Annotated in this window: 46 protein-coding genes and 8 pseudogenes (2 of these 54 running past the window's edge); 41 read left to right on the forward strand and 13 right to left on the reverse strand. The window is 59.9% G+C overall.

What is annotated here, in order from left to right; all coding sequences use genetic code 11:
* From WN982_RS25200 to WN982_RS25210, 3 genes are all read right to left on the reverse strand, one after another.
* Positions 1–259, reverse strand: the 5' portion of a protein-coding gene (locus tag WN982_RS25200) for a LysR family transcriptional regulator (RefSeq protein ID WP_341318361.1). The gene continues 626 nt to the left of window position 1, outside the view; the window shows 259 of its 885 coding nt (coding positions 1–259); it begins with the start codon at positions 257–259; its stop codon lies off the left edge, out of view.
* A 167-nt stretch (positions 260–426) separates the two neighbouring features.
* Positions 427–684, reverse strand: a complete 258-nt coding sequence (locus WN982_RS25205) for a hypothetical protein (RefSeq protein ID WP_341318362.1) — start codon at positions 682–684, stop codon at positions 427–429.
* Positions 685–1,005: 321 nt separating this feature from the next.
* Positions 1,006–1,866 (reverse strand): alpha/beta fold hydrolase, encoded by an 861-nt coding sequence (locus WN982_RS25210; protein ID WP_341318363.1) that lies wholly within the window; start codon positions 1,864–1,866, stop codon positions 1,006–1,008.
* 149 nt (positions 1,867–2,015) lie between these two features.
* On the opposite strand from WN982_RS25210, the gene WN982_RS25215 reads away from it, so the two are divergent.
* Positions 2,016–2,903: a LysR family transcriptional regulator gene (locus WN982_RS25215; protein WP_341318364.1), complete on the forward strand. Its 888-nt coding sequence runs from the start codon at positions 2,016–2,018 to the stop codon at positions 2,901–2,903.
* Between the two features lie 438 nt (positions 2,904–3,341).
* Here the strand turns inward: WN982_RS25215 and WN982_RS25220 are convergent, their stop codons facing one another.
* A complete protein-coding gene (locus tag WN982_RS25220; protein WP_341318365.1) occupies positions 3,342–3,851 on the reverse strand; it encodes a hypothetical protein in 510 nt (169 codons plus the stop codon).
* Positions 3,852–4,303: 452 nt separating this feature from the next.
* On the opposite strand from WN982_RS25220, the pseudogene WN982_RS25225 reads away from it, so the two are divergent.
* A pseudogene (locus WN982_RS25225) lies at positions 4,304–4,594 on the forward strand (cell division protein); the annotation flags it as partial.
* 595 nt (positions 4,595–5,189) lie between these two features.
* On the opposite strand, the gene WN982_RS25230 reads toward WN982_RS25225, so the two are convergent.
* A complete protein-coding gene (locus tag WN982_RS25230; RefSeq protein ID WP_341318366.1) occupies positions 5,190–5,609 on the reverse strand; it encodes a hypothetical protein in 420 nt (139 codons plus the stop codon).
* Between WN982_RS25230 and WN982_RS25235 the strand changes: the two genes are divergently transcribed.
* Positions 5,602–6,231, forward strand: a complete 630-nt coding sequence (locus WN982_RS25235) for a hypothetical protein (protein WP_341318367.1) — start codon at positions 5,602–5,604, stop codon at positions 6,229–6,231. The genes WN982_RS25230 and WN982_RS25235 overlap by 8 nt on opposite strands.
* Before the next feature lie 397 nt (positions 6,232–6,628).
* Here WN982_RS25235 and WN982_RS25240 read toward each other — a convergent pair whose 3' ends face one another.
* Positions 6,629–7,471 (reverse strand): IclR family transcriptional regulator, encoded by an 843-nt coding sequence (locus tag WN982_RS25240; protein ID WP_341318368.1) that lies wholly within the window; start codon positions 7,469–7,471, stop codon positions 6,629–6,631.
* Positions 7,472–7,588: 117 nt separating this feature from the next.
* Here WN982_RS25240 and WN982_RS25245 point away from each other — a divergent pair, with 117 nt between their 5' ends.
* Entirely contained in the window at positions 7,589–9,934 is a 2,346-nt protein-coding gene (locus WN982_RS25245; RefSeq protein WP_341318369.1) for a cytochrome P450/oxidoreductase, read from the forward strand.
* An 80-nt stretch (positions 9,935–10,014) separates the two neighbouring features.
* Positions 10,015–11,370, forward strand: a complete 1,356-nt coding sequence (locus tag WN982_RS25250; protein WP_341318370.1) for an MFS transporter — start codon at positions 10,015–10,017, stop codon at positions 11,368–11,370.
* 473 nt (positions 11,371–11,843) lie between these two features.
* Here WN982_RS25250 and WN982_RS25255 read toward each other — a convergent pair whose 3' ends face one another.
* A complete protein-coding gene (locus WN982_RS25255; RefSeq protein WP_341318371.1) occupies positions 11,844–12,743 on the reverse strand; it encodes a LysR family transcriptional regulator in 900 nt (299 codons plus the stop codon).
* 39 nt (positions 12,744–12,782) lie between these two features.
* Between WN982_RS25255 and WN982_RS25260 the strand changes: the two genes are divergently transcribed.
* From WN982_RS25260 to WN982_RS25280, 5 genes are all read left to right on the forward strand, one after another.
* Positions 12,783–14,213: an MFS transporter gene (locus tag WN982_RS25260; RefSeq protein ID WP_341318372.1), complete on the forward strand. Its 1,431-nt coding sequence runs from the start codon at positions 12,783–12,785 to the stop codon at positions 14,211–14,213.
* A 1-nt stretch (position 14,214) separates the two neighbouring features.
* Positions 14,215–14,709 carry an ureidoglycolate lyase gene (locus WN982_RS25265; protein ID WP_341318373.1) on the forward strand — a complete coding sequence of 165 codons (495 nt, stop codon included), beginning with the start codon at positions 14,215–14,217 and terminating at the stop codon, positions 14,707–14,709.
* Between the two features lie 14 nt (positions 14,710–14,723).
* Positions 14,724–15,650, forward strand: a complete 927-nt coding sequence (locus WN982_RS25270; protein ID WP_341318374.1) for a polysaccharide deacetylase family protein — start codon at positions 14,724–14,726, stop codon at positions 15,648–15,650.
* A 37-nt stretch (positions 15,651–15,687) separates the two neighbouring features.
* Positions 15,688–16,983: an amidase gene (locus WN982_RS25275; protein ID WP_341318375.1), complete on the forward strand. Its 1,296-nt coding sequence runs from the start codon at positions 15,688–15,690 to the stop codon at positions 16,981–16,983.
* A 562-nt stretch (positions 16,984–17,545) separates the two neighbouring features.
* A complete protein-coding gene (locus WN982_RS25280) occupies positions 17,546–17,692 on the forward strand; it encodes a hypothetical protein (protein WP_341318376.1) in 147 nt (48 codons plus the stop codon).
* Between the two features lie 278 nt (positions 17,693–17,970).
* Here WN982_RS25280 and WN982_RS25285 read toward each other — a convergent pair whose 3' ends face one another.
* On the reverse strand, positions 17,971–18,210 hold the full coding sequence (locus WN982_RS25285) for a DUF4148 domain-containing protein (protein WP_341318377.1): 240 nt from the start codon (positions 18,208–18,210) through the stop codon (positions 17,971–17,973).
* A gap of 129 nt (positions 18,211–18,339) precedes the next feature.
* On the reverse strand, positions 18,340–19,650 hold the full coding sequence (locus tag WN982_RS25290) for an MFS transporter (protein WP_341318378.1): 1,311 nt from the start codon (positions 19,648–19,650) through the stop codon (positions 18,340–18,342).
* Between the two features lie 212 nt (positions 19,651–19,862).
* Between WN982_RS25290 and WN982_RS25295 the strand changes: the two are divergent.
* The 19 genes and pseudogenes from WN982_RS25295 to pdxH form a co-directional block, all read left to right on the forward strand.
* Positions 19,863–20,057: pseudogene (locus WN982_RS25295) on the forward strand (GntR family transcriptional regulator); the annotation flags it as partial.
* A gap of 57 nt (positions 20,058–20,114) precedes the next feature.
* Positions 20,115–20,684, forward strand: coding sequence for an FCD domain-containing protein (locus WN982_RS25300; RefSeq protein ID WP_341319417.1), 570 nt, complete (start codon positions 20,115–20,117; stop codon positions 20,682–20,684).
* Between the two features lie 119 nt (positions 20,685–20,803).
* Positions 20,804–21,784 carry a D-erythronate dehydrogenase gene (denD, locus tag WN982_RS25305; protein ID WP_341318379.1) on the forward strand — a complete coding sequence of 327 codons (981 nt, stop codon included), beginning with the start codon at positions 20,804–20,806 and terminating at the stop codon, positions 21,782–21,784.
* Between the two features lie 23 nt (positions 21,785–21,807).
* The gene (gene otnK, locus WN982_RS25310; RefSeq protein ID WP_341319418.1) at positions 21,808–23,106 is read left to right on the forward strand and encodes a 3-oxo-tetronate kinase; all 1,299 of its coding nucleotides are present in this window, start codon (positions 21,808–21,810) and stop codon (positions 23,104–23,106) included.
* On the forward strand, positions 23,103–23,765 hold the full coding sequence (locus tag WN982_RS25315; protein ID WP_341318380.1) for an aldolase: 663 nt from the start codon (positions 23,103–23,105) through the stop codon (positions 23,763–23,765). The genes otnK and WN982_RS25315 overlap by 4 nt, the downstream gene beginning before the upstream one ends.
* A gap of 98 nt (positions 23,766–23,863) precedes the next feature.
* A pseudogene (locus WN982_RS25320) lies at positions 23,864–24,179 on the forward strand (hydroxypyruvate isomerase); the annotation flags it as partial.
* A gap of 218 nt (positions 24,180–24,397) precedes the next feature.
* A complete protein-coding gene (locus WN982_RS25325; protein ID WP_341318381.1) occupies positions 24,398–25,171 on the forward strand; it encodes a TIM barrel protein in 774 nt (257 codons plus the stop codon).
* A gap of 88 nt (positions 25,172–25,259) precedes the next feature.
* Positions 25,260–25,391: pseudogene (locus WN982_RS25330) on the forward strand (IS6 family transposase); the annotation flags it as partial.
* Between the two features lie 1,040 nt (positions 25,392–26,431).
* Positions 26,432–26,683 carry a hypothetical protein gene (locus WN982_RS25335; protein WP_341318382.1) on the forward strand — a complete coding sequence of 84 codons (252 nt, stop codon included), beginning with the start codon at positions 26,432–26,434 and terminating at the stop codon, positions 26,681–26,683.
* 181 nt (positions 26,684–26,864) lie between these two features.
* Positions 26,865–27,641: a citryl-CoA lyase gene (locus WN982_RS25340; RefSeq protein ID WP_341318383.1), complete on the forward strand. Its 777-nt coding sequence runs from the start codon at positions 26,865–26,867 to the stop codon at positions 27,639–27,641.
* 85 nt (positions 27,642–27,726) lie between these two features.
* A complete protein-coding gene (locus WN982_RS25345; RefSeq protein WP_341319419.1) occupies positions 27,727–28,860 on the forward strand; it encodes a CoA transferase in 1,134 nt (377 codons plus the stop codon).
* A gap of 79 nt (positions 28,861–28,939) precedes the next feature.
* Positions 28,940–30,286: an MFS transporter gene (locus WN982_RS25350; protein WP_341318384.1), complete on the forward strand. Its 1,347-nt coding sequence runs from the start codon at positions 28,940–28,942 to the stop codon at positions 30,284–30,286.
* Between the two features lie 123 nt (positions 30,287–30,409).
* Positions 30,410–31,498: a porin gene (locus WN982_RS25355; RefSeq protein ID WP_341318385.1), complete on the forward strand. Its 1,089-nt coding sequence runs from the start codon at positions 30,410–30,412 to the stop codon at positions 31,496–31,498.
* A 138-nt stretch (positions 31,499–31,636) separates the two neighbouring features.
* Positions 31,637–32,410, forward strand: a complete 774-nt coding sequence (locus WN982_RS25360; protein ID WP_341318386.1) for an IclR family transcriptional regulator C-terminal domain-containing protein — start codon at positions 31,637–31,639, stop codon at positions 32,408–32,410.
* Between the two features lie 203 nt (positions 32,411–32,613).
* Complete coding sequence (gene leuD, locus WN982_RS25365; RefSeq protein WP_341319420.1) at positions 32,614–33,261, forward strand: 3-isopropylmalate dehydratase small subunit; 648 nt, start codon at positions 32,614–32,616, stop codon at positions 33,259–33,261.
* A 365-nt stretch (positions 33,262–33,626) separates the two neighbouring features.
* Complete coding sequence (locus WN982_RS25370) at positions 33,627–34,262, forward strand: hypothetical protein (protein WP_341318387.1); 636 nt, start codon at positions 33,627–33,629, stop codon at positions 34,260–34,262.
* Positions 34,259–36,247 (forward strand): integrase, encoded by a 1,989-nt coding sequence (locus tag WN982_RS25375; RefSeq protein WP_341318388.1) that lies wholly within the window; start codon positions 34,259–34,261, stop codon positions 36,245–36,247. Before WN982_RS25370 ends, WN982_RS25375 begins: the two co-directional genes overlap by 4 nt.
* A gap of 26 nt (positions 36,248–36,273) precedes the next feature.
* Entirely contained in the window at positions 36,274–37,251 is a 978-nt protein-coding gene (locus WN982_RS25380) for an ATP-binding protein (RefSeq protein WP_341318389.1), read from the forward strand.
* A gap of 1,128 nt (positions 37,252–38,379) precedes the next feature.
* Positions 38,380–39,013: pseudogene (gene pdxH, locus WN982_RS25385) on the forward strand (pyridoxamine 5'-phosphate oxidase).
* 42 nt (positions 39,014–39,055) lie between these two features.
* Here the strand turns inward: pdxH and WN982_RS25390 are convergent.
* Together WN982_RS25390 and WN982_RS25395 are read right to left on the reverse strand one after the other, a co-directional pair.
* A pseudogene (locus tag WN982_RS25390) lies at positions 39,056–39,192 on the reverse strand (IS3 family transposase); the annotation flags it as partial.
* A gap of 28 nt (positions 39,193–39,220) precedes the next feature.
* On the reverse strand, positions 39,221–39,523 hold the full coding sequence (locus WN982_RS25395) for a hypothetical protein (RefSeq protein WP_341318390.1): 303 nt from the start codon (positions 39,521–39,523) through the stop codon (positions 39,221–39,223).
* Between the two features lie 762 nt (positions 39,524–40,285).
* Between WN982_RS25395 and WN982_RS25400 the strand changes: the two genes are divergently transcribed.
* The 5 genes from WN982_RS25400 (at position 40,286) to WN982_RS25420 (ending at position 47,698) form a co-directional block, all read left to right on the forward strand.
* Entirely contained in the window at positions 40,286–42,760 is a 2,475-nt protein-coding gene (locus WN982_RS25400) for an EAL domain-containing protein (RefSeq protein ID WP_341318391.1), read from the forward strand.
* A 3-nt stretch (positions 42,761–42,763) separates the two neighbouring features.
* On the forward strand, positions 42,764–44,344 hold the full coding sequence (locus tag WN982_RS25405; protein ID WP_341318392.1) for a methyl-accepting chemotaxis protein: 1,581 nt from the start codon (positions 42,764–42,766) through the stop codon (positions 44,342–44,344).
* 297 nt (positions 44,345–44,641) lie between these two features.
* Entirely contained in the window at positions 44,642–45,871 is a 1,230-nt protein-coding gene (locus WN982_RS25410; protein WP_341318393.1) for a GGDEF domain-containing protein, read from the forward strand.
* The gene (locus WN982_RS25415; RefSeq protein WP_341318394.1) at positions 45,858–46,154 is read left to right on the forward strand and encodes a hypothetical protein; all 297 of its coding nucleotides are present in this window, start codon (positions 45,858–45,860) and stop codon (positions 46,152–46,154) included. Before WN982_RS25410 ends, WN982_RS25415 begins: the two co-directional genes overlap by 14 nt.
* 170 nt (positions 46,155–46,324) lie before the next feature.
* Positions 46,325–47,698 (forward strand): EAL domain-containing protein, encoded by a 1,374-nt coding sequence (locus WN982_RS25420; RefSeq protein ID WP_341318395.1) that lies wholly within the window; start codon positions 46,325–46,327, stop codon positions 47,696–47,698.
* 376 nt (positions 47,699–48,074) lie between these two features.
* Here the strand turns inward: WN982_RS25420 and WN982_RS25425 are convergent.
* Positions 48,075–49,646, reverse strand: a pseudogene (locus tag WN982_RS25425) (methyl-accepting chemotaxis protein).
* Between the two features lie 493 nt (positions 49,647–50,139).
* On the opposite strand from WN982_RS25425, the gene WN982_RS25430 reads away from it, so the two are divergent.
* The 7 genes and pseudogenes from WN982_RS25430 (at position 50,140) to WN982_RS25460 (ending at position 57,397) form a co-directional block, all read left to right on the forward strand.
* Positions 50,140–50,439, forward strand: coding sequence for a hypothetical protein (locus WN982_RS25430; protein ID WP_341318396.1), 300 nt, complete (start codon positions 50,140–50,142; stop codon positions 50,437–50,439).
* Between the two features lie 158 nt (positions 50,440–50,597).
* Entirely contained in the window at positions 50,598–51,278 is a 681-nt protein-coding gene (locus WN982_RS25435) for a hypothetical protein (RefSeq protein ID WP_341318397.1), read from the forward strand.
* Positions 51,279–51,820: 542 nt separating this feature from the next.
* A complete protein-coding gene (locus WN982_RS25440; RefSeq protein ID WP_341318398.1) occupies positions 51,821–54,172 on the forward strand; it encodes a DUF3141 domain-containing protein in 2,352 nt (783 codons plus the stop codon).
* A 32-nt stretch (positions 54,173–54,204) separates the two neighbouring features.
* Positions 54,205–55,141: pseudogene (locus WN982_RS25445) on the forward strand (phosphate acetyltransferase).
* A gap of 4 nt (positions 55,142–55,145) precedes the next feature.
* Positions 55,146–56,324: an acetate/propionate family kinase gene (locus WN982_RS25450; RefSeq protein WP_341318399.1), complete on the forward strand. Its 1,179-nt coding sequence runs from the start codon at positions 55,146–55,148 to the stop codon at positions 56,322–56,324.
* 4 nt (positions 56,325–56,328) lie between these two features.
* Positions 56,329–57,120 (forward strand): enoyl-ACP reductase FabI, encoded by a 792-nt coding sequence (gene fabI, locus WN982_RS25455; protein ID WP_341318400.1) that lies wholly within the window; start codon positions 56,329–56,331, stop codon positions 57,118–57,120.
* Positions 57,121–57,142: 22 nt separating this feature from the next.
* Entirely contained in the window at positions 57,143–57,397 is a 255-nt protein-coding gene (locus WN982_RS25460; RefSeq protein WP_341318401.1) for an RNA-binding protein, read from the forward strand.
* Between the two features lie 256 nt (positions 57,398–57,653).
* Here WN982_RS25460 and WN982_RS25465 read toward each other — a convergent pair whose 3' ends face one another.
* Positions 57,654–57,671: the end of a PAS domain S-box protein gene (locus WN982_RS25465; protein ID WP_341318402.1), read on the reverse strand. Its footprint extends 288 nt past the window's final position; the window shows 18 of its 306 coding nt (coding positions 289–306); its start codon lies off the right edge, out of view — the gene reads right to left on this strand; its stop codon occupies positions 57,654–57,656.

Below are 57,671 nucleotides of genomic sequence, written 5' to 3' on the forward strand. Positions count from 1 at the left end.
TTCCTGCACGAACGGCTTCCGCAGCATCTTCCAACTCGGCTAGAGCATGACGCGTGCGCTCCAGGTAGTCGCTTCCCTGGTCGGTCAGCCGTACCGAACGCGTCGTTCGCCTGAGCAGCGTCACGCCGATCTCTTGCTCCAAAGCGGATACAGCACGCGACGCTGCCACGGGCGTGATGCGGAGTTGCCGTGCGGCTTCGGCAAAGCTGTTTAAATCCGAAACCATATGGAAAACCCGTATGCGTTCAAGTCGATCCATGAAAATGCCGCTGAAAAATTGGTAGTTGCTACGGACCGGCTATCGGTCCTCCTCAAACGACAGGAAGTATAAGAGCAGTATGTTATTTTCTGCCGCCCGATGGCTGAGCAGGGACGGATGAGTTGTTCGTTGAAGCCGAGCAGTGCCGCGGTGCATTAGCCCTAGTTCTAGGAAACGCTGTCGCCGCCGCCATTTGACGACGCTTCGACCGCCGAAGATGTCGCTTTTGCGCCGCGAGCGAAATTCCCGTGAAGGTGGTTCCAGACAACGTGCAAACAAACGAGGTAGATTTCCACCGAAGGCAATATTCGTCTGATCTTGATTGCAGCAATGCCGAGTAGCAGGGATGCGATTGCAATTGCATCCTTCGTTGTCAACGTACCGGGCGGCGCTACGAGGGTCGCGGCGAAGATCATCGTGCGCATGGCGAAGCACAGCCTCCGGTCCCCGCCAAGATCGTCGCACAGCACCTCATAACCGCGCTCCGATCGCAGTATCTTCTCGGCATCCTGCTGCGTTGTTGCTAACGCCGCTGTCGTAGTAAGCATTTCTTCGTCCTTCGATAGTTGGTTTGTGGGACATGGTGACCCAGCAACGAAATGCGGAACCGCCGGAACATGGAAGCGCGTTTTAGCGGAGGTTCGAAGCGACGGCCTTCAAAGAAGGGCGTCGCTGCTCTTCAAGCCTGATACGGCTACCGATCGCTTCGCGTGGACCACCAGGACCGGTCGGTACACCGCTGCTTCTCAGTCTGCGAAGACAGCCTTGATCTCGGCTGCGACCTGGCATTTGTTCTCGTCGAGCACGAAGTGCCCCGCGTCCAGCCAAACAAGCTTGGCGTCGAGGAGATCTTTGGTATAAGCCCGCGCTCCAGGTTGAATGAAGAACGGGTCGTTTTTTCCCCAAATGATCAATGTCTTCGGTTGGTGTTGTCGAAATGCCGCTTGCCAGGTCGGATAGAGGCCGACGTTCGACTGATAATCGTGAAGAAGGTCGATTTGGCAGTCCTGCACGCCGGGGCGATCGAGCAGCGCCTGGTCGAATACCCAGTTGTCGGGATTCACGGCGTCCGGGTCTTTTGCGCCAACGAGCCATTGAAACTTCGTGCCCTCGGGGCTGATGAAGTCTCGTGCGGGCTTTTCGGTCTCAGGCGTACGGTTCTCCCACAACGGGAGGAAGACGCTTTTCGGAGCATCGCCCACACCTTCCATATAGGCGTTGGTGTTCTGAATGATGAAGCCCCTGACCGCGTCGGGACGCTGCGTAAAGAGCCGAAATCCAACCGGTCCGCCGTAGTCATGCATGTAAAGAATGTACGAATCCAGCTTCAATGCCTCGATAAGGCCCGCAACGTGGTCAGCGAGATTGTCAAAGGTGTATTTGAACTCATCTCGCGAAGGGGCGTCGGAATGACCAAGCCCGATGTAGTCTGGCGCTATCAGATGGAATCGATCGGCCAGAGCGGGTATAAGGTCTCGGAACATTTGGCTGCTGCTCGGCAATCCGTGCAACAGGACAATTGTCGGGAGCTTGGGGTCGCCCGCCTCGCGATAGAAAACCTTGCGTCCGTTGACAGTGGCCGTGCGATGAAACGTACGATTATTCATTTGTCGAGTCCTCTTCTGAAGCGTCTCGGTAGACCACCTACCGTTTGACGCGTTGAGGGCATTCTGCGTGTTTCCGATTTCGATGAGCAGACGGTAAAATCGGAAAGCGCCCTCTCGTTTATTGGAAGACCGTGGATCGATTCGACGCGATGTCACTGCTCATTGCCGCCGTGGAAAGTGGCAGCTTGTCGAAAGCCAGTCGTCGGCTTGGGCTCCCGTTGGCGACCGTAAGCCGCAGGATGGCCGACCTGGAGGCTCATCTGAAGGCCACTTTGCTCGTGCGTTCTTCTCGCGGCCTCGAACTGACGCCAGCGGGCCGGTCATACCTGACCGCAGCTAAATCGATCCTTGAACAGGTCATTGAGGCAGAACGCGCTGCTGCAGGGGAATACCTGGAACCCAAGGGAGATCTGGTCGTGACTGGACCCAACATGTTTGGGCGGATGCACGTGCTTCCTGTCGTCACGAGTTTTCTCGCCGCATACCCGGATGTGTCGGTCGGCCTTATGCTAACGGACAAGGTTACGCATTTTCTGGACGATCAAATCGACGTAGCACTACGAATCGGTGATCTTCCTGACAGCGAACTGGTTGCAGTCCGATTAGGGGCTGTGCGACGCGTTATCTGTGCAAGCCCCTGGTATCTTTCCACGCGGGGAACACCCGCTACTCCAGACGAGCTTCCTGAGCACAGCGTTGTCTCCTTCGAAAGTGTGTCCTCGACGAGCAACTGGAAATTTTGGTCGGACGGATCAGATTTTGATGTGCCGTTCCGCTCGAGACTAAGCGTGAACACGATTGAAGCCGCGATTGATGCGGGGCTTGCCGGGTCGGGCTTGATTCGCACCATGTCCTACCAGATTGCAGAACACGTCCGTCGAGGCGACCTGCAGATTGTGTTGAGTGAATTTGAACCGCCAGTTCGCCCGGTCCATCTGGTTTACGACAAAAAAAATCGGCTGCCTCTCAAGTTACGGGCTTTCATCGACTTCGTAGTGCCTCGATTACGCGAGCGCATTGCTGACGCCGCTCTCTAGCACCGACGCTTTCTGCCTATCAGTGTCGCTTTTGCTGTCCGAAGATCGCGCGACCTATTACGTTCGACAACTACACGGATCGAGCGCTATTGCCGACACCCCCGACGGAGCCGGTGTTGACGGGCCGAGGGGCGCCGAGATTTAGCGGGATCGAGTCAGTTCGCGGTTGCTGATCTGATCATCAGGGGTTGTCGGGACGACCGCTTCTGAGCGGCCCATCTGTCTCTTTTGGGTCCAAACCCGGCCCTTGGTTGTCCATCGCGCCGTCGTTCGATGGGTTGCTTCAGGCGTGGGGCATTGCTCGTACACCGCCGCGATTGGAAGCCCGCACATCGTGCAAATTGGAACTGAGCGATTAATGCCTGGAAAAGCTTCAACTGCCGTCGGCAAACGACATCGATCTTCCGGATCTTGGCTAGTGCCCGCGGGCTCTGATCGTCAGTGTTTGCGCCCGGCAACAGCATCGCTGACAACTTTCCCGCTCGTCTTACGTGTTTTATCCGGAATGCGTGGCGCCTCGTCACCGGCGAACCACGATAGATGCGTGCGCATGTGTGCTGCGTACGCCCTCCATCCCATATCGTTGCCGGCAAAAAGCTCCCGGCGCATCGCAGCAGCAAATTCAGCGCGGCACGGCTTCGTCCTGTCAAGCTCCGAACGCCACGATGCGAAGGCTTGATTCACACCGTGAATGAAGTCTCCAAACGACATCTCCTGATCGACAAAGTCCATCAGGTCGCGGGCGAACTCCCTGCTCCTTTGCAGTTCTGCCATGCGAACACCCAGCTTCCCGTCGTGCGGGAATTGTTGGGCGATCTCGCGAATCGTGTCCAAGCCGTGCTCGCTGAGAAATAGCCGATCCTGATTGCTCATGCGTGGATCGACAGAAGTGAATCGAGCTGTCAAATCCAGAAAGATGGCTTTGAGTCTGCGGAAAACGATAGTCATGCAAACAAAATCCTCGCGAGTACTTGAGGCAGTTAACGGCCCGGCCTCGCGAAAATTGACGGTCCAAAAGTCTTCGAGCGGAAAGCTCCCCGTAACAGTCACGCGTCCGCTATCTGCTCCCCCTGACGTGCGCTTGGGAAGCACCGCGCCGGCCACCTAGTCTTCCAAATCCGGCGGTTCATTCCTGAAATTATCGAATGCAACTAACCGTCTGATTCTCCCAACACCACAGTACCCGCCCGTCCCGGGCGGAAAACCGGCGCCGGCAGCAGCGGGGGCCGGCATCTCTGTATCTAGCGGCCGTAGTGGCCGAGCCGGTTGTGAAAGGTGATCTTGCGCCCGTGGAACGGCTCGCCAGGAATCGCCCGGTCGTAGTCTCCAGACCTCCTTTTACATTTTTCCAGGATAAGCGCTACGCTAGATACTGTATATTCATACAGTGTTATTGCCCCATGAGCGCCTTGCCGCGTCACCCCGAAGACATCCACCCCGCGCTGTGGCGAGCTTCGCAGCTGGCCGCCGGCTTCGATCGCGTGGTGTCGTGCGGCCATGCCGCGCTGGCCGCCGAACTGCCGGGCGGCGGCTGGCCCGCGGGCGCGCTCACCGAACTGCTCACACCGCAGCCGGGCTGCGGTGAACTGCGTCTGCTGCGGCCCGCACTGGCGACCGTCGGATCCCGCCCCCTGCTCCTGCTGCAGGCGCCGCACCGGCTGCAACCGGCCGGTCTGAAGTGGCTGGGCATTCCCGCAGCGCAGGCCTGCGCGCTGCATGTGTTGGTGTTCACAATTGCCGCTAGCCGTGTCAATGATTCTGCTAGCGCGGAATGGGGCATAAAACGCCGTATATGCAGGGCCAGGAGGCGAAAAGATATGCATCCCACGGTGTTGTAGCGATACAACGTCCGAGAGCCACCTTGTCCACTAACGTTGCTAGCGTGGGTTTCGTGTTCTTTAATGCTGCTAGCGCGTCCTTCCTGCACATTGGTGAGACATGGCTTCCTTGGAAGAAATTGAAACTCGGGCAGCGAAGATAGCGTCGGTGCTGAGACCGCTAGGGAAGGGAGCGCTTTCCCGAGACCAGGCAAAACGCGCAGCACAATTGCTCGACGTCCACTGGGCAACCGTCTATCGCTTCAGATGTCTCGTGCTCAACGAAGTCGACGTTTCGGCACCACGGTGGAAGAGGGAATGGCTCGATCCGGCAGCTGAATACTGCGGAGCGCACCATATTCTGCTGGAGACGGTCCCGGCCTCGGTCTTTCGCAAAGCTGCCAACTTCGGTGCAGCGCTTCGGGCGATATCGCGCTATCGAACTCCTCGGTTTCCACGAAACGGACGGCTACGCTAGCAGCGTTACTGAACTTGCTAGCGCTCCTGTGAACACGGCTAGCATCAATTGTGAACGCCAACACTGGCTTTCGACGAATGGTGGGTGGTGGTCGACGCAAATCTGCATAGCGACATCGAGCTTCCCGAGCGTTGCGTGCAGTATTGCCGTCCGTCGCGACCCGGCACGTATATCGTTGGTCCGGACCGCCTGCGGCGGTGGGAAATCAAGGTCATGCCCGGTGAAGAACCAGAGGCGTTCAACGATCCTGAACACGTCAACCGCGTGCTCTCGACCTTTGTCGATACCAGCGCAATCGAGGTGAAGCGCGTTGCGATCTATCGCTTTCACGCTGTCGTGGCTGAAACGTGGCGTGACGGCCGCGTCTTCCTGCTCGGCGACGCAGCGCACCAGATCTTTCGGGTTGATCATCGGCGAACTCGACGAGAAGGCCGCGCTGGAGCGGGATCGCCGGCTCGGCGCCGAACTGGCGGCAGGGACGGCCACGACGGTTCGCCAGGCATTCATCCCCGACCTCGCGGCGGGCCTGCTGTACAGGGTTGCCGATGGAACACTCCGCACGGGTGCGGGCCAGTTGTTCCCGCAGCCGTGGGTTCAAGGCGCATCGATCGGGCGTACTAGGCTCGACGATCTCGTGCGAGGCGGCTTTTACGTCGTATGCGTTGACTCGCAGGCGGCGGAGCAAGCCCGCGCGTGCGTGAGCAGGGTGGCGCATCTGGCCGCAAGCAAGGTGATTTGCATCGGCGGGACGAGCGGCTGTACTGACGGGAGCGATGTGCCCGGAATCGTCTATTGCGAGGAAGACTGCGATACGGTGCAACGCTGGTTGGCCGAGCGCAGTGCGCTGGCCGCGGTCGTCAGGCCGGACGGTTTCGTGTATGGCGGTGCGCGCACGGAGCACGAGCTGGCAGACGTGATCGCATCGCTCGGCAATGCCTTGATCGACGGGGCATCGGCGCCGCCGAAATCGACTGTTGCATCAGGCGGACTGGGTCACGCTGAAGACCGCACCAGCAGCCGCCTGGCAGTCTAGGAAAACGGAACGTATGCGCCTCCAGGGTGTAGAAGGCGCGGCAATAGACCTCGTTTTCCTAAGTGATCGATGTCGCCGCGCTCGCGAATTTTGAACCGCTGACACGGGAGCATCAGCAGAGGATGGCGAGATAAATCGATAAATTTGGGGAGAGACAGATGTACGATCTGATGAAATGGGCGGATGAACTAAGCCGGGGGCGCGCGCGACGACAAGCATCCCGGCGCTACATTCAATCATCTACATCGCCCAAGGGGTGGTCAGGTTGAACGGCACAGCCGGTGGCGCCAAATTGAATTTTCCGTCACCCACCGTGGACAGCATGAGCCGGTACAACGCAAAGGAAACGAAGTGAGATGCTGTCCAGCGGATACGCCCGTTTGCGACTCACGGTCGCTCAGGCGGCCTGCGTTCCCGCTACATACCCGAGCCGTGCGCTGATAGCCTGCGCCTCCTGTCGAACTGCGGTCGCGATCGATCCATCGATAGACGAATCGAATCCTCCCGTCGCGCCCAGCGCCGTGAGCGTTGCACACAGTCGGCCGTTGAAATCGAAAAGAGGTGCGGCGACTGCGCTGATTCCTTTCAGGTTGGTGTCCTTGACGGTTGCACACTGGACGGCCTGAACGTCACGCCTTAACCGCCCGATGGGATCGTCGCGGTCGAGTTGCGCGAGCAGATCGGCGGGCGAATGCCGCAACTCTTCTTCCGCTAGTGCGCGAACGCGGGATTCATCGAGCAGTCCCAGAAAAAGCCGGCCCGTCGCTGACCACAATAGCGACATGACCGACCCGGCGCGCACGTTCACCGTGACAGGCAGCCCCGGCTCCTCGAAGCGCACGATCGTCGGCCCCCGATTGCCCATCACGGCAATGAAGCAGGTGACTTCGAGGCTCTCTCTCAGTCGCACCAATGACGGCTCGGCAAGCCGGATCGGGTCGGAGAGCCGCATGGCGGCGAGGCCGATGGCAAGACACTCCGTTCCCAGCACGTACTGCTGGGTACCCGGCTCCTGCGCCACCAGCGATTCTTCCATCAGGCTCACCAAATAGCGGTGAACCTTCGCTGGACTCTCGCCGATATGCGATGCCAGCGCGGTGAGCGACGCGCGTCCGCCGATCGCCGCGAGACCCTTGAGTACGACCATGGCGGTCGACGCGGACTGGACGCGCTGACGGCGCTCGCGCTCTGGTGCGGCGAATCCTTCCCCGTTCGTTTCAAGTACTCGAGCTTTTTTCATGCGTCCATTCTAGCGGGTGGCCAGCGCCGTCCGTCAGCGCCAACGCGTTTACCCTGGTAGTGAATTACGCATAGCGTACTATAGTTACGCAAATGGATGCGCAGCGAGGAGACATGGATGAGCGACGTCATTAACCCGGATCGCGCTTCGGCGTGCCCCTTCCACAACAGCGCGGGCGGCAGTATTCCGGCGACGCCAACGGGTTGCCCGGTCAGCCGCCGCGCCGCGGAATTCGATCCGTTCGAAGACGGCTATCAGCAGGACCCGCCGGAATACGTGCGCTGGGCGCGCGAACAGGAGCCGGTTTTCTACAGTCCGAAACTCGGCTATTGGGTCGTGACGCGATACGAGGACATCAAGGCGATCTTTCGCGACAACCTCACGTTCAGCCCGTCAATCGCCCTCGAGAAAATCACGCCGACGGGACCCGAGGCGAACGAGGTGCTGGCGTCATACGGCTATGCAATGAACCGCACGCTTGTGAACGAAGATGAGCCGGCACATATGCCTCGGCGTCGTGCGCTGATGGACCCGTTCACGCCGGAGGCGCTCAAGCATCACGAACCGATGGTGCGCCATCTCGCGCGCGAATATGTCGACCGGTTCATTGACGACGGCAAAGCCGACCTGGTCGATCAGATGCTGTGGGAGGTTCCGCTTACCGTTGCGCTGCATTTCCTCGGCGTGCCGGAAGAAGACATGGACACGTTGCGCAAGTACTCGATCGCGCATACGGTCAATACCTGGGGACGACCGAAGCCTGAAGAACAGGTCGAAGTCGCGCACGCGGTCGGCAAGTTCTGGCAGTTTGCCGGCAAGGTGCTGCACAAGATGCGTCAGGATCCGGATGGTCCAGGCTGGATGCAGTACGGCATTCGCAAGCAGAAGGAACTGCCCGATGTCGTCACCGATTCGTATCTGCATTCAATGATGATGGCCGGCATCGTGGCGGCGCACGAAACCACCGCGAACGCCACTGCGAACGCGATGAAGCTGCTGCTTCAGCATCCGCAAGCGTGGCGCGACATCTGCGAGGACCCGAGCCTGATACCGAATGCGGTCGAGGAGTGCTTGCGGCACAACGGCTCGGTCGCCGCGTGGCGGCGTCTGGCGACCCGAGACGTCACCGTCGGCGGCATCGACATTCCGGCGGGATCGAAGCTGCTGATCGTGACGTCGTCCGCGAATCACGACGAACGTCAGTTCGCCGACGCCGATCTTTTCGACATCCGCCGCGAGAACGCGAGCGACCAACTGACGTTCGGCTATGGTTCGCACCAGTGCATGGGCAAGAATCTCGCGCGCATGGAGATGCAGATTTTCCTGGAAGAGTTCACGCGCCGCTTGCCGCACATGCGCCTTGCCGAACAGCGCTTCACGTATGTGCCCAACACGTCGTTTCGCGGCCCGGAGCATCTGTTCATCGAATGGGACCCCGCGCTCAATCCCGAGCGCACCGATCCTTCGGTGTTGCGACCTCGGGACGCTGTGCGTATCGGCGAGCCGTCCGCGCATGCGATCAGCCGTGCCGTTGTAGTCACATCGGTGACCTACGCCGGCGCGGACATCGTTCGCGTCAAGCTCGCGTCACCTGACGGCCGCCCGCTTCCTCGATGGACGCCGGGCTCACATATCGATGTCGAATGTGGCAACACGGGCATCTCGCGGCAATACTCGCTGTGCGGCGATCCAGACGATGCAGGCTCGTTCGAGATTGCGGTGCTTCGAGAGCCACATGGGCGGGGCTGCTCCGAGTGGGTCCACAACAATGTCAAGGCTGGCGCACTGCTGCGCATACGTGGACCGCGCAATCACTTCCGGCTCGATGAAACAGCAAAGAAGGTCATTCTGATCGCGGGCGGCATCGGCATCACGCCGATCAGCGCCATGGTCCGGCGCGCGAAAGCGCTGGGCCTCGACTATGAACTGCATTTCAGCGGACGCACGCGCGTGTCGATGGCGCTGCTCGACGAACTCGCAACACTGCACGGCGACCGTATGCGCGTGTACGTGTCCGATGAAGGCACGCGCAACGACTTCAGCGCACTGCAGATTGCCGACGGAACTCAGGTGTATGCGTGCGGCCCGGCGCGCATGCTTGAAGCGTTGCAACGCGCATCCGCAGCCTGGCCAGATGACACGCTCAAGGTCGAGCATTTCGAATCGACGATCGGCACGCCCGATCCGGACAAGGAGCACGCGTTCGAAGTCCAACTGAAGGATTCGGGGCTCGTCGTGATGGTGCCGGCCGATCAGACACTGCTTGCCGCGCTGCGCAGGGCGAATGTCGACGTACAGAGCGATTGCGAGGAAGGTCTGTGCGGCTCATGCGAAGTGCGCGTGCTGGCAGGCGAAGTCGATCATCGCGATGTCGTGCTGACCAGAGGCGAGCGGCAATCGAATACACGGATGATGACCTGCTGCTCGCGCGCGAAGGGCAGGAAGCTCGTGCTGGAACTTTGACGCTGTACACACTTTAAACGCCAGGCCGCCACGCAGCACCGACTGCAGACGAGAGCGGTTGGTTCTTCAGGAGATGAGCAATGAGTACGAAGGTGCATGTAAACGCATTGGTCGATGATGGCCGATTCGGCCTGTATCAGTTGATGGTTGTGGTGCTATGCGCGGTGTGCCTTGTCATGGACGGATTCGACGTGCAGGCGATGGGCTACGTCGCGCCCGTCGTGATCCGCGAATGGGGCATTGCAAAAGAAACGCTGGCGCCTGTCTTCGGCGCAGGGCTGTTCGGTATGCTGGTCGGCTCGCTCGCGTTTAGCACGCTTGCCGACCGGGTCGGCCGCCGCCCCGTGTTGATCGCCGCGACGTTCTTTTTCTCGGTATGCATGTTCGCGACCGGCTTTTCGCATTCGATCCGAGAACTGGTCGTCTGGCGCTTTGCGGCTGGCCTCGGTCTCGGCTGCATCATGCCGAATGCGATGGCATTGGCGGGGGAATACAGTCCGCGGCGGATCCGGGTCACGCTGATGATGATCGTTTCCTGCGGTTTCACGATCGGCGGTGTCATCGGTGGGCTGATCACTGCGGCGTTGATCCCGAATTTCGGCTGGCGTTCGGTGTTTTTCGTCGGCGGCGCGATTCCGTTCGCGCTCGGCGTGCTGATGTGGGCGGCGTTGCCCGAGTCGATCCAGTTCCTGATTTTCCGCAAAGGTGATGCTACCCGTATTCGTCGCGGACTTGCGAAGATCGCGCCTGCTGCTGACGTGCCGTCCGATGCGGTGTTCGAGGTCAGCGAACAGAAACCGAAGGGTGTGCCGTTCGTCGAACTCTTCAAGGACGGCCGGACGCGTGTCACGCTGCTGCTGTGGATCGTCAACTTCGCGAACCTGCTCGACATGTACTTCCTGTCGAACTGGTTGCCGACGGTGATTCGCGAAACCGGCTATTCGACATCGACCGCGGTCTATGCAGGCACTGCGCTGTGGGGTGGCGGCGTAATCGGCACGCTCGCGCTGGGTCACATCATCGATCGCGTCGGCTTTACCCGCGTGCTGGCAACGACCTTTCTGCTCGCGATCGTCGCAACTGCCGCGATCGGCAATCCGCGCGTGCTGGTCTCCGTGGGCGCGCTTTTTATTGCAATCTTCCTGACTGGCTTTTCGATTATCGGCGGACAGCCTGCGCTTAATGCGCTCGCAGCGACTTACTACCCGACAGCGTTGCGGTCCACGGGTATCGGCTGGAGTCTTGGCGTCGGCCGGGTGGGCTCGGTAGTAGGTCCGGTGCTGGGTGGCGCCTTGATGCATCTTCAGTGGTCGTCGGCGTCGCTGTTCGTTGCCGCAGCTGTGCCGGCGGCCATCTCGATGCTCGGTGTGCTTTGCATTCACCTGTCGATGCGTGGCGGCGCGCATGCGCATGGGGTCACGCGTGCTTTCCAGTAAGCTCGGCTTGCGCAGCGCATATCGGGTCCACGATTAAAGTGTCGGCCTGGGCAGGCGGCGCTGCGCATCAGTGAAGGCTCCGCAACCCTGACGTTCGCGACACTGCCAACTTCGTCACTCACTGTCTCTCTGGCGAATCTGTCGCCGACCGGCTGTCGAGCGCGATGTGTAACCCAATCAAACCAGAAGTTGACATGTCCGCAATATAACGGAAAGCGGTCAATCGGCTATGCGACGCGACAGGCTGCTCTGGGTCGACAAGAGGCGTTCGACTTTTTCTATAGCGGCCGTTCGCAACAACGTCTGTCATGCTCGGACGAACGACTGCTTCATTCGACATTTGCCGCGCGACCTAGGCAGTCGGCTTGCGCTCGGACAGAACGCGCAAAGCCTTGGAGTGACCTTATTCGCGGTCTCACATCAACGCGAAAAGAAAAAGCATTATCGGGTTGGGATATGAGGTTTAACGGGCTCTATAGCCGAAGAGCCTTCATCGCATGATGTGTTTCAAACAGCAACGCTTCCGCGAGTCGCGTCAGAGGGCGGTCTTTCGAGGAAATCGCCCAGGCGTCGATCGTGTTCTTCGGCCGAAACGGCAGCGCGACAATCTGCTGCTGACCGGTATGTGCGATGGCCGACAGTGCATCGACCACCGCGACACCGGCGCCGGCGCCTACCAGCCTGCACGCGGTTTCCGAATAGCGTGTCTCGACAGCCACGCGGTACGGCACGCCGGCGTCGCGGAATGCCGCGGCAATCAGCGTACTGACGCGCGCCAGACGCGACAATCCGATCAGCGGATACGGCTCGAGATCGGCCGGCACGACACGTTTGCGCCGCGCAAGCGGATGTCCATGGGGCACGACGCAAACCATCTCGATCGACGCGATCTTCACCATCTTCAGCGCCTGGTCAAGCTCGGGTTCGAGCGCCATCGCCAGGCCGAAATCGGCCGCCAGCGCTTCAACGCTTTCGATCACCTTGAATGAATCGACGACGTCGCAAAACACCTTTACGTCGGGTTTGCCGATGATGAAACGCCGAATTGCCTGCGGAAGTATCGAGTGACCGAGCTGCGGCGTGGCGCTCACGCGCACATGTCCGAGGCGGTTCTCCTTGATGTCCTCGACGGTCTGGTCGAGAGCCTCGGAATACATGAACATGGCTTCTGACGCGCTGAACAGCAGCTTCGCCTCCTCGCGCGGGACCAGTCGGTTCCCCACGCGATTGAAGAGCGGGAATCCAAGTTCCGATTCAAGTTGGCCGAGCGCAGTGCTGACAGCCGGCTGCGAGATCCCGAGCACGCGGCTAGCACCGACCGTGGTCTGCGACGTCATGACGGCCCTGAAGATACCCAGCAGTCTCGTGTTCACAATAATCTCTTCTTATAGGGTGTGAATAATTTTCAATAGTTGCTTATTGTAAGGCCGCTTTTGATAATGCCAGTTATCGCATACCGAAGACCGGATGCGCGCCGTGACGGCACAACCCCCTCAGACCGAGACACCCCAATGAATACAGTCGCAAGCGCCAACGTTTCCGGTGTCGAACAAGCGGTCATGACAAAGGTGGCATGGAGAATCCTGCCTTTCCTGATGCTGCTTTACTTCGTCGCGTTCGTCGACCGGGTCAATATCGCCTTCGCGTCGCTGCAGATGAACGCGGACGTCGGGCTGTCGAGCGTTGCTTACGGAATCGGGGCGAGTGCGTTTTTCGTCAGCTATTTTCTGTTCGAGGTGCCAAGCAACTTCGTACTTTCGAAGGTCGGCCCAAGAAGATGGATCGCACGCATCCTGATGACCTGGGGGCTGGTCTCCGGCGCCATGATGTTCGTATCGGGCGAGAAGAGCTTCTATGTATTGCGCTTCCTGCTTGGCATGGCAGAAGCAGGTTTCTTTCCGGGCATTGTGGTTTACCTGAGCCGATGGTTCACCGCGAGTTACCGGGGACGGGTCACAGGCATTTTCATCGTTGCAATCCCACTGTCGGGCCTGATCGGCGGTCCGATTTCCGGGCTGATCCTCGACGGCATGAACGGCGTGTCTGGCCTGCGCGGCTGGCAATGGATGTTTCTACTGGAAGCCACGCCCGCGGTAGCACTCGGCATCGGTTGCCTATGGTGGCTGGCCGATCACCCCGCGGACGTGGCCTGGCTGAGCCCTGACCAAAAGGACAGGTTGGAGCGCATGCTCGAGAGCGAGCGTCGCGCACTCGACTCGGAGGCGCGCTATCCGTTGTCAGCGGCGTTCGCGAACCGCGCTGTCTTGCTGCTTGCGGGCACGCTGTTTTGCATCGTATTTGGTACGACCGGCATCGCGTTCTTCCTACCGCAGATCATCAAAAGTTTTGGCTATAGCAATACGGCAGTTGGTTTTCTGAGCGCCGTACCGTATCTCGCTGGCGTGATCGCAATGGTGTCATGGGCGCGCCATTCCGATACCCATCGCGAACGCGTCGCGCATCTGGCCACGGCGACGCTGTTCGGTGCGCTCGGTTTCATTGCTCTCGCGTTCCTGTTGCACGTGCACTGGGCCGCCATGATCGCTCTCTGCTTCGCGGCGATGGGCGTCTATGCTTCCAACGCACTGCTATGGACACTGCCTTCCGAATTGATGACCGGTACAGCGGCAGCCGTGGCAATTGGCGTCATTAATTCACTGGCTAACCTGTCCGGTGTGATCGCGCCCAGCCTGCTGGGATGGAGTCGCCAGGTCAGCGGTGGATTCGCGCTGCCGGCGTGGATTTTTGCGGGATTTTTAATCTTGGGAACCGTGCTAACGGTACTCTTCAGTTGCACACCGATGTTCACTGCATCGCGACGTGCTTTAGGGAAGGCAGTTTGATATGACGACGGCAGGCGCAGCACCGTACATCGAAGTAAAGCCATTAAGCGCGAACGCGTTCGACGTATATGGCGAAGTTCTCGAGAACAAGACTGAACAGCGACGGCGCGATTTCTCGATGCCGTTTGCCGGACTCGACACCGGCACTACTCCGCGTTTGTGGATTAACCGCTTGCAGCCGAGCCGCACTCGTTCAATCGCAATCGATACGATGGAATGCCATCCGCACTCGCATCAGACCTTTATTCCGATGCGCGAGGTTCCATACCTGATCGCGGTTGCACTACCCGGCGAAGACGGCCTTCCCGACCTCGCCACGCTCTCCGCTTTTATCAGTGGCGGCGGCCAGGGCGTGTGCTATCGACGCTCGGTCTGGCACTTCGCGTTTACATCGCTCGACGACGTCAATGAGGTAGCGGTGATCATGGCGGAGAGCGGCCGCAGCGATGACACCGTCGTAACGAGACTGGCCGAGCCTGTTATGGTCGCGCTATAGAGCAGGAGCACACAATGGACGGCAAATACGATCACCTGGAACGGAACTTCACCGGCTATGGACCCCGGCCGCCCAACCCCCGGTGGCCCAACGACGCCCGACTCGCAGTCAATATAGTCATCAACTATGAGGAAGGCGCGGAAGCGTCCTTCCCTGATGGCGACGGCCACTCTGAAAGTGGCCTGGCCGAAGGAGGGGCGGGCGGCTTCGAAGGCCGCGATCTCGCCGCCGAGTCGATGTTCGAGTACGGCAGCCGGGTGGGCATTTGGCGCGTGCTGCGCCTGCTGGAGGAGCGCAGCTTGCCCGCCACCGCGTTCGCCTGCGCGCAGGCGCTGGAGCGCAATTCGGAATTCGCGCAGGTAATCCGCGATGGCGACATCGACGTGTGCAGTCACGGTCGGCGCTGGGTGCGGGCACAAAATCTCACTGAAGAGCAGGAAGCTCAGGAAATCAGGCGTGCCTTCGAGTCTATTACTCGCACCACGGGACGGCCACCAGCGGGTTGGTATTGCCGTTATGCGCCCACCGTTCATACTCGCAAGTTGCTGGTTGAGCATGGCGGATTCATCTACGATTCCGACGCGTATAACGACGAACTCCCGTACTGGACGACGGTGCAACAGCAGCCGCATCTGGTGATTCCGTATAGCCTGACAAATAACGACGTCAAATTCGCGCGCGGCGCGATGGCGACCGGGGACGACTTTTACACGTTCGTCAACGACGCGGTCGAGATGCTGTGCCGCGAAGGCGCTCAAGCGCCGAAGATGATGTCGATCGGGCTGCACATGCGTTTGATCGGCCATCCTGGCCGTGCCGCGGGACTCGAGCGTTTGCTCGATAGCCTTGCGCGGCGGGAGGATGTGTGGATGTGTCGCCGCATCGATATCGCGAATCACTGGTTGCAGGAACATCCTTTCAGCGCAGCAGGGCGGAGTTGAAGAAAGTGCAGTGCGGCCAACTGATGACGATCCTGGAATGAAAACAGCAACAGATGCCTATTCCGTCGTCGAGATTTCCCGGCGAGTGCAAACGGGGGTAGACGATTCACTCGATGCAGCGCGCCATGCGCTTTCGGTCATTGCACGGCGGGAACGAGAGTTGTGCGCATGGTCGCACCTCGGGTCCGCGGGCGACCTCATTGGAGCGTCCGCGCGGACCGCATCCGGTCCGCTGGCGGGTGTTCCATTCGGCGTGAAGGACATCATCGACGTGGCCGGCATGCCGACCCGATGCGGTTCTGAGGCCTGCAACACCTCGCCGTCCCAATTCGATGCATCCTGCGTCGCCTTGCTACGGCGAGCCGGAGCGGTACCGGTCGGCAAGACGGTGACGGCCGAATTCGCTTATATGACGCCGGGACCCACGCGCAATCCGGCAAACCGCCAACATACGCCGGGAGGTTCATCGAGCGGCTCGGCCGCTGCCGTAGCCGCAGGCATGGTGCCTATGGCATTGGGCACGCAAACTGGCGGATCGATGATCCGGCCGGCGGCGTTTTGCGGTGTCGTCGGCTTCAAACCGAGTTTCGGGGCGCTCGGTCGCGACGGTATGAAAATAATGTGCGAGTCGCTGGATGTGATCGGCTGGTATTGCGCCGATGTGGCTGACGTGGCGCGGGTCGCGGAAGTCATGCTCCCCGATGCGCCACCTCCGTTGTACTCAACTGAGTATATGCGGACAGTAAAGATCGGGTTTTTGCCGGGCAATCCTGGCCATGTGCTCGAACACGCTGCACAGGCTGCTCTCGAAGATGCGAGGATTGCACTTCGCGGTCTGTCGACGATCGAACCGGTCCCTGAAATAACCGACCCTGCCAGATTTCTCGAAGCGCATTCGGTCATCATGCGTTACGAACTGTCGCGCAGCCTCTTACCGGTGGCATCGGAGCACGCAGCGCAACTAAGCCGGCCTTTGCGTGAGGCTATCGACAAAGGGCTGGCGATGCCGGCGCAAACTTATCGCGAGATGAAGGCGTGGCAACACGCGCAGCGTTTGTGCTGGAACGATTACTTCGGCGATGCGGATGTCGTCCTGACGTCGAGCGCTTTGGGTCCAGCTCCCAGAGGGCTTGAATCGACTGGAACCGCGGCCTTCAATAAAGCGTGGTCCCTGCTGGGCTGGCCGTGCATCCATTTGCCCACTGCGTTGAGCGAGGATGGCCTGCCGCTCGGTGTGCAACTGGTCGGGAAGCCGGAGACGGACAGGGAGTTAATTGGCTGGGCACTCGCTCTGCACAAGTTTGTCGATCGGCGAATCCGCGCCCAGCCGTAGGCGTTCGTCCCGATCGCGGAAAGGGCGTACCTATGACGAACAACCGGGCTCATATCGTTAGCAAACATGCTTTCCATGTAAAGCGAAAAACGGCGAGTCTGTGGTGCACTGAGGCCCTCTCGCCGCGAACGCATGGGGAACCAGTTCTCAACTTGCGGGATACATAACGCTGTCTCGCTGCGCTCTCTGACTGAAATTGCTTGCTAAATCGGCTATGGTGGAGAAAGCGTAATCTTCCCGTCGATCCGGCGGCGCCTGATGCTGTTAATCCTGGCGAGCATCACGCTGATCTTTGGCATCGCGCCAGGCCACACGCGAAACTGACGGCAGGCGTCTATGTGATCGGCGTTGCGGATGACGATCGCTGGAACGCATTTATTGCAAGTTCGGTCATTCAAGTTTAGTTTCGCCCATTACTTCTGGCGATCAGAATTGAACTCGCGCATCAGTCGTACAAGATCCTCCTCGACGGCCGGGTGTTCGCAATCAGTGTGCTGCGAACAAGAGGCTTGGCCGAGCACTTCGGGAAACAGTCGGTCGCACAGTTGACAAGCTCGCATCGGTGCCTTGGCGGGCGCACCGCCGTTGCCTCGGCGCGCTAGCTCATTTCGACTGTCTGCTCGTCAGCGACGTCGAGGCTGGGGATGATCGGCTGGTGATGGGGCGAGTGGTCGATGGGGCGGTGCTCATCCCCGATGGCCAGGCGTAGATCTCGGCGCAAACGGGCGACCTGGATAACAGCGCTGGTCTTATTCGCAGGAGTCTTGCCAACCGTCGTGAACGTTGACAATTCCACACATGCTGGTGGAGGGCATGATCATCCGATCCGGTCCGGGCCATGAAGAGACGGTCGCTGACGCTGCTTGAATGACCCCTCTTTTCAAACGTGGCAGAAGTACAAGCGCATTTCCCGATGAATAGCCTCGTCAACGCCCCGGGACGCTGTGCGGCGCGCAACGCCGGATGGCGTCCCGGGCACATGCTCGCTCAATTCCCACCGCCATGGAGCGAATTCAAGCGATCCAGCGTGCCGTCCTTCTGGGCACGCTGCAATTCCCGATAGACCGCCGCGCGAGTCTTGCCGAGGTGCGCACCGCTCGCGCTGCCGCCCACGGACGTGCCGCCCAATGCGTCCGACGCCATCGCGGCGCCGCTGCCGGTTTCGCCCAGCGAGTCCCGCCCATTCCAACTGTTCAACCGTGATGCGATGGCGGGGATCGGAGGCATTCTGCCGAGCCGGTACTGGTGCGGCTTGGTCCACCGTCAGCTCCCTTTCGAACCAGCATGCCGATCAGCGCGTTGGACACGGACTTGCTCAGCGAAAAGCCCCGAACCGCCATCGATAACACGTGGCGCTCAGCGATTGACGATCTTCGCGGGCACCAGGAAAGTCAGCAGCGTACCCAGGAAGAGTGCACCGGCCATCGCGTACAGGCCAGGATTGGTGCTATGCGTCATGTCCTTCATGAAGCCAATCAGATAGGGGCTGGCAAATCCGGCGAGGTTACCCCACGAATTGATCAGCGCGATACCGGCTGCGGCGGTGGAACCCCCAAGGAACGCTGTGGGCAGACTCCAGAACATTGGCAGCGTGCTAAGCCCCCCCATGGCTGCAAGCGTGAGACCGATCATCGCGAGAACAGGCTGGTCGCCGAAAGCCGCCGACATGATAAGACCAACACCGCCCAGAACTGCGGTGAAAGCCAGGTGCCAACGCCGCTCACGCTGCCGGTCGGCGCTACGCGAGACCAGCAGCATGGTAGCAGCGGCAGCGCCATACGGGATCGCTGTGAGCAGGCCAACGTGCAACGGATCCTTTACGCCAGTCGATGAGATCAGGGTAGGCAGCCAGAAACCGACCGTATAGAAGCCGCAGATCAGACAGAAATAGATTGCCGTGAGCAGCCAGACGCGGCCGTTCCTGAACACGTCGCCGAGTGAATGCTCAACCTTATGCGTGGAGTCTGCACGGATCTGCTCTTCGAGCAGCTCGCGTTCATCCGCCGTCAGCCACTTGGCTTTCGAGATGCCATCAGTCAACAGGAAAATCGCGCCGATGCCTGCCGCGATTGAGGGCAGGCCTTCAATGAAGAACAGCCATTGCCAGCCGGCGTGGTTCATCACGCCGCTAAAGGAATGGAGTACAAGGCCCGACAACGGACCGCCAATGAGACCAGAAAGCGGTACTGCTGCGGCGAATGCGGCGAACATCTTGCCGCGTCGATGTGACGGATACCAGTAAGACAGATAGAGGATCACGCCGGGATAGAAACCCGCCTCGGCTAGTCCAAGCAAAAAGCGCATGACGTAGAAAGCAGTCGGCGTGGTGACGAAGGCCATGCCAGAAGAGATGACGCCCCATGTGATCATGATACGGGCCATCCACAGTCGGGCCCCGACCCGATGCAGGATGATGTTGCTGGGAATCTCAACCAGGAAGTAGGCGATGAAGAAAATTCCGGCGCCGAGGCCATAGACGGTGTCGGAAAAGTGCAGGTCCGACGACATCTGGAGCTTTGCGAATCCCACGTTCACCCGGTCCAGATACGCAACCAGATAGCAGAACATCAGGAACGGCACGATTCGCCAGGTGACCTTGGCGTAGGTTCGTGTTTCGAATGACTGCGTGTCGACCTGCGTTAAGACCTCTACTGAATCGCTCTGCACTATCTGTCTCCTTGACGACCGGTCCCCGTCGGCCTTTCGCTGTTCCGATCCTGGACTTGCCACCCGAGTTCACTATGGCAGCAGGGCAACATGCGAGAGAGGCTGTGGCGGACATTTGTATGATAACCATACATAGTACGTATGGCATTCCGATCATAGGTAGAAAGTGGTAACGTGTCAATCGGACCACCTTTCATTCCAATTGCACCCATATGGCCCATTCGACCCAATCGTCAACAACTTTCGACCCACCGAAAATCGCCAACGTCGGTACGCTTGCTGACCGGGTGACAGCTGTGCTGCTTGAGAAAATCAAGGGTGGCGAGTTTCCGGCAGGAACGCGGTTGCCGACGGAGCAGGTGATAGGCGAGCGCTTCGGTGTGAGCCGCACTGTCGTGCGTGAGGCTATCTCGCGTCTGAAGTCGGACGGACTCGTTGAAATCCGGCAGGGTAGCGGGACCGTGGTGCGTGAGCCCAATCGCACGACGGCCTTTCGCCTGGAAATAGACCCGAAGGATTCGATCGATGCCGTGCTCCGGGTGAACGAGTTGCGGCGCGGAATCGAAGCAGAGGCGGCCGCGCTCGCGGCGCAACGTCGCACGCGCGTCCAACTGGCAGACATAAAACGTGCGCTCGCCGCAATCGACACAGCGACAAAGGAAAAGCGGGATGGTGTAGACGAGGATCTTGCTTTCCATATGGCGGTTTCGCGAGCCACTGGCAATCCGCTGTATGCGTCACTGCTTGAGTTCATCAGCCAGTTCATTCACGCCGCGATCCGCGTGACCCGGACGAATGAGGCGCGTCGCGAGGACTTTTCAACCCAGGTGCGCAGCGAGCACCGCGCGATCTGCGATGCGATAAGCGCACAAGACCAAGAAGCTGCCCGACGCGCAGCACTCACTCACATCGACAACGCCGGCAAGCGGATTCAGGAAGCCGACGCTACTTTCTGGGAAGCTGTTGGGACCGCTGCTGCTCAGCCTCTGATTAACGAAGATACGAAGGCTGCGAAGCGCGCTTCGAGAGATTAGACCTCAGTCACGACGCGTCCGGACTCCGGTCAATTTGCATCGCGCCCGACTCCAATGTAAGATCATCATACAACTTTTGCGGCGCCCATTTTGCGCCGCGTATTGTATGGAGGCAAAACATGAAGATTCTGGTGACCGGGGCAGCAGGTTTCTTGGGCCGGCGTCTGATTCGCGCACTGCTTGCGCGCGGCGAGTTGACCGATGCCGCGGGGCAGCGGCGACGTATTGAGCAGATCGACGCGTTTGACGTTGTCCCGCTCGAAGGCATCGACGATTCGCGCGTTCACGTTCTCACCGGAGACATTTCCGACCCCGCGCACGTCGAAACGCTTGTTGACGCAGACACCAGCTCGATCTTTCATCTCGCCGCAGTTGTCTCCAGCCAGGCTGAGCAGGAGTTCGAACTCGGCATGCGAATCAACTTCGATGCCACCCGGGCACTTCTCGAGCGCGTGCGCGTTCTCGGCTCGCAGGCGCGTCTTGTGATGACGAGTTCGGTTGCCGTGTTCGGTGGCGAACTGCCGGCGACGGTCGAAGACGCGCATGTCTGGGCGCCGCAAAGCTCATATGGCACGGAGAAGGCGCTTGCGGACCTGCTGCTTGCCGATTACAGCCGGCGTGGATACGTGGACGGCCGTAGCCTGCGAATGCCGACGGTTGTCGTGCGACCCGGTAAGCCGAATCGCGCGGCTTCCAGTTTCGCGAGTGGCATCATCCGGGAACCCATCAACGGGGTCGTCGCGGTGTGCCCGGTTGCGCCCGAAACGATCCTGTGGCTGATGTCCCCGGATCGTGCCGTAGAGAACCTTGTACATGGTCATGAAATCGCGAAGGACAGACTGACTCGTGGCCGCGTGATCAACATGCCGGGTCTCTCGGTTTCCGTCGAACAGATGTTGGCGTCGTTGCGTCGTATCGCGGGTGACGAAGTTGGGAATCGCGTGCGCGTCGAACGTGATCCTGCCATTGAGCATATCGTGAATTCCTGGCCGGGTAACTTCTCGGCGGACTACGCCCGCTCGCTGGGATTTGTCTATGACGTCGATTTCGACAGCGTCGTACATGCATTTATCAAGGACAACGCTGCGGTTTCCGCGTGACCGTTCACTTCCAGAATGCCAAGATGACTTCGCCCTCAGTCCTGCTGGGTTGCATTGCCGATGATTTTACGGGTGCGACCGATCTCGCCAACATGCTGGTGCGCGGTGGAATGCGCACTGTTCAGACCATCGGCGTGCCTGACGCGCCATTAGACGCGGCGGCGCAAGCAGTTGTCGTTGCGTTGAAATCGCGCACCGCCCCGCGCGCGCAGGCGATCGCCGAGTCGCTTGCGGCAATTGAGTGGCTGAAGACGCTTGGCTGCAGGCAGTTTTATTTCAAGTATTGCTCGACGTTCGACTCAACTGATGATGGCAACATTGGGCCGGTCGCGGACGCATTGATGCAGGCGCTGGGCACGGATTTCGCAATCGCTTGCCCCGCTTTCCCTGAAAACGGACGAACGGTATATCGAGGCCATCTCTTCGTCGGCGACGTCTTGCTGAACGAGTCAGGCATGCAAAATCATCCGCTCACACCGATGACCGATTCCAATCTCGTCCGCGGGCTGCAGCGTCAGACAGAATCGAAAGTTGGGCTGCTGCGTTATGACGCCGTTCAGCGAGGTGCAGAAGCGGTTGCGGTGGCACGAACGTCATTGCGCGGGGAGGGCGTTGGTCTTGCCATTGCGGACGCGATTTCGGACGAGGATTTGTACACGCTTGGTGCTGCGTGCGCGAATGACCTTCTTTTGACGGGTGGATCAGGTCTCGCGCTTGGCTTGCCGGGTAACTTCGCCCGGGCGGGCCTGCTGCCGCACGCGAAAGACACTGCAGAACTGCCGGTGATTGACGGTTTTTCCGCAGTATTAGCCGGAAGCTGCTCGCGTGCGACGCAGGCACAGGTTGAGCACTGGCAAGGCGCTGGTCGACCGGCGTTCAGGATTGCTCCGCTCTCACTCGCAGCAGGCGAGGCTGTTGCCGAGCAGGCGATCGCATTTGCGAAGCAGCACATCGCCATGGAGCCGCTCCTCATTTATGCGACCAGCACCCCGGAAGAGGTCAAAGCTGTCCAGAAGAAGCTCGGCACTGAGGCGTCCGGTCAACTTGTTGAACAGGCGCTCGCGAGCATTGCACAAAGGCTGCACGACCTTGGCGTGCGGCGCTTCGTTGTAGCTGGCGGGGAGACGTCTGGGGCGGTCGTCAATGCACTCGGAGTCAAGGCGCTTCGGATTGGCGCGCAAATTGATCCGGGGGTGCCATGTACCGTGACAGTTGGCGGCACTCCGCTTGCTCTCGCGCTGAAATCCGGCAACTTCGGTACAGTTGATTTCTTCAGCAAGGCGTTGGCCATGTTTGACAAACCCGCGGACTTAGCCCAATGATCTCAACAGTAACATCGGCGGCAGCGGCTGAGAGCAAGGCTCGCGAGGAAATCGCGCGAATTGGTGCAGACCTGCATCAGCGTCGGTACACGGTTGGCTCGGCCGGAAATATCAGCGCCCGGCTGAATGACGGCTGGCTTATTACGCCCACGGATGCATGCATGGGACACCTTGATCCCGCGGCGATCGCCAAGGTCGACCGCGAAGGACAATGGGTCAGCGGCGACAAGCCGTCCAAGACGCTCGCACTACACCGTAATGTCTATGACTGTAATCCCGAGATGCACGGTGTGGTGCACACGCACTCGACCCATCTTGTCGCGTTGACGCTCGCCGGTGTTTGGCAGGCGGACGACGTTCTCCCGCCGATTACGCCGTACTACGTAATGAAGGTGGGACACATTCCGCTGATTCCGTATTGCCGTCCTGGCGACCCGATGGTCGCTGCACGCGTGCGTGAACTCGGTAATGACGTGCGTGGCGTATTGCTTGAGCGGCTCGGTCCCGTCGTATGGGGAGCGAGTGTGTCGCAGGCGGCGTGGGCACTGGAAGAGCTCGAGGAAACTGCCCGTCTTTGGCTGATGACAGAGCCGCGTCCGGTCGCGCTAACCGAACCGCAGATTGATGACTTGCGTACGACTTTCGGCGCGCGCTGGTAACACCGAAGCGTCGCAGAAAAGTATGCACAGCTGTTTGAAACAGGGCTGTCGGCCCGTCTGTGCGCATATACCATGCATCTATTGACACGAATACGACCATGCCACGTTTTGCCGCTAACCTGACTCATGACGTACCGGGAACATGAGTTCCTTGACCGTTTCGGCTGCCGCAGCAGCGGGCGACTTTAAGGACGTCGAGTATCTGTTCCCGTATGACCATTTGGTAGGTGAACTCGCCGCGCGGCGGAAACAGCATGGCCTTGAACAGGTGCTCTTCAACGTACCGCCTGGCGATTGGGCCAGGGCGAGCGCGGGATAGCCTCTTTGCCCGGTCGGGAGGATGAGTTCCGACGCGGCTTCGAGACCGCTCTGCGCTACGCAGACGCGCTTGATAACCGGAAAATCCACGTGATGCTTAACCCGGAACGCGACTCCGTCGTCGCCATGTACACAATGCGCTCGGATGCGAAATTTCGAGAGGTACGCGATGATTCGTATCAGCCGTTTAAGCAGCGGTGAGTTTAGTCATAGCATTTGAGTTGCAAACTAACTTGCGAGGTGTGAGACACCTCACAAATGACCTGATAGCCAGCGAGATCAAAATGTCAAGATTTTCTGCAAACATATCGACTATGTTCCAGGATCTGCCGATCCTAGACCGGATTGAGGCCGCTGCGAAGGCCGGTTTCCAGGCAGTTGAGCTGTGGTTTCCGTATGAGATAGATGCTGCTGAATTCAAGCGGAGCCTTGATCAGCATAACGTTGTATGCGTAAGCATTAATTCCCCTGCTGGCAATCCTGCAAACGGCGACTGGGGCCTTGCTGTGGAGCCGCTGCGTCGCGCTGAGTTCGAGCAAAGCGTTCAGCAGGCAATGGCTTATGCGAAGGCCATCGACTGCCCTAAGGTGCACGTGATGTCTGGAATCGTTCCTGAAGGGCATTCCCGCATTGAGGCGTGGGACACGTACAGGCAGAACATCGCTGTGGCGTGTCAGATTGCGCGGGACTATGGACGTGTAGTGCTGGTTGAGCCGCTGAACAGTGTTGACCGTCCGGCATATCTGCTCCACAGACAACGGCAAGCGATCGAACTCATCAAGTCACTGAACGAACCCGACAATCTGGCCATCATGGTGGACATTTACCATGTCCAGCGCGAACAGGGGAATATCGTTGAATGTCTCCTCGAGACACTTCCGTACGCGGGACATATCCAGATTGCGGACGTTCCCGGCCGCCATGAGCCTGGAACTGGCGAGATCAACTTTCCTTTTGTTTTCCGGGAGTTGCAGCGCGCCGGATACGATGGTTGGATTGGTTGCGAATACTTCCCGGCCAAAACCACGTTGGATGGTTTGGGCTGGATCGAGCCTATATCTCGTCTTCAGCTATCGATGTCGAGTTGACGGGTTAAGCATTGCGCTTGCGGTGATGACGTCGATGAAGTGGATATGGCTCTGTCACGTTGGCGAGGTGGTCGCGTAAGATTGCGCGATGAAGAAAACAAGATCGCTTTATCACGGTCATCGCTTTCCCGCCGCAGTCTTCAGCTGCGCCGTGCGCTGGTATTTCAGGTTCCAGCTCAGCCTTCGTGACATCGAAGAGTTACTGTTCGAGCGCGGTGTGATTCAACTGGTTGCGGGTTTCGATCAAAATCATGGTGGCGCTTCTTACGGATTACGAAGGATGCGCAGAATGGAGTGCTGGAAAGCGTGCGATGCGCAGGCATGTTCTGTTATGCGAAGTTGTATCGATGACGCGGACGAGCGACATCGCGGCGCGCGGCGCCGGTGATGAAGAACAGGTCCCGGGCGGGTGATCAGCTACGGCAGTAGTGATTGGGTAGCCCCACTGCCTTCCGGCAGCGGGGCTCCCGAAGAACTGTACGTGCAAGTTTCCCTGCATACAGCTCGAGCACAGCATTAAGCGCCGTACTGACGCCGGTCTTGCCATTACAGAGCAAGCCCTTCGCAAACGTCACATCGTTAATTCACCTCATTGCTGAGGCGAAGGGCGCTGAACCGTAGTCGGACCGGTCACTCACAAGCAGCCCTTCGTTGAATCTCAAATGCAGGCCTGCGACAACTGCACCACGCGGAAGTCTGCACCTTTTCAGGTCGGGGCAAATCTCGAACCCCTATATGACCAATTACAGGTCATCGTTCGCTTTCTCCGCGTTCTCATACCTGCTCCCCCGAAACAGCTTCCCTTGCGGGTTACCTGCCTTGTTTCGATGCATTGAAACCTCAGGCGGAGAATCAGGCTTGCCACGTTCCCAATCCTGCCGACACAACCACGTTTGGTTGTGCCTGTCCGGTTAGCGTCTGTCTCTCCCCCGGTAGCGCTGACGACGACGGGCTCCCACTACGGAAAGGAGCCGCCCGCTACGTACCATTTTGGTTAGAGCCACCAGCAGCTCGGGCTCTTCGATCATTACGAGGGTTACACGACAATTCACTTACGTTACGCATACGGAACTTGCCTAGCCCCTACACCGCACGGCTGCTGGCAGTGTCGGTTCTTGCCTGTCGCCAGGCAGACCGTCTACTGAAGGGTTCATTGTCCCCGGAGCTTTGAACCCGACCGTTACCAGTCGCGCACGTCCGGCTAGGCAACTGCTGGTCGTACATCGACCGGACCGTAGCCCATTCCCGTCTCCACCCGGTATGGATCAGTTCGTCGCTCTCGTAATTTCAGCAAGTGCTGCCAAGGCTCGCTCGAAAGTCATTGTGACCGGAGCCGATAGCAGATCGACGTCATGGATTGCCAGCGGCAAGCGGGGCAGGCTGGACCTTCAGCCGATCGGCCTGCCACTTGTGGCCTTGTCGCGTCAGTTTGGAGAGAGAGGCGCCGGCTGGCTATTGGACTGGCAAATTCTCAACGACGTCCCTCCTGATCTCGGCGCCACGGTGAACTAGAAGAGCACTTACCTTGCACGTCAGAAAAATGCGCTAGGCGAAAATATATTCGCTAGGGGAAACTACCTATTGGTACACGGGCAGGCCCATCTGTAAAGTTTCGTCTAGCGCATTAATATGCGTTGGCCGAAATTTCAGTTTTACCTAACCACCACCATCCATTGCATCTTCAAAGGTCGCCATGCAAATCGGGAAACCCAGCCAGCTGCGCACGTCGATTTCGACGGCGACGCCTGACAGCATCACCGTCCGCAACCGGGATCTCTGCAGGGAGTTAATCGGACAGGTGAACCTGACCGAATTCTTTTGCCTGCTCCTGACGGGCCATCCGCCCACGGAAGTCCAGCGTCTGTTCCTCGACGCGTCCCTCGTGGCGATCGCGGAACACGGGCTGGTGCCGTCGATACAAGCCGCCCGCATGACGTTCGCGGCAGCGCCGGAAGCCTTGCAGGGCGCAGTGGCGGCGGGCCTCCTGGGATGTGGGTCCGTCGTCCTCGGCAGTTCCGAAGAGGCAGGCAGGCTCTTCGCCGGCCTGCTGGCGAAAACGCCGGAGGAGGGAACGCTCGAACAGGTGGTCGAGCGCGAAGTCTCCGCGCTACGAGTGCGGCGCGCGCCGCTGCCCGGCTTCGGGCATCCGTTGCACCAGCAGGAAGATCCGCGTGCCACGCGCCTGCTAGCCTTGGCGGACGAGCACGGCACCGCGGGAACGAACGTACGGGTGCTGCGCGCCATTGCCGCCGTGGTGCCAAAAATCTACGGCCGTGCGTTGCCGGTCAACGTATCCGGCGCGATTCCCGCCGTCCTGCTGGATGTGGGTTTTCCTCTCAAGGCGTTGAAGGGGGTGCCGCTCGTGGCGAGGAGCGTGAGCCTCGTCGCCCACCTGCTGGAGGAGAGCGTGGAGCCGATCGGTTTCGCGTTGGCCCATGCCGGCGAAAGCGCGATCGAGTATGTCGGGTGAACAGGCGTTGTATGCGACTCATCCTCCCGGCCGACAGGCACTCCCGGAACACAACGCGGCGCTTGCCGCACATGGAGTAATCGAAGTGATCAAGGTATTGCAGAACATACGCGTCATCGAACAGGGAACGTTCATTACCGGACCGGCCACGGGGATGCTGCTTGGCGACCTCGGTGCAGACGTCATCAAGGTGGAGCAGCCCGGCACCGGCGATCCTTTCAGGGCCTTTCGCGGCGGCCTGTACAGCCCGCACTTCCAGACTTACAACCGCAACAAGCGCAGCATCACGCTCAACACGAAAGACGCCGGCGACCTCGCCGCTTTCGACGAGCTCATCCGCACGGCAGACGTGTATATCCAGAACTTTCGCCCAGGCGCGGCGGCGCGTCTCAACGTCGACGAAGCGCGTCTTCGTGCGATCAATCCCCGCCTGATTTACTGCTCGATCAGCGGCTTTGGTCAGTCGGGACCGTCCGTGGGGCGCCCGGCATACGATACCGTCGCGCAGGCCGCGAGCGGATTCCTCGGTCTGCTGATCAATCCGGAGAATCCGCGCGTGGTCGGACCGGCGATCGCCGATTCGATCACGGGCTTCTACGCCGCCTATGGCATTCTTGGGGCACTGCAGGAGCGCGCGCGTACCGGTACGGGGTTGAGCGTGGAAGTGTCGATGCTCGAGGCCATGACGCACTTCAACATGGACGCGTTCACTCACTACTATTCGGCCAGCGAGGTCATGGGACCCTACAGCCGGCCGATGGTCTCGCAGTCCTATGTGATGAAATGCCGGGACGGCAAGTGGCTCGCGCTGCATATGTCGTCCCCGGAGAAATTCTGGCAGGGACTCGCTGCGGTGATCGGCAGACCCGGCTTGCTCGAGGATCCGCGCTTTTCGACCCGCGAGGGCCGTATCGACAACCAGGATGCCATGATCGAGGTCCTCGCCGGGGTCTTCGTCGAGCGCGATCGCGACGAGTGGTGCGGCCTGCTGCTTGCGCAGGATGTGCCGCATGCGCCGATGTACGACGCCAGCGAAGCGCTGGAAGACCCGCAGGCGAAGCACCTGGAACTGCTGGTGTCCGCGCGCCACGCTACGATGGGCGAATACAAGACCGTGCGCAGCCCGGTGAGCTACAACGGCGAGCGCTCGCTCGCAATCGTCCCGCCGCCGGTGCTCGGCGAACACAACGAAGAAATCCTCGGGCCTCTGCGCACGTGAGACATCCCCGCGCGCGCCGCGGATGGGGCGGGATCGAGTGACCCAGCGGCGCGGCACGGACAACAATCAGGAAACTGTCATGGCGTTGAGTGTGGAAAAAGCAGGCATTGACGAACTTTCGCAGGACCTCGAGAAAACAACTTACGGCAAGGTGTTCTGGCGCTGCGTGCCGCTGTTCTTTCTTTGCTACATGGTGTCGTACCTTGACCGCGTCAACATCGGCTTCGCGAAGCTGCAGATGCTAGGCGACCTGCAGCTCAGCGACAACGTCTACGCGCTGGGGGCGAGCATGCTGTTCTGGGGCTATGTCCTGTTCGAGATGCCAAGCAACATCGTCTTGCATAAGGTGGGGGCGCGCCGCTGGATTGCCCGCATCATGGTGACGTGGGGCCTCGTCTCGATCTTGCTGATGTATATCGGGCCGCTGGGGCGGTTCTTCCATACCGGCTCGGCGACCATGTTCTACATGCTGCGCTTCCTGTTGGGTGTCTGTGAAGCGGGCTTCTTTCCCGGCGTCGTTCTATATCTGAATAGCTGGTTCCCGTCGCACAAGCAAAACCGCGTAATGGCCGGCTTCATGGTGGCGCTGCCGCTGAGCTTGTGCATCGGCGGCCCGGTTTCGGGCTGGGTGCTGCAGAACATGCACAACACGCTCGGCTATCACGGCTGGCAGTGGATGCTGATCGTGGAAGGCTTGCCCGCCATCATTCTCGGCGTGCTGGTCTTGCTGACGCTGACGGAAACCATCGACGACGCGCATTGGCTTACATCCGAGGAAAAGTCGCTTTTGAAGCGCAACCTTTCCACGGAGAACGTGACGAAGACCCATGACTTTCGCGCCGCATTGAAAAGCCGGGGCGTGTGGATCCTGTGCGGCATTCTGCTCACCATGAACACCGGTTTCTATGGCCTGTCGTTCTGGCTGCCGTCCATTATCAGCGCCGCGGGGCTCAAGGATGCCTTTCATATCGGCTTGCTCGCGGCCGTGCCGTATGTCGCCGCCAGCATCCTGATGGTCGCGAATGCGATGCATTCGAACCGCACGGGAGAACGGCGCCTGCATGCCGCCATCCCCGCATTGCTGGCCGGTATCGCTTTGCTTCTCAGCGCGACGTTCACGCACCAACTGTCGGTGTCGATCCTGCTCATTTCGATCGCCGCGTCCGGGATCATAGTGATCATGCCGATCTTCTGGACCTTCGCCGGCCGCCTGCTGTCGGGCGCTGCCGCGGCTGCGGGACTCGCGATGATCAACTCCATCGGCAGCTTGTCCGGCATCACCGGCGCGATGATCACCAACATGGCGAAGAACGTGACCGGCGACGTCAACAGCGGTACCTACGTGCTGGGAGGATGCCTGCTGGCGTGCTGCTGCCTGATTCTTTCGATTCCACCCGCAATGGTTTCTACCACGCGACCGGATTGAGCGAGGTTCCCGGCACCCCGCTGGGGACCGCGAAAGGGAACCGGAAACCATCGTCAGTTATTTAGTAATCCTTTCAATAGACCATATTTTTCCTTTAAAAGAAGAAGTTCCATGAGACAGGTAATGAAGAGTGCCATCAAGGCGGCGTTGCTGTCGTCGACTACCCTCGCATGTTCGCTGTATGGCATGGGGACCGCATATGCGCAAAGCAACGTGACGCTGTATGGATTGATCGACGAAAGCCTCAACTACGTCAGCAACGAAGGCGGTCATAGCGCCGTCATGCAGACGTCCGGCAACGTACAGGGCAGTCGCTGGGGCATCAAGGGCACGGAAGACCTGGGTGGAGGCTACCAGGCCATCTTCACGTTGGAAAACGGCTTCGCGCTGAACACCGGGGCGCTCGGCCAAGGCGGCCTCGAGTTCGGACGCCAGGCCTTCGTCGGACTCGCGACCCCCGCTGGCACGATCACATTGGGACGGCAATACGACTTCCTGCTCTATCTGTACTCGATGACCAACCTGTACGGCGCCGGTACGTACGGTTTCCATCTGGGAGACTACGACCGCCTCGGCGGAGAACGACTCAACAACGTCATTGCCTACCAAAGCACCACGTTCTACGGATTGAAGGTCGGCGTGCTGTATGCGCCGGGCGGCCAGCCGGGTCATCTGGCGGCCGGCAGCGCGCAGAGTTACGGCATCTCGTACAGCCGCGGCAACCTGAATCTCGCCGCCGCGTACACCAGCGTGAACAATACGACCATCACCCCGGCCACGACGATCGGCGTACCCGACCTGTTCGGCACGCCGCAAAGCGGGACGATTGTCCTCGACCGGATTTCGACCGTCGCGGCGGGAGGCAGCTATCGGTTCGGGCCCGCGCTGCTGCATGGCGTGTATTCGCTCACCGACATGAAGAGCGGCAGTTCGACCGCCGTGCTGAGTACGTGGGAGGGCGGTATAACCTATTGGCTGACGCCCGCGGTATCGGTGCTGGGCGGCTACGCGTACTCGAAGCTGAATGAAGCCCGCTGGGGTCAGTACATGCTCTCGGCCAACTATTTCCTCTCGAAGCAAACTGACCTCTATGCCTTGCTCAACTACGAGCATGTGCATGGCGACAACGTCAGAGCCACGCTGTTCACGGCAACGCCTTCGAACGGTGGCAACCAGACCATCGTCAGCCTAGGCATCCGGCATCGCTTCTGACGCATCGCTGCCAGGGTTTTCTTGCGAAATGTTTTTCGTCCTGCGAAAATCAGTATAGTTAGCCCTGTTGATGACCGTCTACCTTCTTTCATGACCCAAACGCCTTCTGACCGCATTGATGAGACTCACCGGGACTTCGTGGCCGCGCTTGCGCGCGGCCTCTCGGTGATCCAGGCCTTTAGCGAAAATCAGCCGGAAATGACGTTGAGCGAGGTCGCACAGGCTGCGCAAATGAACGTTGCCACGGCCCGGCGTGCGCTGCTCACTCTGCACTCGCTGGGCTACGTCGGTATGCAGGGCAAGCGTTTCCTGTTGCTGCCAAAAGTGTTGTCGCTCGGGGTGGCATATCTGCGCTCGATGAATTTTAAGGACCTTGTCAATCCCTACCTGCAGGAAGTCGCGGACGAATATCGTGATTCCGTGTCCTTTGCGATCCTCGATGGCGACGACGTCGTCTATCTCGCCCATGTACCCAGCAAGCGCAGCATCACGCGACGGGCGTCCGTGGGATATCGGCTGCCCGCCTTCTGCACGTCGCTCGGGAGGATCTTGCTGGCGAACCAGCCACTCGACGAACAACAGGGCCTGCTGAGCCGCGCCCCATTTCCGCAATACACGCCGAAGACCCTGGTCGAGCGTGACGACCTCGCCCGGGAATTCGCGAAGGCGCTGACCGACGGCTTCGCCACCCAGCAGGACGAGATCGAAATGGGCGTGGTGTCGATCGCGGTGCCGGTCTGCGATCCGCACGGCCAGGTGATCGCGGCGATCAACTGCTCGTCCGAGACGGACCGCACGACGACGGATGATCTGATCGCCACGCGTCTGCCCATGTTGCGGGAAGCGCGGGCGCACATCGAATGGGCGATCCGCCGGGCGCCCGCGCTGGTGCATTCGATCCGCTCGTCCTAGCGCACGGCCCGAACCTGTCGACAAACGGTGCCTACCCTATGCGGGAGCTTTTTCACGCAAACTCGCGTGCTAAGTTTGCTAACAGCCTTGAGCGTTTGCCGACGTCGCGCCCCGTGCACCAGCGAGGCCCGCGAAAAAGATTGGCAGTAAGTCTGATGATAGAACGGTTGGAAATCGAAGCGTCTCGGCCAGAACGTGAGAATATGGAAGAATTCATTGTACATACGGGCCTGGTGGCTCCTCTCGACCGCGAGAACGTGGACACGGACGCGATCATTCCGAAGCAGTTCATGAAATCCATTAGGCGATCTGGCTTCGGTCCGCACGCTTTCGACCCGTGGCGTTATCTCGACCATGGTGAGCCGGGGATGGACAATTCAACGCGTCCATTGAATCGCGAATTCATCCTAAACCAGCCGCGTTATCAGGGAGCGTCAATCCTGTTGACGCGGCGCAACTTCGGTTGCGGAAGCTCCCGTGAGCACGCGCCGTGGGCGTTACAAGAATTCGGATTCCGTGCATTGGTCGGGCCGAGCTTCGCAGAAATCTTCTACAACAACTGCTTTAAAAACGGCTTATTGCCGATCGTACTGCCAGAGGTACAGATAGCGCGCCTGTTCGAACACACGCACTCAATCAGCGGGTTTCAGCTGACTATCAATCTGGAACAGCAGACCTTACGAACGTCCAACGAAGAGGAGTATCCGTTCGAAGTCGAAGCCTTCAGGAAATATTGCCTACTCAACGGCTACGACGACATCGCGCTAACTTTGCGTCATGCCAATCTGATCCGAAGCTATGAGAACAAACGGCTCGAGAGCCAAGCATGGCTCGCCAAATTTCTGACCTAGCATCCTAGTGCTAGACCCACGATAGGCGATGTGACGATAGATATCCCGTTTTAAGCGTGTCGGAGAGTCCTGCATAGTCATGACTCGATGTCGCGACCTCGTGAGCAAAGAGGCGGCATTGGCCGTTCGATAGAAAGAGGAACATGGAAAGGGGGGTGAGCTATTCCGCCGAAATGCGTCAGACATCGTAGATCGACGGAAAGTTGTCAACTCGCGATGCCCGCTGCATCGGGGCGTGCGCCACGGAGTTGACGATCTTACTTACGTAAGCAGCGAAGCAAAGTCGTCACTTCGCGTCAGTCCGCATTAAATTTGTCACTTCGCGTTCGTTCTACACCATGAATTCCGCTCGCAAGGTGGCTCTCATGGTCGATCTCCCGCGTTGCTTCGATCCGATCCAGCTGTCGCGTCCCCGTGGCGCGCACCGGTACGATGCTTTCAGTCCCAAGCTCAATCGGCGCCTGACGTTCTACGGGCGTAGCGCGTTTGAGGCATGGCTCATGATCGAATCGGATCCCGGCGTGCGAACCTTCTGCGAACGGCCTGGCGTCATGACGGTCGATGGGCACCGCTGCATCGTGGACTTCTGGTTAAGTTTCGTTGACCACGAAGGCTTGGTTCTACTATCCGACCGAACACCAGCAACTGACCGCCTGCAGAATTATCCTGACTTCGACTCCGACTCCTTCATCGTGCGGCACATCGGTGTGGCTGAACGGGCAGCCGCGCGCGTCTGGATCGGCAACTGGCAGCGCATGCTGCCCGTACTTGTCTCCGCGCGTGGCCTGGTAACGCCTTCATTGCTTAACGCGATCGAACGGTTTGTCGCGACACCTCAGCCGCTGCTCTCCGTCGAGCGCGAGTTCTCTACGGGCGACCCTGTACTCGTGCGAGCGGCCGCTTTCGAACTACTGCATCTCGGGCGCGTTCAGGCGATTGAGTTGCATACGGAAAGCCTGTCGTTGCTGACGCGCTTTGCCACGGCTCAGGCCGCATCATGAGCCGCCGCAAACCTGAATTCCAGACGCTGGATCTTGCCGCGTGGCCAGCACTCGCGTGGACCGACCTTGATGCCGCTCAGCGCGGGCGCGTCCAGAAGCATATCGACGCGATCGAGCGGTACGTTCACGGTGAGTCTGTCCAGAGTATCGAGACTATGACGGGTGTCAATCGCCGGCAACTTTATCGGCTCCTCGACAGAGCGCTTGCGTTGCACCCCGATGGGCGCATCTATGGTTTTCGTGCACTTATTGCCCACGCACGTGTGACAGAATATACGCGGGTGCGGCCCATGACCTTGCGCGGCGAGCGAGGCGGTGCTGCCGGTGCGCTTTCGCTGCTGTTTGAGCGCTATCCCCAGCTCGCCGCGTGGCTAATCCTGCAGATTAGACAGCGCCGCGTCAAACTGAATCAGGTGCCGTCCGACGACGGTCTCCGTATCCGCGTGCGTGGTTTGCAGGCGCTACATGACAGATTCCTGCAGGAGTGTCGGCAACTAGGCTTGACGGTCGCCGACTATCCTTTCAACACAGCGAACCGCGCGGTCCGTTCGCTGTCATCTCGCGTAAAGGCGGAACTTTTGCGCGGCTTCGGCACGGCAGCAGGCGCTGCCGGCGCCTCGCACCTTAAAGGGCTGCCGCGTACCGACGCGGCGACCACGCCAGCAGCTACGCGGCCTTACCAGGTTGTCGAGTTCGATGGCCACCGGCTGGACATCCGGCTCAAGGTCGTCGTTCGCGATCCGCTCGGCTTCGAGCACGAATTCGAAGTCGAGCGCGTGTGGCTACTTGTAATAATCGACGTTTGCACGCGGGTAGTGCTCGGCTATCGCCTTGTGCTGGCCCGAGAATATAGCCGTTACGATGTGATCAAGACCATCGAGAACGCGCTCGAACCCCGTCCGAGGCGCACCTTCACAATACCCGGCCTTGTCTGCGCCCCGCAGGATGGCTTCGCTTCACAGCGCCTGCCGGAGCTTGCCTACGTAAGCTGGGAGTGGATCAGGCTCGACAATGCGAAGGCGAACCTGGCAACTGAAACGCTGGCTGCCCTCTGCGAGTTTGTCGGCTGCGCCGTCAGCGCAGGACCGAAACACAGTCCCGACGAGCGCCCCTACATTGAGCGTTTCTTCGGCACAATCGCCAGTAAGCTGTCCTCGCGCTTGCCCGGTTACACCGGCTCGCATCCGCGCGATTTACGCCGGGCGCTTGCCGATCCAAAAGGTAATCTCCGTCTGTACGTGTCGCTCGACGAACTCGATGAGCTGATCGAGTATGCGGTTGGAAATTACCACGGCACCCCGCACGGTGGGTTGAACGGCGTCACGCCCCTCGAGGCGATGGAGTTTTTCGTTCGTAGCAGAGGGCAACTGCTAGCCTGGTTGCCCGAGGTGCGCCGACGCACGCTGTGCCTGATGCAATCCGCTCGACGCTGTCGCGTGCGCGGCTATCTTGCGCTGGGCGTGCGTCCTCACATCAACCTGTTTGGTGTGCGCTACACGAATGCGGTGCTCGCCTGCAGCGCACAACTGATTGGCCAATTATTGCGCATCTACATGAACGCCGACGATCTGCGCTGTGTACGCGCCTTCCTTGCCGACGGCACTGAACTTGGGGTGCTCGGGGCCCAAGGTGCCTGGCGTGTGATGCCGCATAACCTGACCTTGCGCAGGGAAATCATGAGGGCGAGGGACAGCAAGCGCGCCCGGAATACCGCTGGCGGAAACCCAATCGAAGCATATGTGCACACCAAAGTCGCCGCTGCGAAAACATCCCACAGGGCTGCCTCCGATCTCGCCCAGGCGTTGCGTCTTCTCGGCAGCGCCCCTACGGCCAAAACACCGACAGGTCCGTCGAGGCCTGAGTCGACCGGTCCTGCAGTGTCAGCAGCAAAGGAAACGACAACGGATCAAATGGTTGCCGATACCGCTCGCGCCCAGCCAGTTCGTCCGCGGAAGCTTGGTATCGGAACGGGGCAAGTTTTCTGAACGGGCCGTATGCACAGGAGGCAGTCATGTCGCTTCACATTCCGCGGCCGATCGATCAGTCACTGCATCCGCTCGTCACCGGCAATTACCGTATAGCTACACCGGCAATCGAATCGTTCTATGAACTTGTCGTAAGTTGCCTTCGCTACCGCGTCATGGGAGCGCTCATCTATGGCGCTCCTCGGATTGGCAAGACCCGCTCGATTGAATATGTCCGTTTGCTGCTGGCCCATGAGTACCCGAAAGTGACGAGTTATCACGCGCAATGCGAGCACAAGCCGCGGCATGCGGAGGGGCCATTTTTCGCAAATCTGCTGGAAGCTGTCGGCGATCATGATCCGAACGCAGGCACGAATCCCGCCAAACGCATGCGTCTCTCGCTACGCATCCGCGAAGCGGCTGCCCGCGCTGGCAGCGGTACGGTCCTGCTGTTTTGCGACGAAGCGCAGCGCTACAACGAGAACGAGTACGAATGGCTGCGGGATGTGCACGACGCGCTGGACCGCCAGCAGATCAAGCTATTCACGTTCCTCGTCGGTCAGCAGGAGTTGCTGGCGCAGAAGACTGCGCTGCAAATCGCCGGTAAGACGCAAATTGTTGCACGTCTGATGGTCGAAGAGCTTGCGTTTCATGGCATCCGTAACGCCGAAGATGTTGCCACGTGTCTGAACGGATACGATCAGACCGCCTATCCCGAAGGCACGCAGTGGAGCTTCACAAGATTCTATATGCCACAGGCGTTCGATGCAGGTTATCGACTCGTGAGCGATGCGGACTTGCTGTGGGATGCTTTTGAGGGTGCGCATCACAAGGCAAGCCTGCCGGGCCGTCTCGAAATCCCGATGGAATCGTTCGCTCGTGCGGTCGAGGTTGTGCTCAAGGATAGCGAACTGATGGATGCTCCGGGATATTGCCCGGATCAATCATTATGGGCTCACGCGGTTCGTCGCTCCGGATATGTCCAGTCCCGTCATGCTACCGGCCGTGTACTCGTTCACGCGTGATATGCTCAGGGCGCCGCGCTTTCCAATCCTCACACTTGACGAGCGAAAACTGACTCCTGCATTGGGCTTCATCTTCGATGTCAGGTGGTTACTGCCAGGCGAATCGATGGTCTCGATCTTGTGGAAGTTCGCTCGGACCAACGGGCTTCCCGGCCACACGCTCGTGCAGTTGATGGGAGCAGACGTCGACCCTTATGCGGGCGTAGAGCCGATGCGCGATGTCGTCGACGTGAAGCGCCTGCGGCGAATGCTGTGCCTGCCCGCGAAGGTGTTGCGCGCGTCGCTCCTTGACGCTGGTCAACGAGGGCGGCACCACCCAACCTTTCGATATTGCCGTCAGTGTACGGCGAGTGGCCATCACAGCGTGACGTATCAGATGTTCAGTGAGAACCGCTGCCCCGCGCACGAACGGATGCTGGAGACGGAATGCCGACATTGTAGACGCGAAACACCATACATCCTGAGCGCTAATCTCATAGGTTCGCCGTATCGTTGTGCATGGTGCGGCACGCCTTACGGCACAAGATTACCTCCAGTCCTTTCGACTAGGCCAGCCATGCGCAAAGAACATTGAATTGCCATCCCGCGGCATTTCCATAATCGCATGGCGGGTAGCTTCTGCCTCGGCGGTAAGGAACGCGATGTCTAGCTCGCGCGGGCGGACCACGTCTGTTCGCACACGAAACACGAGCGCGCAATTCGCCCTTTGGGTCGGGTTTTCGCTCGTCACCGCGCACTGGCCGCCACCATCGTTACGTCGGACCGGGAGGTGACAACTTTGCTTCGCCAACGGTGACGACTTTGCTTCGCTCTACGCTGGCAGGAGCGCGGTGGCCGCCGTTTGTTGACACATTTATTTCGTGAACGTGTTGCCCTGCCCATCAAGGCGCTGGCGGAACAGTAGCCGGTGCAAACCGCGGATTGACACATTTATAGTCGCGACGGTGACAGATTTATTGCGTTCTACGTCCGACGAGTGCGGCGCATGACATCGGTAGCAAACCCACAGACGTTGTATCCGAAGCGTCATTACCGGAACCGTCTTGACCCGCAGCCACGACGACGAAGGATCAGGGTCTTATGAATCAGCATCGCGTTACCCGGAGGAAGGGCGGTGAGGCCAAAATCATGATCACTCTGCCAGAATTGCGCAAAGACTATGCGCGCGGATCGCTCGACGAGCGCAGCGTCGACCCGGATCCGGTCCGCCAGTTCCAACGCTGGATGCTGCAGGCGCTTGCTTCGCAATTGCCCGAGCCAAATGCGATGACGGTGGCTACTGTCTATAGTGAAGGCTGCCCCTCGGCGCGTGTTCTCCTCCTCAAGGGCTTCGACGAGCGCGGCTTTCTTCACCAATTACGAAAGCCGCAAGGGGCAAGAGCTTGCCGCCAACCCGCGCGCTTGCCTGCTCTTCTATTGGACCGAGCTCGAACGTCAGGTCCGCGTCACGGGCGTCATTGCGAAGACGAGTCCGGAAGAGAGCGACGCGTATTTTGCAGCGCGCCCGCTCGGCTCGCGCATCGGCGCCTGGGCATCCGAGCAGAGCCGCGAGATCGCCGGCCGGGCCGAACTTGAGGCCCGCGCGCGAGCATTTGCCGAGCGCTTTGATGAGCACCCGCCGCGCCCGCCGCACTGGGGAGGCTACCGGCTCGTTCCGGAAACCGTCGAATTCTGGCAGGGACGGCCATCGCGACTGCACGATCGCCTCCTTTATGCACGCGAGACCGACGGCAGTTGGCACATCTCCCGGCTTTCACCTTAATGACGGAACTACTCCAACAGACTCATTGATCACCTGCCGTACAGAGTTGGTCGTCGCAATGTACTTGCGCTTGTGCCGAGCGCGAATTCCATGCATGTGCCATGAGATTGCGAATACGCTGTTTGTCTACGCGCACGGCCCCGTGGTGCAAGTAGCTCCTTCCACGTACGTGGCCAGCCGTCAGTGCCACTCCGCCGGAGGCTATGCTCAAGCACTATGCCGCCTAAAATTCAAGATAGCGTACGACACATGCTCGGCCATTTCAATCACGTTACGGATCATTTGATGCTCCTCAACATCCAGGGTGTCGAAATGAAAAATTACCAAATCGCGCAGCGTCGACGACAGGCGCTCGATCAGAGGCAGCGTAGCTCTAACGATTGGCCAGGTATACATCAGGTATGCAAGTGGAACAACGCTCCTTCTTTCGCACCATCGATCAAAGAGGACCATGCAGACAGAGTCGATTTCGGTAGCAAGGTGCAGTTGCTCGTCAATAGCAATGGCCATGTGGGGTTCCCGACGCATAAGGTTCGTGTTATTAACTTGAATTAATTTGAATACTCGCCGTCAGAAATATTGACGTCGCCTGGATGTTGACGAACGAACGGACCAGCGCGGAATCCCTCCCCGCTTCGGCAAATTCGGCGCTCACACGTTCTTCTCTCTTCTCGCCCTTTTGTGGCGGCCTGCGCGGGTTTGCGAGTGTGTCTGGCGTGGCTCGACACCAGCTCGTCCAGATTCAACTCCTGCGCATATTCGGGCAAGGTGCGGCCACTCGGATGAGGACCTGACGCAGCGACTTCTTGTGACGCGCCATCAGTTTCTCAAGCAGATCCATAAACGATTCATCCTTCAGCGCACCCGTATAGGTGACGAACCAGAAGGCGCCCTTGGCATGGTGCCGCCGCCACACTGATGCTCTGACGTTGGTCCATAGCGCGCGCCCAATACAGGTACGGGTGGAAGCGTCAATCGACGTTCGTCTGTGGGCTGCACACAACGCCGTCGGAACGATAGCCGCTGAAGCAACTGCGCATCTTGATATCTGTCAGGAATATGTCAAGAAGACGTGCGCGAAGTCCGCTTGATTCAGATCAAGGCGAGAGGAATTTGTCGCTGATACTTTCAGCGCCATCTTAAGAAGACGCTAAAAGCGGTTCACGTCAATTCATGGTACATCACACGTTGGATGTCGAAATTGGGCGACTCGTATCGGGGTCGATGCTCGAGTGCCCGCCCCGCACGCCCATCAAGGACGCTGCCAAGCGGATGGCAGAGCAACGATGTAGCGCGATGGTTGTGGTGGACGGCCAACAAGCCATCGGCATATGGACCGAGCATGATGCCCTGGCTCTCGCGGACGATCCCAGCGTTCTGTTTCAGCCAATCGACTCGGTGATGAGTCACCCGGTCCTGTCGTTATCGGAGCACACTCGTCTCGGCGATGCCGCCGTGCATTTCAGGAGCGAAGACATTCGTCATTGCCTGGTCGTTGATGATCAGGGACGCTCGCTCGGCATTCTGACGCAGACCGACCTCGTCATGAGTCAAGGCGCCGAGTTTTTCCTTCGGATGAAATCCATTGAATCCGTAAAGGTTTCGGTGCCCGTTCTGGTAAGTCACAATCTGTACGTGAACGAGGCGATGCGGCTCATGCGGTCGCAGCGTCTGAGTGCGATCGTTGTCAAATATCCAGAGGGCCTACACGGCATTCTGACTGAGCGCGACATCGTTCGACTTGTAGCGAGCGGTGCGTTGCTCGGTACGGTGGGTACCTATGCAAGCCGTCCGCTGCGTTCGTTGCGGAATGCGCAGAGTCTTTACGCCGCGCGGCAGTTTCTGGTGGAGCACCGTATGCGACATGTCGGCGTGGTCGACAGCCAGGATTCCCTCATTGGCGTACTGGGTCTGGCGGACATTCTGAACGACATCGAATATGAATACGTTCACGAGTTGCAAACGGCACTTCGCGAGCGCGACGATGCATTGTTCGAATCGCGCTACAACTTGCGGCTTGCCGACCGGGTGGTCGAATCGTCGCTGGACGGTGTGATGGTCACCGATCTGCAGGGGAACATCGAGAGAGTCAATCCCGCCTTTACCAGATTAACAGGCTACACGAAGGCGGAGGCAGTTGGCCGAAACGCCAGATTGCTGAGTTCTGGACGCCAGTCGCCTGCTTTTTATCGTGAGCTCTGGAAATGCCTGCGCGAAAGAGGACATTGGAAAGGGGAGATATGGAATCGCAGGAAAAGCGGCGAAATCTACCTCGAATACCTTTCGATATCTGGCATATGCGATGAGGACGGACGATGCTCCAACTACGCGGCGATCTTCTCGGACATAACAGGGCGTCGGCTTGCTGAAGAACGTCTTAGCTATCTTGCCACACATGACGCGCTCACCGGGTTGCCCAATCGAACATTGTTCAGCGAACGCCTAAACCACGCGATGGTCAGAGCGCAGCGCACATCAAAGCGGGCCGCGGTCATGTTCCTCGATCTTGACCGCTTCAAGCTGATCAACGACACGCTGGGTCACGGGATCGGCGACGAAACACTGAGAGTCATTGCGGAGCGACTGAAGCGCGCCGTACGGGAGACCGATACGGTCGCCCGCCTGGGCGGAGACGAATTTACGATTGTCGCCGAAGACATAGAGGACGTCCGCCATGTCGGGCAGATCGCGCAGTCGCTCCTGACCTCCGTAGGCCAGCCGATCGACGTCGGCGCACAACTGGTGTTTGTCACGCCGAGCATCGGAATCAGCTTGTATCCCGATGACGGGACTGATCCGAAACAGTTGCTCATGCAGGCGGATCAAGCGATGTATGAGGCAAAGGAAGTTGGTAAGAACAATTTCCAGTTCTTTGCGACCCCGATGACCTCATCCGCGATGGAGCGGATTGTGCTTGAGAGCGAACTGCACAACGCCCTGGAGAACAATGAGTTCCATCTGCATTACCAACCCGAGTACGACGTGCAGACCGGCGCCATCACAAGCGTCGAAGCGTTGATCCGATGGCAGCATCCTAAGCGAGGCCTCATTTCCCCCGATCAGTTCATTCCGGTTGCGGAAGAGTCTGCGTTGATCGTTCCAATCGGTGGATGGGTGCTGCGCGAAGCGTGTCGCCAGGCACGTACATGGCTTGATGAAGGATTCGACTTCGGACGAATCGCAGTCAACCTCTCAGGAAAGCAATGCCGGCACGATGGCTTTCTGCATGAGGTTGCATGTGTCTTGAGCGATACCGGATTGCCTGCCCGACGCCTTCAATTCGAACTCGTTGAGAGCATGGCCATGACGGGCCGTGAAGACACAGGAGCGCTGCTGCGAGAACTGGCGGGGCGCGGCATCAGTCTGGCGATTGATGATTTCGGCACCGGGTACTCAGCATTCGCGTATTTGCAGACGCTACCGGTGGATACGCTCAAGGTTGATCGGTCGTTTCTGGCCCAGATAGGGCCAGAAACGACCGATGGCGCGATCGTGCGGGCGATCGTCGCGATGGCGAAAGCCCTCGGCATCACTGTTGTGGCCGAGGGGGTCGAGCAGGAGTCGCAGATGCAATTCCTGCGCGAGATCGGTTGCGACCGGGCGCAAGGTTACCTGTTGACTCGGCCGGCCCCCGCGCACCAGATGCAACGAACAGCACTTGGCGTTCGGTGCGGTCTCCATGTCGAGCATCAATACCAGTTTCGGCAAACGAACGACACGCTAGCAACCGCTACCGAACAGGCTTAAGACATGCGCGAGAATCTACCAGTCACTGACGAAGAATATGTGTTGTCTGAACGAGACGTCATCATCACCCGTACCGACGTCTCAGGCCGCATTGTGTACGCCAATGAAGCCTTTCTGAGGAGCAGCGGCTATCAGCGCGGGGAGGTGATGGGCGAGCCCCAGAACATCGTTCGACACCCGGACATGCCTGTCGAGGCATTTCGCGATTTGTGGGCAACCATCGGCAGGAACCAGCCCTGGACTGGAGTTGTCAAGAACCGCCGCAAAACCGGCGGGTTTTATTGGGTTCTCGCAAATGTCACACCCGTTTTGGAGCGTGGCCAGAAAGTGGGGTACATGTCGGTACGGACCAAGCCGTCAAAGGAACAGATCGCCAAAGCAATGCGTCTGTATGGAACGTTGAGCGCTTCAGGACGCAAAAGGCTGCGATTATCCGGCGGCGATGTCAGGCGGGCGGGAGTCGGCGGAAGGGTGGATCGGTTGCTCCGCTTGCCTGTCGATCTGCGTCTTTGGGTCGTTATAGCGGTGCTGATTGCGGTGTTCCTGTTGCAGGCATTCAGCGTGCATCGTCCGCTGCTGCCGGGCATTTCCCAGCTATGGCAAGCATGGTTGCTTGGAGGTCTGGGCATGGGGATCGCGAGTGCATGCGGCGTTTATCTGACGCGGAACGTACTCACCCCGTTGAAAGTGCTTAATGGCAGCGCACTCAATGTGTTAAGCGGTCACATTCAGGAATTGTTTCCAGAACGAGGTGACGCGCAGACCAGGCTGCTTGGCAGAATGCTCAATCAGATGAACGCAAAGCTGGTTGGTGTCCTGATCGATGCGAAGATCTCGATCGATGTAATTCGCGATGCGACTCAGGAGTTCGCCAATGGGAACGCTGACCTTGCCAATCGGACGGACGAGCAGGCGAGCGCGATTGAGCAAACGACCGCGAGCCTCGCTGAAATTACCGAAACTGCGGAGCACAACGCACTCGGCGCCGAGCGCGCAAACGCCACCGGGCAGAAGACCGCTGAATCCGCAGAAGTGGCCGCACAGGAGGTGCACAGAACCGTGGAGGTGATGGCGCATGTAGGTGAACGCTCGCGCAAGATCGCTGAGATCACATCTGTGATCGATGCGATCGCATTCCAGACGAACATCATCGCGCTCAACGCATCGGTGGAGGCAGCCCGGGCTGGCCAGTACGGCCGCGGGTTCGCCGTGGTGGCCACCGAAGTTCGTAGTCTTGCGCAAAGGGCGGCCGGCGCGGCGAAGGAAATCAAGACGTTGATTGAGAGTTCCCTTGATACGGTGACGGTGGCCGCGCAAGCAGCCGCCCGCGCCGGCGAGACCATGAGCACCGTGGAGCAGGCCGTTACGCGATTGACTCACACGCTGCACGACATTGCGCTTGCGAGCCGGGGGCAGAGCGCGCAGATCACGCAAATCAACGATGCGGTCGGGCAGGTAGCGGAACTCACGCAGCGCAATGCTGCTCTTGTCGAGCAATCTGCGGCGGCTTCGACTGATCTGCAGCAGCAGACTCAATCGCTCGAGGCCACGGTGAGCATTTTCAACCTCCGCAGCGAATCGTAACTCGACGGCGTGCGTGACATCACCTCGTCAAGGCTCAACGGGAATAGCGTGCAGCAGTCCGCGGAGGGGTGGACCACGCAGCACGGCTTATCGATCGGCGCGTCAAGACCTCGTTACATCAATCATGGTGGCGGCGAGTAATTCGGACTATCGGTTCTGATCTGGCGACGAGAGCTTACCGTCGAGCGTTGCGCGGTAAGGTAGGGCGGAGGGACACGGCATTCGTTGAGGACGATTGTCACTCGGATTGCCGCAGCCGGAGTTAGCACCGATGTTGGACATCCTTTAACGATAATCATGAAAAGCATTTCAGACGTCATATTGTCACGCCTGACTGACCTCATTCCGGGAGAACTGGAACAGACGGAATTCCGATGGTTGACACTACCCCATCAGCATCCGGTCCTGTTGACGCGTCGACGGGCAACCATGATCGTTAACCGCGTCCGTCTGCTTGCCTTTCTGTTCGCCGTACTGACGCCGCTATGGAGCAGTGTCGACCTGATTGTCTTTCCCTTCCCGCTGTGGCTCAGCCTCGCGCTGCTTCGCCTGGTTGCCTGCGGTACCTTCGCCAGCCTGTTGCTGTACCGCCCGAATGGCAGCCTGTTCGACGCGTATCGCGCCATGGCGCTGCTCTTTGCGATCCCTACCGTTTTTTATGTCGCCTCGTATGTGCTACTTGGCCGCTACCAGCTCACGGGAATATCGGCGGCCATCAGTGCCGGTTATGCATTCCTGCCTTTCGTACTGCTTTCCGGGTTGTCCATCTTTCCCCTGACGCTGCTCGAGACCCTGATGTTCGCGGGTCCAATCCTGATCGCCCATGCTATTGCCGGCTCACTACGATGGACAACCGTGGACTGGCCGTCGTTTGCCGGCTCTTTCTGGTTGCAGGTGCTGATCACTGGCGTGTCCGCATTGGCGGACATGAGCCAGCTGGCGTTCATGATCGTGCTGGTGCGGCAGGCAGTCCGGGACCCCCTGACCGGCGCCTTCTCGCGCAGCAGTGGCGAAGAAGTGCTGGCGCTGCAATTCAGCCTTGCCTCTCGCAGCAGCGCAAGACTGTCCGTCGCCTTCATCGATCTCGATCATTTCAAGAACATAAACGACCGGTACGGTCACGAAGCGGGCGACAAGGTACTGGTCAACATGACCTGCATCGTTAGGCACAACCTGCGACACGGCGACGTGCTGGCCCGCTGGGGTGGTGAGGAGTTTCTCGTGATCATGCCCAACACCGAACTGGTACAGGCGGAAGCTGCGCTGGCGCGCCTGAGCAACATAGGTTTTGGCCTGAACCCCGACCATACCCCGGTAACCGCCAGCGTCGGCATTGCCGAACTGATGGCTGATCAGGCCAGCGACTGGAAGTTCCTGGTCGATATGGCTGACCGGCGGATGTATCGCGCCAAACAGCGCGGTCGCGACCAGGTGTGCAGCCGGGACGAACAGGGTGCCACGGACTGTTGCACCGATCTGCGCGGGATGGCAGACATTCCGAATGAGGCTGAAATTGAACAATGCTGACGAGGTGCTGGATGAGATTGCCGGGCTCATGGCCGCTAACACCACGAAAACGTTTGTTCTTTGCGCGCGGGCGATGGTGCTGGCCACGTTTCTAAAGGCCGTCCTGCCTCACCTCACGACGTTGCAGCGCGCCGAGGTCACCTGGTCATTTCGACAGGGCATTGAAGAGGCCATGTCGTTGATGGACGATCTGGCGTTGCCCGCCGAATATCAATCTGCACTGCTCGAACTCACCAATGCCATTCTCGCCTCATTGGGTCAGGAACCGACCAGGCGTCAATAACCTCAGCCGCATCATTTTGTCCTGCGTGCGGATCGAGAAGCCGGACCGTGTCGGCGTGGCATTTCATGCTGTCGTCACGACCTCCGCTTCGCGCAACTGCAATCGCAGAAGGTGCGGCGCCTGCCCGGCTGGCGTTGACGGTACCTTAACAGAAAGGGGAGTGTTCAAAGTTGAAGGCAAGAGTACCTTCGCCGGCCCCCACCGACGGTCAACTGGCGTCGAACAGTAAAGCGGCCACACCGGAATGTGTCTACCTCGGGCGGCAGCCGATTCTTGACCGCAGCGGAGCGTTGATCGCGTTCGAACTGCTCTTCCGCGCCGGGACCGCCAATATCGCCCAGGTCACGGATGAGGCCGATGCCACCGCGCAGGTCATCGCGAGACTCGTCGGCGACATCGGCCTCCGCGCTGCGCTGGGCGAACACACCGCCTATGTGAACGTCGACCGGACGGCGCTGACGTCCGACCTTGTCCGGCTGTTGCCGCCTGAGCGCTTCGTGCTCGAAATTCTCGAAACGGTAACGTTCGACGAGGCACTCTTCAGGCGCTGCAACGACCTGCGGCGCGCGGGTTTCCGGCTCGCACTGGATGATGTTTCCGAGGTGTCCCCGCGTTTGCTCGCGTTTCTGCCGTGCGTCGATATCGTCAAGATCGACTTGATGGAATGCCCGCGCGAGCGTCTTGCCGAAATGGCCGGCGCCGTCATGCTGCACGGAAAGGTGACGATCGCCGAGAAAGTTGAAACACCGGAAGACCATGACGCCGCCATGCGCGCCGGCTTCGAACTGTTTCAGGGCTACCACTTTGCGAAACCGCAGGTGCTGACATCGCGGCGTATCACGCCATCGCGCGACGCGCTGCTGCGCATGCTGGTGCTGCTGAGCGGCGAACCGTGGATTGTCGAACTCGAAGCTGAACTCAAGCGGATTCCGAACCTCGTCATTCAACTGTTGCGTCTGCTCAGTTCAAGCGCGGTTGGGCTTCCCCGAACAATTTCGTCACTGCGCGAAGCGATCATGGTAGTGGGCACGCGGCAAATCACGCGCTGGACCCAGTTGCTCCTGTTTGCAGATGGCCATCTCGGCACGCTGCGCTCCGATCCCCTGACGCGGCTATGTGCCACGCGCGCGCGATTCATGGAACTTGCCGCGGGCCGGCTGCGGCTCGATGACGATCGGTTTGCCGATACGGCGTTCATGACTGGCGTGTTCTCGCTGGTTCATGTGCTGTTCGGCACGGCGATCGAGGACAGCGTGTCCACGCTGCCGATTCACACCGATATCCGACGCGCACTTCTCGAACGGCATGGCGGGTTGGGGTTGCTGTTGAACGCCACCGAGGCGGCCGAATCGGGGGACCTCATGGCAATCCGCGCGGCGTGCGAGGCACTGCCCGGATTTATCCCCAACGACCTGACCATGCTCGGGCTTGCCGCCGCCGCCTGGTACGACGATCAGGTGCAGGGCCACCTGGACGCTGCGAGCCTCGGGCCTGGGCGTGCCCCTGCCGGGCAAAAAAAGCAGCCCAGACCTGATGGCTCCTGAGACTGCCGCAGCCCCGGTTTCCTGAGTGGAATCATACGTAGGGTAGAATTCAAAGATGTTGATCTGGGTGATTGCCCACGCGCGCTCAACGATTAGTACAAAGTTGATTCTTGCAATATTCTGGACTCCCACTGCGGAGCAATTCCAGTGGTTGCTGGTGCACCATGTTTGCGCCGGTGTTGTGGAACGCGTCTGGATTTGTAACGCCGGCATGTAACTTTGCCTCAAATCACATGCATGTGTGGCCGCTGGTGCTGGCAACGACCGCTTTCAAGGCGACCGGGTCGATCACTGAATGTTCGTGTCAGGTCGAAAGCGCCTCTTCATATCATTCGGAACCAGACATTTAGGAATGTCGATAATCGAGAGGGGGGCGTTAACGTTCCCGGGAGATCGTTTCGGCACCCTTGTAGACCGCCAGCGCCCGAACCAATTGCTGCGTTCTTGCTTCAAGACTGTCGGCCACCGCGGCCGATTCTTGCACCAACCCCGCATTCTGCTGCGTCATCTGATCGAGCTGGGTGACGGCGACGTTGACCTGGCTGATTCCGTTCGACTGCTCCTTCGTGGCAGAACTGATTTCGCTAATCAGATCCGTCACGCGAGCAACCTGCGTCATGATGTCCTTCATCGCCGCTCCCGCATTATTAACAAGTTCGCTGCCAGCTTCGGTGGTCTGTACGTTGTCTTTTATCAGGCCCGCTATTTCCTTCGCCGCACTGGCGCAGCGTTGCGCGAGCGTGCGAACTTCGCCAGCCACTACCGCGAAGCCTCTACCCTGTTCACCGGCACGCGCTGCTTCGACTGCCGCGTTGAGAGCCAGGATATTAGTCTGAAACGCAATACCGTCGATCACGCCGATGATCTCGCTGATCCTTTTGCTGGCTGCAGTAATCGCAGCCATCGTATCAACCACTTCTCCAACCACGACACCGCCCGTCGCGGCAGCTTCGCTTGTCAAACCGGCGAGCAGGCTCGCCTGCGCAGCGGTGTCGGCATAGTTCTTGACTGTCGCCGTCATCTGTTCCATCGATGCCGCGGTTTCCTCGAGGCTCGCCGCAGCCTGTTCACTGCGTACGCTAAGATCGTTGTTGTCAGCAACGATTTCGCCGCTCGCAGTCTGTAGCCCAGAAAGCTGCTCGCTCACGTCGTCAACCGGCGAGCGCAAGTTCAGTCCGGACTGATTGACCGCCCGCAGGATCATCCCGATTTCATCCACTCGGTTCAGCTGAACGTTTTCGCCGGGCTGGCCCGCCGCGACCGCAAGCGCCTGCTTTAGTACGCGTCGTAGCGGGTTCGAAACCTGTGCCTCGAGCCAGAATGTAGTCAGCAGCGAGATCACTGCTGCCACCCCAGCAAACCCGCCTAACATCGCGCCACGCAGACCGAACGAAAAAGCGCACGCCGCAATCAGCGCGAGCAATGACAACAGACCAGCGCGAATGCGCCACCGTACCGACATCGTCTGCAGCAGCGACATTCACGCAAACAGTCTGGTGCGGACGATCAAGCCTTGATGAAACCTTCGGCCGCCAGCCCTGTTGTCCTGGAACTCGCGATAAATCTTTTCGGTGGCCGCGACCTCGTCGCGGCTGGGCTTGGTGCGCACCGACATGTATCCGACCAATTGCCCGTTGCGGACCACGGGCGTCGCGTTGGCCCGTACCCAGTAGTGGTCACCGTTTTTTCGCCGGTTCTTCACCAACGCGATCCAGGACAGGCCGGCTTTGAGCGTTGCCCACATGTCCGCAAAAGCCTGCGAGGGCATGTCCGGGTGCCGCACGAGATTGTGAGGTTGCCCTAATATCTCATCGCTGTCGAATCCGCTCGCCTGGACGAACGCGGCATTCGCGGAAGTGATGTGGCTCTGCGCGTCGGTCGTTGACATGAGCGTCGCGTCTTGCGGGAAATCGTACTCGTGCTGTGTGACGGGCAAATTAGCGCGCATGACGTGGATGAGCCTTGTAATAAGATATTCCAGCGAGACACAAGAGGCCGAGGATGAGCGGCAATCAGAGCCTCTGGGGAAGAGACCGCTTACTGTGTCTGAGAACCTCTCTCAGTTACAGCAACGAGCAAGTGCTAAGCAAAGTTCTGACCGAAATACCTTGGGAGCTGCCATTAGAGTCGTGCCGGGTCGAAGAGCCGAAGTGGGTGGCGGACGATTAGCGCTGCCGTCGTCGGGGTTCGACTTTGCGAGACGCCGCGTTCGACAACGGCACCCACGCCGAAACCAAATTTTTTTCCTGATCAACGCCTTAAACCTTTTTTGGCGAAATTTCATGAATCCCCGGCCGGCCCTCATGACGGTTTCAGGTGTCTTTATCTATGCCTAAGTATAGATTCGAATGTCTCTGATGACAATATAGTCAGAAATGGGCGTAATGTCAGGAAAGGCGAATGCTCGAAGCCGGACAAACAGATAGACAGATGGAGTGACAGTGGAGACAGGAGCAAAAACCAGTATCGGGTCGTCCAGTCTTCGGGATCTGGTTCAGCCGTCGGCGAGTGGACTGCTCCAGGCAGTCGAGGTGCTGGTCGTCGGATTCGGCCCGGTGGTTCAGCCACCGTCAATCTGCTGGCACGGCACGGATAGTGGGCCTCAGATCAAGGAGCGCGCGGATTCAGGGATTGCAGTCATGCTGCCGAAGCCCACGACATCAGGCGCGAATTCCCATGGCCGATTCGACCGGGCAGACTTTATCTACGACGGCTGGTGGCCGGCTGTACATGGCTTTTGAACTGGGCGAGAAGAGCTGGAAGCTCTCACTGGGTGATGGCCGACGTGCGCCGAGCCGCTGTACGGTAGGCGCAGGCGACACCACAGCGGTCCTCACCGCCATCGCGAACGCCAGGGCGCGCTGTTACCTCGGCGCCGACACACCCGTCTACAGCTGCTATGAGGCTGGCCGCGACGGCTTCTGGCTGCACCGCTGGCTGGCTCAACAGGGCATTGTGGAGCGTGGTGGATTCAGCCAGTATCGAGGTGAACCGGCGGGCCCGTCGCGCGAAGACGGACCGGCTCGACAGCGACAAGCTGATGTCCGTGCTCATACGTTATCTCACCGGCGAGCGGCGGGTGTGGGCGATGGCGCGCATCCCGACGCCTGAGCAGGAAGACGACCGGCGCCTGCACCGCGAGCTCGAACGCCTGCGGCAGGAACGTACCGCGCATACCAACCGGATGCGCTCCCTGCTTGTGCTGCCCAATCTTCGGGTCAGATATGTCGGTGACCGGATCTGGACTCACTGGTGGGCCCGGCAGCGCGAGCTGCTGGCGCCCGGTCTGCGCGCCGAGATTGATCGCGAATGTGAGCGGCTCGCGCTGGTGCGCCAACAGATCCGCCTGCTCGAAGCGCAGCAGGACCAGCAGGTGCGCAGTGGCGCGCACCCCGGCATGGCGTTGCTGGCACAGCTTGCGGGCATCGGTACCGGCAGCGCGCGTTGCAATTCTGATGAGTCAATGCGCTACGGAGTCCGGCATGTCGGTGCGTTGCGCAACTTTGCATCATTAGGTCGTCACCTTCCGCGTACAGCACCTCCAGTTGCATATCGAAGGTCTGCGCCGCCATTGCCATGAATCGGGAGACCAGTTGCCAATGCTGTCCCGCACCGCGTTGCACAGCCTCGCTAGGGTCGAGGAACACCATGCGCGGCGAGCGCCTCGCGGCAAAAACCCGGCTGGACACGCCGGTCAGGCCGGCATACGCGCAGGTGAGCAACGCTTGCCGACGATTCACCCGATTGCCGCCAAGGCGGCCGGTTGCGCGCCGTGCGAGGAACGCGGTTACGCGACGGACGCGGCAGGACGCATTCTACGAGCCACGCCGGCGTTGGCAATATTCACCCTGGGATTGATTGGCTTTCGAGACGGCGTCCAATAGTTTTTGCAGGCAGTTTTCCCATGCTGCGGCGAAACGACGCAATCCGCTGAACTCCATCGTTCGGTCATTGACTGGGTTTATAATGAGAATAAGGTCATAAATGATACAGTTGTCAAATAAAGGATTGTCTGTGCTTGGTGCCGCCCGGAATGTCGGCATCTAGGCTTCTCTGCGCAACCAGGCAACGGAATGAGCAGTTGTGCCAGGTTAAGTCGCTTCGCTTAAGGAGATTCATGAGATGGACCAGGTTACACAGCCGACACGCAATCACGAGATCGCATTGAAAATCCTGCGCCTGTTGCACAATCGCCTGGAAGATGCCCGGCAACGGTTCGGGCAGAGGACGAGCGACGCAATCAAGGGGGGCGATGGCACGTCCGCGGCCGCGATTCCCAACCCGGCGCAGTTCACACCATGGGGTGCCTGGCACTATGCGGTCGATTTCGCGCAGCGCTCCGTCCTGTTCTGGGATGCCTTGCGTCAACGCGGCAACGAGTTCATCGAGCGCAACAAGGCCGGGATCAAGCCCGCGTTGCATTTCGACTATGACGTAGTGCTCGACGCCAGGCACTTTGAGCGGCCCGTCAACTACGCTCTGCTGTCGATCCGGCCGCCGGAGGGTGTCTTCGTCGACGTGAAGAAGCGCCCGTATCTGATCATCGATCCGCGCGCTGGGCACGGTCCCGGCATCGGCGGCTTCAAGGACGATTCGCAGGTCGGCGTTGCCCTGCGCGCGGGTCATCCGGTCTATTTCGTCGTGTTCTTCCAGGAGCCAGAGCCCAGCCAGACCCTGCTCGACGTGTGCGCGGCCGAGCAGCAGTTCGTACGGAAGGTACGCGAACTGCATCCAGACAGCCCGAAGCCCGCAATCGTCGGAAACTGCCAGGGCGGATGGGCCGCGATGATGCTTGCCAGTTCGTCGCCCGACGACACCGGTCCCATCCTGGTCAACGGCGCGCCCATGTCTTACTGGAGCGGGGCGTGGAGCGAGAGTGAGGCGCCCAATCCGATGCGTTATGCCGGAGGCATTCTGGGCGGCACGTGGCTCTCGTCCCTGTCGGCCGATCTTGGCAACGGCAAGTTCGACGGCGCGCATCTCGTGAACAACTTCGAGTATCTGAACCCCGCCAACACGTTCTGGGACAAGTACTACAACGTGTTCGCCAACATCGATACGGAACCTGCGCGCTTTATCGAGTTCGAGCGGTGGTGGGGCAGCTACTACCTGATGAACCGGGAAGAGATCGAGTGGATCACCCGTAACCTTTTTATCGGCAACAAGCTGTGGTCCGGCGAAGTGTCCGGCCCGTCGGGCAAGTCCTTCGATCTGCGCGCCATCCGTTCGCCCATCATCCTTTTCGCGTCGATGGGCGACAACATCACGCCGCCGCAACAGGCGTTCAACTGGGTCGCTGACATGTACAGCAGCACCGAGGAGATCAAGGCGCGCGGCCAGGTCATCGTCGCCCTGATGCATGAGGACGTCGGCCATCTCGGCATCTTCGTTTCTGGCAAGGTGGCGAAGAAGGAATACACGCAGATCTTCAACGTGCTGGAGACAATCGAGACGCTTGCGCCGGGCCTCTACGGCATGTCGATCAAGGAGGTGAAGGGCGCAGACGGCAAAACCGAATACGAGGTTTCGCTCACCGAACACCGGCTGGAAGAAGCCATCGAGCATTTCAACGAGTTGCGGCGCGAGGACGAAAAGCCGTTCAAGGCCGTGGCGGCGGTGTCGGAGTTCAACCAGCGAGCCTACGAGCTGTTCGTTCAACCCTTTGTGCAGCGTGCGTCGAACGAAACAACCGCGCGGCTGCTGCGCGACTTTCACCCGTTGCGTTTGCAGCGCTGGGCATTCTCGGACCTGAATCCGTGGCTGGCCGCGCTGCGTCCGATGGCAGATGCTGTCAGAGCCAGCCGGCAGCCCGCGAGCGACCTCGAACCCTGGCGCACGGCCGAGCAGCGCGGCTCAGAACTGATCAGCGCCTCGCTCGACCAGTTCCGGGCGGTAAGAGACGCCAGCATCGAAGCACTGTTCTTCTCCATCTACGCGATTCTTTTCGCAATGCATGACCCGGACCGTCTCGGCGAACATGGGACCGATACGTCCGTCGGCTCCGACCCCCGCAGCCTGCCGTTCGTCCAGGCGGCGCTCGCCTCGCTGAGGCAGGGCGGCTACAACGAGGCGGTCGCGCGCACCGCGTTCCTCCTCGCGCCAAAGGGCGAGCCGCTGCCGCTATCGCGCATCGAGACAGTCAAGCAACTTGTCGATGAATATGCCGACTACCTGCCGCATCTGCCCCCTGCCGACTGGCGGCGCATTCGCGGGGAGCAGGAACTCATCGCGACTTTCGAGCCGCAACAGGCTATCCAGACGTTGCCCGACCTGCTCGCCAGCCCGGAAGACCGAAACCGGCTCCTGACCTTGCTCGACAAGCTGCTGGCCGACCGGCGGGTGCTGCGCATCCCGCCGACACCCGCGCAGGAAGAGGCGCTGCGCGCCATCCGGTCAGTGCTCGGCGCAACAGCCGCAAGCGAGTCGCAGACCCCGAAGGCCCGCACACCGCGCGTTCGGGCCACGGCATCATGAGTGCCGCCAACCCGTCAGTGAGGGAACCCGCCATGGAATCCAGACACGTCAAGTACCACGAGCTCATCGCGCAATGCCGTAACCTCGCGCCCATGCCTCTGGCCGTCGTTCATCCCTGCGACAGGAGCTCCTTGCAGGGGGCGGTCGAGGCCGCGCAGCAAGGGCTGATCGCGCCCACGCTCGTCGGTCCGCGCGAGCGCATCGTATCGGTCGCTTCGGAATGCGGTCTTTCGATCGCCGATTACCCGATCGTCGACACGCCGTTCAGCGAAGCTTCGGCGGCCGCGGCCGTCCAGCTCGTGCGCGAAGGCAAGGCCGAAGCGCTCATGAAGGGCAGCCTTCACACCGACGAACTGATGGCAGAAGTGGTCCGCCGCGATTCGGGACTGCGCACCGGCCGGCGCATCAGCCACTGCTTCGTGATGGACGTGCCGGGCCATGCTGATCCGCTGATCGTGACCGACGCGGCGATCAACATCGCTCCGACGCTTGAGGAAAAAGTCGACATCCTGCAGAACGCGATCGACCTTGCCCACGCCTTGCGGTTTCCGGAAGTGCGGGTGGCGATTCTTTCGGCTATGGAGACAGTGAACCCGAAAGTGCCGTCCACAATCGAGGCTGCCGCGCTATGCAAGATGGTGGACCGCGGGCAGGTGACCGGGGCACTCGTCGACGGTCCGCTTGCGCTCGACAACGCCATCAACGCCGAGGCGGCACGCATCAAGCACATCGAGTCGCCGGTGGCGGGGCGCGCCAATGTGCTCATGGTGCCCGACCTCGAAGCGGGCAACATGCTCGCCAAGAGCCTGTCTTTCCTCGCGGGCGCGGACGCCGCCGGTATCGTGCTGGGCGCGCGTGCCCATCATCCTGACGAGCCGGGCCGATTCGCTCATTACCCGCCTCGCCTCGTGCGCGGTGGCCGTGCTCGTTGCCCGCGCGCGGCGCGAGGCGGCAAAGATCGTGGGGTGATGCCATGGCAGATGTGATTCTCGTCCTCAACGCCGGCTCGTCGAGTATCAAGTTCTCGGCGTTCGAAGAGCAGGGTAGTGCGCTCGAGCTGGTCGTGCATGGCCAGGTCGATGGACTCTATACGTCGCACGCAAGGTTCGAAGCATTGGACCGTCACGGCGAGCACCACGCGAAGGAATGGACTGCCGGTACGGAGCTGGACCATCGGCACGGGCTCGAACACATCGGTGTGTTCCTCGAGGAGCACCGCGAAGGACACACGCTCGTGGCCGTCGGCCATCGTGTGGTGCACGGCGGGCAGCGCTTCAGCGGGCCGGTTCGCTTGACCCCTGCCGTGGTCGACGAGCTGGACAAGCTGACGCCGCTAGCACCACTGCATCAGCCGCATAACCTGAAGTCGATACGTCTTTTCGACCACATGCAGCCAGACGTGCCGCAGGTGGCGTGCTTCGATACGGCGTTCCACCGCACGCAGCCGGACGTGGCCCAGGCGTTCGCGCTCCCGGCGGCGATCACAGACCTCGGCGTGCGCCGCTACGGCTTTCACGGGTTGTCGTACGAGTACATCGCCAGCGTGTTGCCCCACGTCGCACCCCGGGCGGCATCGGGGCGCACTGTGGTTGCGCACCTCGGCAACGGCGCGAGCATGTGCGCCCTCGTGGCGGGCGCGAGCGTGGCCAGCACGATGGGCTTTACTGCCCTTGATGGCCTGCCGATGGGCACCCGCTGCGGCAATCTCGACCCCGGCGTGGTGCTGTACCTGATGGAAGAGCGTGGCATGGATGCGCGTGCGGTGGAGGATCTCCTGTATCGCCGGTCCGGGCTGCTCGGCGTATCGGGCGTGTCCGGGGACATGCGCACGCTGCTCGAGAGCGACGATTCTCGCGCCCGCTTCGCGATCGATCTGTTCGTCTATCGCATCTCACGCGAACTGGGCTCGCTTGCCGCCGCCATGAATGGCATCGACGCGCTCGTTTTTACCGGCGGTATAGGTGAGCATGCGGCGGCGGTCCGCGAGGCTGTCGTGCGTCCAGCGAAGTGGCTCGGTGCCGAGCTGGACGTCGCGGCCAATCTGAAGGGCGGACCGCTCGTGACCACCGCTTCAAGCGCCCTACCTGTGTGGGTCATTCCGACCAACGAAGAACTGATGATTGCGCGCCATACCCGCGCTATCGTGGAGTAAAGCGATGTCAACGGAAAACGGCGGGCCGGCAGGCCCCCTGCTCAAAGGCATGAAGGCGCTCGTCACGGGCATAGCCAACGAACACTCGATTGCATACGGGTGCGCCAGGGCGTTTCGCGAACTCGGCGCTGACCTTGCAATCACTTATGCGCCGGGAAAGACCAAAGCCTGGGTCGAGCCAATCGCGCAGGAGTTAGAGGTTGACATGCTCCTACCGCTCGACGTTGCGGATGCGAACCAGCTCAACGCGGTGTTTGCGGAAATAGGCCAGCGTTGGGGACGCCTCGACATCGTGCTGCACTCGATTGCGTGGGCACCGAAGGACGACCTTCAGGGCGGCCTGTTGCACTGCTCGAGCGAGGGGTTCGCGCAGGCGATGGACATTTCGTGCCATTCCTTCGTGCGTATGGCCGCGCTCGCCGCGCCCCTCATGGATAAAGGTGGCACGCTACTTACCATGAGCTATCACGGCGCGAGCAAGGTCGTACCGAACTATAGCGTCATGGGGCCGGTGAAGGCCGCGCTCGAAGCCTGCGCGCGTTACCTCGCCCATGAACTGGGTCCGCAGGGCATCCGCGTTCACGCCATCTCACCGGGTCCGCTAATGACGCGCGCCGCTTCCGGACTCAAGGATTTTGGTCTGCTGCTCAACGAAGCAGCCCACCGTGCGCCGCTCGGCGAACTCGTCGACATCATGGACGTCGGCTACACCTGCGCTTTCCTCTCCACGCCGTACGCGCGGAAAGTGACCGGGGAAACGCTGTACGTCGATGGCGGCGTGAACATCATGGCGTGACACTGCACAGGAGAAGGACATCGTGACTAAGCTACTGCTGCAAACCGTCGAGAGCACTGTCTCAGACGAAGACATTCTGGGGTTTTTGAGCCGCTATGGCTTCCCGCCGTTTGTTTCCATTGAGCGCATGGCAGGTACCGGAATCCGGCCTGCTGTGCTGCTTGGGTTCCAGGATCTGCAACCGGAAGCGCTGCAACTGCTTCAGGCCAGGATTCACCAGGTGTTCTGGAATGACCACACGATCGACGCGATCATTGTCCAGCGCCGAACAGAATGAATGCGCGGAGGGCTGAACATGACGCGGGACCCGCGCCATTGAACGCGGGCGCGATTGTGGCTGACATACTGGATGGCGCACGGTCCAGCATCGGCATCATCCCAATGGTCGAACTGGCGCGCGCAGTCTTCCTTGTCGATCACATGGCGCAAGCGCATGGACGCGTTTGCGAGCTTAACCGTTTAACCTGCGCGGCGGCGACATGGCGGCCGGCCTTGCGGCCGAAGGCACCTGGGAAAACCTGCTGTATGCGCGGTTACAGATCGTGGCGGTC

The organism is Paraburkholderia sp. IMGN_8, assembly GCF_038050405.1.
GTDB lineage: Bacteria > Pseudomonadota > Gammaproteobacteria > Burkholderiales > Burkholderiaceae > Paraburkholderia.

Bases quoted from the DNA above. Each gene is read 5' to 3' on its own strand.
- WN982_RS25205 (WP_341318362.1), bottom strand. From the start codon at position 684: ATGCGCACGATGATCTTCGCCGCGACCCTCGTAGCGCCGCCCGGTACG.
- WN982_RS25210 (WP_341318363.1), bottom strand. From the start codon at position 1,866: ATGAATAATCGTACGTTTCATCGCACGGCCACTGTCAACGGACGCAAG.
- WN982_RS25215 (WP_341318364.1), top strand. From the start codon at position 2,016: ATGTCACTGCTCATTGCCGCCGTGGAAAGTGGCAGCTTGTCGAAAGCC.
- WN982_RS25220 (WP_341318365.1), bottom strand. From the start codon at position 3,851: ATGACTATCGTTTTCCGCAGACTCAAAGCCATCTTTCTGGATTTGACA.
- WN982_RS25230 (WP_341318366.1), bottom strand. From the start codon at position 5,609: ATGATCAACCCGAAAGATCTGGTGCGCTGCGTCGCCGAGCAGGAAGAC.
- WN982_RS25240 (WP_341318368.1), bottom strand. From the start codon at position 7,471: ATGAAAAAAGCTCGAGTACTTGAAACGAACGGGGAAGGATTCGCCGCA.
- WN982_RS25245 (WP_341318369.1), top strand. From the start codon at position 7,589: ATGAGCGACGTCATTAACCCGGATCGCGCTTCGGCGTGCCCCTTCCAC.
- WN982_RS25250 (WP_341318370.1), top strand. From the start codon at position 10,015: ATGAGTACGAAGGTGCATGTAAACGCATTGGTCGATGATGGCCGATTC.
- WN982_RS25265 (WP_341318373.1), top strand. From the start codon at position 14,215: ATGACGACGGCAGGCGCAGCACCGTACATCGAAGTAAAGCCATTAAGC.
- WN982_RS25270 (WP_341318374.1), top strand. From the start codon at position 14,724: ATGGACGGCAAATACGATCACCTGGAACGGAACTTCACCGGCTATGGA.
- WN982_RS25275 (WP_341318375.1), top strand. From the start codon at position 15,688: ATGAAAACAGCAACAGATGCCTATTCCGTCGTCGAGATTTCCCGGCGA.
- WN982_RS25285 (WP_341318377.1), bottom strand. From the start codon at position 18,210: ATGCCTCCGATCCCCGCCATCGCATCACGGTTGAACAGTTGGAATGGG.
- denD (WP_341318379.1), top strand. From the start codon at position 20,804: ATGAAGATTCTGGTGACCGGGGCAGCAGGTTTCTTGGGCCGGCGTCTG.
- otnK (WP_341319418.1), top strand. From the start codon at position 21,808: ATGACTTCGCCCTCAGTCCTGCTGGGTTGCATTGCCGATGATTTTACG.
- WN982_RS25315 (WP_341318380.1), top strand. From the start codon at position 23,103: ATGATCTCAACAGTAACATCGGCGGCAGCGGCTGAGAGCAAGGCTCGC.
- WN982_RS25325 (WP_341318381.1), top strand. From the start codon at position 24,398: ATGTTCCAGGATCTGCCGATCCTAGACCGGATTGAGGCCGCTGCGAAG.
- WN982_RS25335 (WP_341318382.1), top strand. From the start codon at position 26,432: ATGGATCAGTTCGTCGCTCTCGTAATTTCAGCAAGTGCTGCCAAGGCT.
- WN982_RS25340 (WP_341318383.1), top strand. From the start codon at position 26,865: ATGCAAATCGGGAAACCCAGCCAGCTGCGCACGTCGATTTCGACGGCG.
- WN982_RS25350 (WP_341318384.1), top strand. From the start codon at position 28,940: ATGGCGTTGAGTGTGGAAAAAGCAGGCATTGACGAACTTTCGCAGGAC.
- WN982_RS25355 (WP_341318385.1), top strand. From the start codon at position 30,410: ATGAAGAGTGCCATCAAGGCGGCGTTGCTGTCGTCGACTACCCTCGCA.
- leuD (WP_341319420.1), top strand. From the start codon at position 32,614: ATGGAAGAATTCATTGTACATACGGGCCTGGTGGCTCCTCTCGACCGC.
- WN982_RS25370 (WP_341318387.1), top strand. From the start codon at position 33,627: ATGGTCGATCTCCCGCGTTGCTTCGATCCGATCCAGCTGTCGCGTCCC.
- WN982_RS25375 (WP_341318388.1), top strand. From the start codon at position 34,259: ATGAGCCGCCGCAAACCTGAATTCCAGACGCTGGATCTTGCCGCGTGG.
- WN982_RS25380 (WP_341318389.1), top strand. From the start codon at position 36,274: ATGTCGCTTCACATTCCGCGGCCGATCGATCAGTCACTGCATCCGCTC.
- WN982_RS25395 (WP_341318390.1), bottom strand. From the start codon at position 39,523: ATGGCCATTGCTATTGACGAGCAACTGCACCTTGCTACCGAAATCGAC.
- WN982_RS25400 (WP_341318391.1), top strand. From the start codon at position 40,286: ATGGCAGAGCAACGATGTAGCGCGATGGTTGTGGTGGACGGCCAACAA.
- WN982_RS25405 (WP_341318392.1), top strand. From the start codon at position 42,764: ATGCGCGAGAATCTACCAGTCACTGACGAAGAATATGTGTTGTCTGAA.
- WN982_RS25410 (WP_341318393.1), top strand. From the start codon at position 44,642: ATGAAAAGCATTTCAGACGTCATATTGTCACGCCTGACTGACCTCATT.
- WN982_RS25435 (WP_341318397.1), top strand. From the start codon at position 50,598: ATGAGGCTGGCCGCGACGGCTTCTGGCTGCACCGCTGGCTGGCTCAAC.
- WN982_RS25440 (WP_341318398.1), top strand. From the start codon at position 51,821: ATGGACCAGGTTACACAGCCGACACGCAATCACGAGATCGCATTGAAA.
- WN982_RS25450 (WP_341318399.1), top strand. From the start codon at position 55,146: ATGGCAGATGTGATTCTCGTCCTCAACGCCGGCTCGTCGAGTATCAAG.
- fabI (WP_341318400.1), top strand. From the start codon at position 56,329: ATGTCAACGGAAAACGGCGGGCCGGCAGGCCCCCTGCTCAAAGGCATG.